Consider the following 42,533-nt stretch of genomic DNA (forward strand, 5'->3'; position numbering starts at 1 on the left):
GGGCAGGATATTGAAGGAGATGTACAGTATATGAGTGTTGATGTTTTTACGGAAGACAGGGGCATCATATTCTGAGGTATTATGGAATTACCATTATAAAGTAATCGATTTTATTTACATGCATTCTTGTCTTTATTTATTCTTTTCATTATACTAGGAAGAATTTAATTGATAATATGCAAGTTGGATGGGTAAGGAAGAAGGCTGACAAATATAGAACCATGAAGGGATCGGTATTGTGAGTAAGAAGAGTAAGGAAAAGTTTGAAGTTATCGAGGGAGAGACGATCGATGCATGTTTGGATCGAATTAAAGCGGCAGGTTACTTTCCCGTAAGGCGAACGGAAGAGCCTATCTTTGCCGAGAGAATTGAGAATGGCAAAGTCCATTATGTGCCAGTTAATCGAAAAATTGTATTCGAAGCAAAGCTAATTGAGTAAAACACGAACGATTAATTAATATCATGTAAAAATATTCGATTTTAACTTGACATTAAAATGGCCGGAAGGTAAGATGAAGTTACATTAATACATCTCATATAATCATGGGGATATGGCCCAAAAGTTTCTACCTGATGACCGTAAATCATCGGACTATGAGAAAAGCATCTGACTATTTCGGAAACTAGCCAAGTCTTTTTGTATTTCCAAAAGGGCTTTCTTTTCCGGACAGGTTGCTTTCTCTATGAGGAAGCAACCTGTCCGGTTTTTTAATTTACAATGAATTATAGATAAATGATAAGCGTCTGTCTGCATACTCGGGACGCCATAATATGAGTGTTGGAGGGAAAGATGATATGAAACCGCAAGTTGGGGTTATTATGGGTAGTGTCTCGGATTGGGAAACGATGAAGTACGCTTGTGAATCATTGGAACAGCTTGAGATCCCCTATGAAAAAAGAGTCGTTTCCGCCCATCGGACGCCGGATTTATTATTTGAATATGCAGAGAGTGCAAAAGATAGAGATATTAAAGTGATTATTGCCGGAGCAGGCGGGGCTGCACATCTACCAGGTATGACCGCCGCTAAAACGATTGTCCCTGTGATTGGCGTGCCAATACAGTCGAAGGCATTAAATGGGTTGGATTCGTTATTATCGATTGTTCAAATGCCTGGTGGCGTACCGGTTGCAACGGTTGCGATCGGAAAAGCCGGCGCAGTCAATGCCGGTTTGTTAGCGGCTCAAATGTTAGCGGCTTTTGATTCTGACATTGCTGATAGGCTAGAGGCTTTACGAGACGAAACCAGAGAAAAGGTGTTACAGAGCAGTGAACAACTTAAATAATACAATCATATTACCGGGACAGACCATTGGAATTATCGGCGGTGGGCAATTGGGCAGGATGATGGCCTTGTCAGCTAAGGCATCGGGCTTTAAGATAGCGGTCCTTGAGCCGACTGCAGAAGGCCCATGTGCTCAAGTGGCGGATATTGAAATCATTGGTGCTTATGATGATATCGAAGCATTGAAAAGGTTAGCTGACGTCAGTGATGTCATAACATACGAGTTTGAAAATATCAGTTCGGAAGCCTTGGATTGGTTAAAGCAACATGCATTTCTTCCACAGGGCTCAGAATTATTAAAGTTGACACAGGATAGATTGACAGAAAAAAAAGCCATATCCGATGCAGGAGCTTCCGTTGCTCCATATCAGGAAATACAGGATATTTCAGAAATTTACCTTCATATAGAGAAATTAGGGTACCCTAGTGTGTTAAAAACGACGCGGGGCGGTTATGATGGAAAAGGGCAGTTGGTCATTAAGGAAGAAGCCGATATCAAAAAGGCTGAATCCCTGCTCAAAACAGGTATATGTGTGCTGGAAGCCTGGATTCCTTTCGTGAAAGAAATATCCATCATCGTGACGCGTAAGGCTGATGGCGAGACAAGTCATTTTCCGATTGCGGAAAACATTCATATTGAAAACATTCTTCATAAAAGCATTGTTCCGGCCCGTATCAGTATCCAAGCTGAACGGAAAGCTATTGATGAAGCTTTGCAGCTTGCAGAGAAACTTGATTTGGTGGGGACATTGGCAGTCGAGATGTTTTTAACCGCTCAGGATGATATCATCATTAATGAATTAGCGCCAAGACCACATAACTCAGGCCATTATACAATGGAGGCATGTGAGACTTCACAGTTTGAACAGCATATAAGGGCTGTCTGCAATTGGCCTCTCGGAAATACGGCGTTATTGAAGCCTGTGGTAATGATAAACATCCTTGGTGAGCATATCGAACCCTTGTTGGATGAAATTCCGACGCTTTCAGATTGGAAGGTTCACCTTTACGGTAAGAAAGAAGCCAAGCTTAAGCGGAAAATGGGTCATGTGAATATTTTACGTCCAACGATTGAGGAAGCTCTTTTGGAAAGTGATCGAAGCAAAATATGGAATCAACAGGTTGAAACGGAGGAAGTAAAATGATTGAACGTTATACCCGCCCAGAGATGGGAAACATTTGGACAGAAAAGAACCGCTTTAATGCGTGGTTGGAAGTTGAAATCTTAGCTTGTGAAGCATGGTCAGAGCTAGGTGTCATTCCAAAAGAAGATGTGAAGCTTCTTCGCGAAAATGCTACATTCGATGTCGACCGTATCAATGAAATCGAAAAAGATACACGCCATGATGTTGTTGCTTTTACACGTGCGGTTTCCGAAACGTTGGGTGAAGAACGGAAATGGGTCCATTACGGACTGACTTCCACTGATGTGGTGGATACAGCTCTTTCATATGTGATAAAGCAGGCGAATGAGATCCTTGCCAAGGATTTAAATAACTTCGTGGAGATCCTGAAAAACAAAGCGAAAGAACATAAATACACGGTTCAAATGGGACGTACACATGGAGTTCATGCGGAACCGACCACATTTGGGTTGAAACTGGCACTTTGGTATCAAGAAATGAAACGCAATGTCGAACGTTTTGAAGAAGCAAGAAAGAACATAGAGGTTGGGAAAATCTCTGGGGCTGTCGGAACTTACGCAAACATCGACCCGTTCGTTGAAAAATTCGTTTGTGAAAAGCTTGGCCTTGAAGCAGCGCCAATCTCAACACAAACATTGCAACGCGATCGCCATGCACATTATATGAGTACATTGGCTTTAATTGCGACATCTATTGAAAAGTTTGCAGTGGAAATTCGCGGCTTGCAAAAAAGTGAAACACGCGAAGTGGAAGAATTCTTTGCAAAAGGACAAAAAGGATCTTCTGCAATGCCTCATAAACGGAATCCAATCGGTTCTGAAAATATGACGGGTATGGCTCGTGTAATCCGCGGTTACATGATGACAGCATATGAGAATGTGCCATTATGGCATGAGCGTGACATTTCGCATTCTTCTGCTGAGCGCATCATCTTGCCGGATGCAACGATCGCATTAAACTATATGCTGAACCGTTTCAGCAACATAGTGAAGAACTTGACCGTTTATCCAGAAAATATGAAACGCAATATGGACCGTACGCTGGGATTGATTTTCTCACAACGTGTGCTGCTATCCCTTATCGATAAAGGACTTGTCCGTGAAGAAGCTTATGATACGGTTCAGCCGAAAGCGATGGAAGCATGGGAGCTTCAGGTTCCATTCAGAAGCCTGATCGAAAAGGATGATAAAATCACAAGCTTGCTTACGAAAGAAGAACTTGATGATTGTTTCGATCCTACACATCACCTGAAAAATGTTGATGTAATCTTTGATCGTTTAGGTTTATAAAAGTGAAGGCGGCAAACATGGCACCTTTAATGGTGATATGTTTGCCAAGCCTGATCAATGGCAGGAAGATTCATAATATTCACAATGTGGGGGTCTGGACAGATGGAAAAACGAGAATTGTTGTATGAAGGAAAAGCGAAACAGATTTTTGCAACGGACAACAGTGAAATAGTATGGGTGGAATACAAGGATTCGGCAACGGCATTCAATGGTGAGAAGAAGTCCGAGATTGCCGGAAAAGGTAAGTTGAATAATCAAATTACTAGCTTACTATTTTCAAAGCTTGCCCAAGAGAATATCCCGTCTCATTTTATTGAAATGCTTTCCGAACGGGAGCAGCTAGTCAAAAGGGTATCCATCATTCCGCTAGAAGTCGTTGTCAGAAATACGGCTGCCGGCAGTTTTTCTAAAAGGACTGGCATTGAAGAAGGCCAGCCGCTCAAGAAAACGCTGATTGAGTTTTACTATAAAGACGACGAGCTCGGCGATCCTCTGTTAACGGAAGACCATATTGAAGAATTGGAACTTGCAAGCAAGGAAGATGTAGCGATTTTAAAAGAAAAGGCACAAGAAATCAGTATCGTCTTAACGTCTTTCTTTAAAGAGTTGGACATTAAATTGATTGATTTTAAATTAGAGTTCGGCAAAACCCCGAATGGAGACATTCTGCTGGCAGATGAAATTTCACCTGATACCTGCCGATTATGGGATATTAACACGAACGAAAAATTAGACAAAGATGTATTCCGCCGTGATTTAGGAAGTTTAACAGATGCTTACGAAAAAATACTAGCAAAGTTGGAGGGCACTCAACATGTATAAGGTTAAGGTATATATCACACTACGCGAAAGTGTATTAGATCCACAGGGAGCAGCAGTGCAACAATCACTTCATAGCTTGACATATAACGAAGTTAGTGATGTTCGAGTGGGGAAATACATTGAACTTACAATTAAGGATACGGATCGTGATTTAGATCAACTTGTGAAGGAAATGTGTGAAAAACTATTGGCCAATACGGTAATTGAAGCTTACCGTTATGATGTTGAGGAGGTTATCACCCAATGAAATTTGCTGTCATAGTTTTCCCTGGCTCCAATTGTGATGTCGATATGTACCATGCGATAAAGGATGCACTGGGGGAAGAAGTGGAGTATGTTTGGCACTCTACAGACAATCTAGATCAGTATGATGGGATTCTCCTTCCTGGAGGCTTCTCTTATGGAGACTATTTACGCTCTGGAGCAATTGCACGCTTTTCGAATGTAATGGCTGAAGTCGTAAAAGCGGCACAAGCAGGAAAGCCTGTCTTGGGTGTCTGCAATGGTTTTCAGATTTTACTTGAAGCAGGACTTTTACCTGGAGCGATGCGCCGTAATGAAGGCTTGAAATTCATTTGCCGCAATGTAGGACTGAAGGTTGAAAATAACCAATCGATGTTCACGACAGGATATGAATTAAATGAAACGATTACGATCCCTGTGGCACATGGTGAAGGGAATTACTACTGCGATGATGAAACATTGGCTGAATTAAAACAAAATAACCGCATCTTGTTCACGTATGATGGTGAAAATCCAAACGGAAGCTTGGAGCAAATAGCGGGAATTACAAATGAACAAGGAAATGTCCTCGGAATGATGCCTCATCCCGAACGTGCTGTTGATTCGCTGCTTGGCAGTAAAGACGGCTTAAAGATTTTTCAATCCATCGTAAAAAACTGGAGGGAATCACATGTTATTACAGCTTGAACCAAGTCCGGAAAAAATTAAATCGGATCGATTGTACGCAACAATGGGACTATCCGATGATGAATTTGCAATGGTGGAGAAAATCTTAGGCAGACTGCCGAATTATACGGAAACTGGTTTGTTTTCGGTTATGTGGTCAGAGCATTGTTCCTACAAAAATTCAAAACCCATCTTAAGGAAATTCCCGATTACAGGGGAGAAAGTGCTGCAAGGTCCTGGTGAAGGAGCAGGTATCGTTGATATCGGTGACGATCAGGCTGTCGTTTTTAAAATTGAAAGTCATAACCACCCTTCGGCAATAGAGCCTTATCAAGGTGCTGCTACCGGTGTCGGCGGAATTATCCGTGATGTTTTCTCCATGGGAGCCCGTCCGATCGCGATGTTGAACTCACTTCGCTTCGGTGAGCTAGACAATGATCGCGTGAAATATTTATTTAAAGAAGTGGTTGCAGGGATTGCAGGATACGGGAATTGTATCGGAATTCCAACTGTCGGCGGAGAAATTCAATTTGATCCATCGTATGAAGGAAATCCTCTTGTCAATGCAATGTGTGTCGGTTTGATCGATCATAAGGACATTAAAAAAGGCCAAGCGCATGGAGTGGGCAACACAGTGATGTATGTGGGTGCCAAAACTGGACGTGATGGCATTCATGGAGCAACATTTGCATCTGAAGAGCTATCAGAGTCTTCGGAAGAGAAACGGCCTGCCGTACAAGTAGGCGATCCATTCATGGAGAAACTGCTTTTGGAAGCATGCCTTGAATTGATTCAAAATGATGCCCTTGTTGGCATTCAGGATATGGGAGCAGCAGGTCTTACAAGCTCATCTGCCGAGATGGCGAGTAAAGCTGGCTCAGGAATAAAAATGAACCTGGATTTGGTACCGCAGCGTGAAACGGGAATGACAGCATATGAAATGATGCTTTCTGAATCACAAGAGCGGATGCTGATCGTTGTCACTAAAGGACGCGAACAGGAAATCGTCGACTTGTTTACGAAATATAACCTAGAAGCGGTTGCTGTTGGTGAAGTAACGGATGATAAAAATCTAACACTTTCCCATCAAGGTGAAATCGTTGCCGAGGTTCCGGTTGATGCATTGGCTGAAGAAGCTCCTATTTATCACAAGCCATCTGCAGAGCCGCAATATTTCCGTGACTTCCAAAGCATGACGGCAGAAGTGCCAGTCATTGAAGATTATAAAGAAACATTGGTATCCCTATTGAAGCAACCGACAATTTCGAGTAAGGAATGGGTCTACGACCAGTATGATTACATGGTCCGCACGAATACAGTCGTCTCACCTGGATCGGATGCAGCGGTAGTGCGTGTACGTGGTACGAATAAAGCCCTTGCCATGACGACGGATTGTAACTCCCGCTTTATTTATTTAGATCCTGAAACAGGCGGCAAAATCGCTGTGGCTGAAGCAGCCCGTAACATCATTTGCTCGGGTGCGGAACCTTTAGCGATTACGGATTGCTTGAATTTTGGGAATCCAGAAAAACCAGAAATATTCTGGCAACTGGAAAAAGCGGCAGACGGTATGAGTGAAGCTTGCAGAAGCTTAAGTACTCCTGTAATCGGCGGAAATGTTTCCCTTTATAATGAAACGAATGGTGAAGCGATTTATCCGACGCCTGTAGTTGGAATGGTTGGTCTAGTCAATGACCTTAAGCACATCACAACACAAACATTTAAAAATGAATCCGATTTGATTTACGTGGTTGGCGAAGCGAAAGTGGAATTCGGAGGCAGTGAATTACAGAAAATGCTCGAGGGTAGAATCTTTGGACGCGCTCCAGAACTTGATTTGGACCTTGAACAAAAACGTCAGCAGCAAATTCTGACAGCAATCCAAAAAGGACTTGTTGCATCAGCCCATGACCTTTCGGAAGGCGGTTTGGCAGTGGCTTTAGCTGAATCTTTATTCGGGGCAAGCAAACTAGGAGCAAAAGTGAATATATCCGGGGAACCTGTATCTGAATTATTCAGTGAAACGCAATCACGATTCTTACTGTCCATCAATCCTGAAAATCAAGCGTCATTTGAAGCTCTTGTTGAAGATGCGATTTGCATAGGCTCAGTAACGGCTGATAATAAATTAGTCGTGGCAACAAGTGATAGCAAAGTATTGGAAGCGGACGTTGAAGATTTACAAACAGCTTGGAAGGGAGCCATACCATGCTTGCTGAAATAAGAAGCCTAAACGAAGAGTGTGGTGTTGTTGGAGTCTGGGGACATCCCGATGCAGCGCAGCTTGCTTACTACGGTTTGCATAGCTTGCAACATCGTGGTCAAGAGGGAGCGGGCATCGTCGTGACGGATGGTGAGCAGATGTCCATCTCTAAGGGCGAAGGACTTGTCACAGAGATATTCACTGCGGAAAAAATGCAGGCACTTTCCGGTAGCGGTAAAGCGGCAATAGGCCATGTCCGTTATACAACGGCAGGCGGCGGCGGGTATCAAAATGTTCAGCCTTTCCTGTTCAATTCTCATACAGGAGGGCTGGCCCTTGCTCATAATGGGAATATAGTCAATGCCCATCAATTAAAAGCACAGCTTGAAGGACAAGGAAGCATTTTTCAAACGACCTCTGATACGGAAGTTCTGGCCCATCTGATTAAACGCTCCGGCTACTCGGATGTAAGAGATTCTGTGAAGAACAGTTTAAGTATGCTGAAGGGAGCCTATGCCTTTGTCATCATGACCGAAACCCAAATGATCATGGCAAGAGATCCGCATGGCTTCCGTCCACTTTCCTTGGGGAAAATAGGCGATGCATATTTCGCTGCATCTGAAACATGTGCACTTGATATTGTAGGCGCGGAATTCATCCGAGATATTGAGCCGGGTGAACTCGTTGTCATAAATGATGAGGGAATCACATCCGAATACTTTTCGCTTTCCAGCCAACAGGCAATGTGCACGATGGAGTACGTGTATTTTTCCCGTCCGGATAGCAACATTGATGGTATCRATGTTCATACGGCACGGAAAAACCTTGGTAAGCAAATGGCACTCGAAACCAAAATTGAAGCAGACGTAGTTACAGGTGTACCTGATTCCAGCATCTCGGCAGCGATTGGCTATGCTGAAGCTGCGGGCATTCCTTATGAAATGGGCTTAATAAAGAATCGTTATGTTGGACGGACTTTCATTCAGCCATCACAAAGTCTGCGTGAACAAGGCGTAAAGATGAAACTATCACCTGTAAGAGGGGTAGTGGAAGGCAAGCGGGTCATAATGGTTGATGATTCAATCGTCCGCGGGACAACGAGCAGAAGGATTGTCCGCATGTTAAAAGATGCCGGAGCGAAAGAAGTGCATGTAGTAATCAGCTCACCACCGATCAAGAATCCATGTTTTTATGGCATAGACACGTCTAAAAAGGAAGAACTGATTGCAAGCTCAAAATCTGTGGAGGAAATAAGGGAAATCATTGAAGCTGATTCCTTAACTTTTCTAAGTGTCGAAGGTATGGTCGAAGCAATTGGACGACCGTTTCCTGGAGAAACGCGCGGTTCATGCCTAGCTTGTTTCACCGGAAATTATCCGACTGAAATTTTTGAATACGAACGAGAAAAAACAAAATGTTAATCAAGTCGGCAATGATGATTGATTTTCGGAGGAGGATTTCAAATGGCTAATGCATATAAACAGGCTGGTGTGGATATTGAGGCTGGTTATGAAGCGGTAAATCGAATGAAAAAACATGTAAAGCGCACATTTCGTCCAGAAGTAATGAATGGTCTGGGCGGTTTCGGCGGCATGTTTGATTTATCTTCCTTGAACCTTAAAGAACCTGTGCTCATTTCTGGTACGGATGGAGTGGGAACAAAACTTTTGTTAGCGTTCATGATGGATAAACACGATACAATTGGAGTGGATTGTGTAGCTATGTGCGTCAATGATGTTGTCGTTCAAGGTGCTGCACCTTTATACTTTTTAGATTATATTGCCTGCGGTAAAGCAGATCCTGAACGAATTGAAATGATCGTCAAAGGAATTGCAGATGGCTGTGAGCAGGCGGGCTGTGCTTTAATCGGTGGAGAAACGGCTGAAATGCCGGGCATGTACGAGACGGAAGAATACGATGTGGCAGGTTTTACTGTAGGTGCCGTTGAAAAATCACGTCTGATTACTGGTGAAGCGATTTCGGCTGGTGATGTCGTTATTGGACTCGCTTCAAGCGGCATCCACAGTAATGGGTATTCACTTGTTCGTAAAATCCTTCTTGAAGACTCAGGCATGGGGCTTCATGACTTCGTACCGGAACTGGATTGCAAGTTGGGTGAGGAATTATTAAAACCGACGAAAATCTATGTGAAGTCTGTTTTATCGACGTTGGAAAAATTTGAGGTTAATGGTCTTGCCCATATCACCGGTGGAGGATTCATCGAGAATATTCCGCGTATCCTTCCTGAAGGATGCGGTGTTGAAATCGAGCTTGGAAGCTGGGAAATTCCAACTATATTTTCATTCCTTGAAGAAAAAGGGAACCTTGTAAAAGAGGAAATGTTCAATATCTTCAATATGGGTATTGGGATGACGGCTGTCGTCAAAAAAGAAGTGGCATCGGATGTGCTAGCCCACCTAAAGTCTTGCGGTGAAGAAGCCTCAATTATTGGAACGATCGTGGATGGAAATGGAGTGTCGTTTAAATAATGAGACGCCTTGCTGTCTTTGCATCAGGTAATGGTAGTAATTTTCAATCAATTGCTGAAGCAATAAAAAGTGGAAAGTTGGAGGCGGAAATCTGTCTTGTCGTATGCGATCGTGAAGACGCATATGTGCTTGAGAGAGCAAAGCTTGAGAATATTGACTCTTTCTCCTTTTCAGCAAAGAATTACTCCAACAAGACTGAATATGAATCGGAAATCCTGGAAAAACTTCGCCAGTATGAGATAGAGTTCATCATTCTTGCTGGTTATATGCGTTTGATCGGTCCGACATTATTACAAAAGTATTCACAGAGGATTGTGAACATCCACCCTTCACTTCTGCCAAGTTTTCCAGGCAAGGATGCAATTGGCCAGGCCTTTGATGCCGGAGTGAAGGAAACGGGGGTAACCGTTCATTATGTTGATGATGGAATGGACACAGGACCGGTCATTGCCCAAAAAACAGTGCCGATTCTTGAAGGGGATACGAGAGACATCCTTCAAAAAAGGATACAGGAAATGGAGCATGACCTGTATCCATCAGTTTTGCAGGAGCTATGCCACAAGAAACTTACTTAATGGAGGGACCAACATAACATGAAGAAACGCGCATTAATTAGTGTATCGGATAAAACAGGTATCGTAGAATTTGCTCAAGGTTTAATTGAAGCAGGTTTTGAAATCATTTCTACAGGCGGTACCAAAAAAACGCTTCAGGAAAATGGTATTGAGGTAATTGGAATCAGTGACGTCACCGGTTTCCCGGAAATTTTGGATGGACGTGTTAAAACGCTTCACCCGAATGTCCATGGAGCAGTGTTGGCAAAACATGATGACAAAGGTCACGCAGCACAGCTTGCTGAGCATAACATTGAACCCATTCAACTTGTCTGTGTAAACCTATATCCATTCCAAGCGACTATTTCCAAACCGGAAGTCACTGTGGAAGATGCTATTGAAAACATCGATATCGGTGGACCGACAATGCTTCGTTCTTCTGCTAAAAACCACGAATATGTGACTGTTATCGTTGATTCCAATGATTATCCTACCGTGTTGGCTGAGCTGAAACAAAACGGCGGGGTAACAAAAACCACGAATCGCCGCCTGGCTGCAAAAGTTTTCCGTCATACAGCAGCATATGATGCAGTTATTTCAGAGTATATGACAGAGCTTGCCGATGAAGAAAATCCTGAATCATTGACTGTTACCTATGAATTGAAACAGTCGCTTCGTTATGGGGAAAATCCACATCAAAAAGCCGCATTCTATAAAAAACCGCTTGGTTCCGTTTTCTCAATTGCAGAAGCGAAGCAATTACATGGAAAAGAACTATCATACAACAACATCAATGATGCTGATGCAGCACTTCAAATCGTAAAAGAATTCAATGAGCCTGCTGCAGTTGCAGTCAAACATATGAATCCTTGCGGCGTCGGCGTCGGTGCGACTATTTTGGAAGCATATGAAAAAGCTTATGAGGCAGATGCCACCTCCATTTTCGGTGGGATCATCGCTTTGAACCGTGAAGTCGATAAAGCGACTGCGGAAAAGCTTCATGAAATTTTCCTTGAAATCATCATTGCCCCTGGGTTTACACAAGAGGCAGTGGAAGTATTGACAAGCAAGAAAAACCTTCGTTTATTAACGATCGATTTTGACGCGGTTAAAAAGCCTGAACGTAAATTGACATCCATTGAAGGCGGATTGCTTATTCAAGATCGGGACGCACATAGCTTAAAGGATGCAGAGGTAAAAGTGGCAACGAAACGTGAGCCTACACCTGAAGAGTGGAAAGCCATGGAACTTGGCTGGAAAATCGTGAAACATGTCAAGTCGAATGCAATAGTGGTTTGTAACGATCAAATGACATTAGGTGTTGGCGCAGGTCAAATGAACCGTGTGGGAGCTGCAAAAATTGCTCTGGAACAAGCTGGGGAAAGAGCGACAGGAAGTGCATTGGCATCAGATGCATTCTTCCCAATGGATGATACTGTAGAAGCGGCAGCAAAAGCGGGCGTCACGGCAATCATTCAGCCTGGTGGATCTGTTAAAGATGAGGATTCGATCAAGAAAGCTGATGAATATGGGATTACAATGGTGTTTACAGGAATTCGTCACTTTAAACATTAATCAAAAACGAGGTGCGATAATGAATGTACTAGTAATTGGCCGGGGCGGCAGGGAGCATGCCATAGCCCGCAAACTATTTGAAAGTAAACGGGTTGGGACCGTTTTTGCAGCACCGGGAAATCCAGGGATGACCGATGTAGCGACTCTTGTTCCAATTGATGAAAATAATCACAGGGAATTGGTTGCCTTTGCCAAGAATAATGCAGTTGCATTAACGGTGATCGGGCCCGAAACACCATTGTTGAATGGACTTGCAGATGATTTTGCGGAGGCAGGATTACAGGTATTTGGCCCTAATGGCCGTGCTGCTGTCATCGAGGGAAGTAAATCCTTTGCTAAAGATTTAATGAAGAACTATAGCATTCCGACAGCGGAATATGAAACATTTTCTGATTATGATTCAGCAAAAGCATATATCGAAAAAATGGGTGCCCCCATTGTCATAAAAGCGGATGGTTTGGCAGCAGGAAAAGGTGTCGTAGTTGCTATGACGATGGAAGAGGCGTTAGACGCCATCCATGATATGCTAGTCGGAGCAAAGTTCGGGGAAGCATCTGCCAAAGTCGTTATTGAGGAATTCCTTGATGGCGAGGAATTTTCATTGATGGCATTCGTTAATGGGGAAAAAGTGTATCCGATGGTCATAGCTCAAGATCATAAGCGGGTTTTTGATGGAGATCAGGGTCCGAACACAGGTGGAATGGGTGCATATTCACCGGTACCGCAAATATCCGATGAAATGATCCAGACTGCAGTCGAAACGATTCTTAAACCCACGGTAAATGCGATGATTTCTGAGAATCGGAGTTTTACAGGAATATTATATGCCGGGTTGATCGCCACTGAAAAGGGCACAAAAGTCATTGAGTTCAATGCCCGTTTTGGCGATCCGGAAACGCAAGTCGTTTTACCTCGTCTAAAGACAGACTTCGTAGATACGCTTGAAGCGGTTCTTTCTGGAGAGGATTTACAACTTGAATGGCATGAAGAGGCCGTGCTCGGAGTGGTCGTCGCAGCTGATGGATATCCAGGGGAATATAAAAAGGGATCTATCATTAAAGGCTTGGAAAAGATTGATCCGAAAGCCCATGTTTATCATGCTGGAACGGCTCTCAATAATGAAGGGAACTTCATCTCGAATGGCGGACGTGTACTTCTGGTTGCTGCAAAAGGGAAAGATTTGGCCTCTGCGCAAGCTGAAGTATATAAAGAGTTAGGGCATATTGAGAAAGACGGTTTATTTTGGCGAACGGATATTGGCTACCGAGCAATAAAATACAATTTTTCATCATAATATAAAGAAGCTGACTCTAAGCGGAGTCAGCTTCTTCTATAAGACTTAATATGAATCAGATTGATTCGATTCATTTTCCTGTTTTGGTTCTTTTGTCATCAAGTTTTGTCCGTTTTCCATCGCATCGACGACAGGACAATAACGGAGGATCCCTTCACCTATTTTCATGGCGGAAAGCATGGCCACGATTATATAAGATTGGTTTTTCCATGGTTTTTTCACCATTTTAGCCGTAGCCCATGTTAGAAATGTAAAACCACAAGTAATTCGCATTAAAGCATTTATTATACTGATATTTTGTTTAAACTTCATATAAAATCCATCCCTTCACAAAAATTTAACAATAATCTGGATAACATTACTGTTCTAATGGGGCAAGTATGTTACTATGAAATAAAATTGGATTGAAAATGGTTTTTTTCATACACTGTTTCTAATAACTTATGGGGGAATGTTTATGCTTGAACAGCGCTATAGATGGAAAAATAAACATCTAAGAGAACATATAGATGTGCTGGATGGCAATAGGGCACCACACATTCTGCTAAAAAATACGACTTATTTAAATCAGGCTTTACGAAAATGGGTAAAAGCGAATATATGGATATATGAAGATCGCATCATATATGTTGGTGATAAGCTTCCTGATAATATAGACCGCTGTGAAATGGTCGACTGTACAAACCAGTACTTGGTTCCGGGTTATATTGAGCCGCATTCACACCCTTCTCAATTATATAATCCCCTTTCTTTTTCACGTTATGCATCTCATTTTGGCACAACGACATTGATTAATGATAACTTGCCGTTTCTATTGCAGTTAGATAAAAAGAAAGCGTTTTCTCTTTTGAAAGAATTACGTAACATTCCTGTAACAATGTATTGGTGGAGCCGTTTTGACGGACAAACGGAATTGATCGATGAAGATATGGTCTTTTCCCATGGAGCCGTCAAATCATGGCTGGAGCATGACGCCGTATTACAGGGCGGGGAACTAACTGGATGGCCGAAGCTTCTCGATGGGGATGACATGATGTTGCACTGGATTCAGGAAGCCAAGCGAATGAGGAAGAAAATAGAAGGACACTTTCCAGGTGCTTCAGAGAAGACTTTAGCAAAAATGACCTTGTTCGGCGCCGATTGTGATCATGAGGCAATGACAGGTGATGAAGTCATGTCACGCTTGCTGCAGGGCTATTATGTATCGTTAAGACATTCTTCGATCCGTCCGGATTTCCCAAAGCTGATACAGGAAATCCATGAACTGGGCATTGATCATTATGACAAATTCTTTTATACGACAGATGGATCACCTCCGTCCTTTTATGAAGGTGGTTTCATAGACTGCTTGATCAAAATAGCGATAGAGCATGGCGTTCCGGTCATCGATGCCTACAATATGGCGACCATCAACATCGCACGGTATTATAACATTGAATACCTTCATGGCAATATTGCCACAGGGAGGGTGGCGAACATCAACTTCCTGACCGATGTAAAGGAACCCGCACCGGTTTCGGTAATGGCGAAAGGGAAATGGGTGAAAAGGGATGGTGAGATCATTCCGGATAAACAGGAAATCGAATGGAGTGATTTCGATTTTAAACCGCTCGATCTTGATTGGGATCTCAGTTTAAAGGAAGATTTTGAATTTTCCATGCCGTTCGGGATAGAACTGGTTAATAATGTAATTACGAAACCATACTCCCTTGCCAATGATGTTGGGCATGAAGAACTGAACTTTGAGGATGATGAATGCTTTTTCATGCTAATCGACCGGGAAGGGAAATGGCGCATCAATACGATATTAAAAGGGTTTGCGGACAAATTGTGTGGCTTTGCTGGTTCTTATACAAATACAGGTGATATCATACTGATCGGTAAAAGGAAAAAGGATATGCATTTGGCATTTAACCGGCTGAAGGAAATTGGCGGTGGAATCATTTTGACGGAACAAGGCAAGGTGATTCATGAACTTCCTCTGAAATTAAAGGGAGTCATGTCGACCAAGGAGGTTCCTGAATTGATAAAAGAAGAAAATGAATTGAAACATTTGCTGCGGGAGAGAGGTTATCGCTTCGCCGATCCTGTGTATACCCTTTCATTCTTTTCGACAACCCATCTTCCATATATAAGGCTGACCCAGCGAGGAGTATATGATGTAATGAATAAAACTATACTCTTTCCCACTATAATGCGTTAAAATATAAGAGAAGAAATGGCTAATAAATCAGAGGAGTGGAAAGATGAATTTTAAGAGAGTTCTTTTCATCGTTATTGCTATTTTACTGCTGGCAGGCTGTTCCACGAAAGAGGATCCTGCATCGGATGACAGTAAGCCGAAAGACCAAGCTGTCATCAAAAATACAGATGTGAAAAATGAACCTTCCAATGAGTTTCCACTTACAGGTATGGCCACCGAAGCAGGCAGTGAGCGAAGGGCTGCAGCAGTGATGATTAATAATCATCCGGAAGCACGCCCGCAATCGGGCCTCTCAGAAGCCGATATGGTTTACGAAATGCTCGCAGAAGGTGACATAACCAGATTTTTAGCTATCTTCCAAAGTGAAATGCCTAGTCAAATCGGTCCGATTCGGAGTGCAAGGGACTATTATATCGAATTGGCTAAAGGCCTTGATTGCATCTATGTCTGTCATGGGTATAGCCCCGAGGCAAAGACCATGCTGGACAGAGGGTATATTGATAACTTGAACGGATTATATTATGATGGTACTTTGTTTCAACGTTCGGCAGATCGAAAAGCACCGCATAATTCCTACACCTCCTTTGAGGATATCGAAAAAGGTGCAAAGGAAAAGGGTTATGAGTTGAATGGTGCACCGAAGCCTTATGCTTTCCTTACAGAGGAAGAGGCAGCTGGACTTCAAGGGGAACTGGCATTGAAAACCGAGGTTTCCTACGGATCAGACGAGTATGATGTACAGTATGAATACGAAGCCACGGAAGAGAAATATAAACGTTATTCGAATGGAGAGCAAACAGTCGAGCATAAATCGAATAAACCTATTTTACTGGATAATATATTGATCATTGAGGCTGCTCATCAAGTGATCGACGACAAAGGGCGTCGAAAAATCGACTTGAAAAGTGGCGGAAATGGTTATTTACTTCAAAAAGGAAAAGCGAATGAAGTAGAATGGGTGAATAAGGATGGTCGTATTACACCAGTGAAAAACGATAAAGAGGTAGGGTTGGTTCCAGGGAAAACTTGGATCAATATTATTCCGGATGAACCTGGTTTAGTAGGAGACGTCTCATTTTGATACCCATGAAATTGAGGGGGAGTAACATGCAAATTGATAAGTTAAGAGGAAAAGAAACGGATCAGCTGTTCAAGTCGATCCTTTCCTTGCGTGATTTGGACGAATGCTATCGATTTTTTGATGATCTATGCACAGTTAATGAAATTTCATCATTGGCACAGCGTCTTGAAGTAGCCCGCATGCTTGAAGAAGGAAAAACCTATCATAAAATCGAAACGGAAACAGGTGCAAGCACGGCTACGATTTCCAGGGTCAAACGCTGTTTGAACTACGGAAATGATGCTTATTCCATGGCTCTGAACCGTATTAAGGATAACGTAGAGGAAACAACTGAATCATAATTCTTTCGATTATAATAAAAAGCTGGGGAATTCATTTCCCGGCTTTTTATTTTGTGCCCAGCACGCTCATTGCCGGCTGTCTTTCAGCCGTATCCATGTTATATTGGATTTTAGATTAAAAGGTTCCATTTGGTAATAACATTTTATCGATACTTCTCTTTTTTAATGAAAAATCTTAATGCTATAATGGTGTAATGGGAAGTGTGAATGGAGGATTATAATGTACGATTTTCGCGAGTGGAAACATGTTTTCAAACTCGATCCAAATAAAGAAATAAGTGATGAGGCCCTTGAGAAAGTCTGTGAATCCGGTACTGATGCAATCATGGTCGGGGGAACGGATGGTATCACGCTTGAGAATGTGCTTCATTTAATGGCACGTGTCAGGCGATATACGGTCCCATGTGTGATGGAAATTTCTTCAGTTGAAACGGTGACCCCGGGGTTTGATTTATATTTCATTCCGAGTGTCCTGAATAGCACCAACCCGGATTGGATGATGAAATTGCATCAGCAAGCAGTCAAGGAATACGGATACCTTTTGAATTGGGATGAAATTTTCGTTGAAGGGTACTGTATCCTGAACCCTGGGTGCAAGGCGGCCCAATTGACGAAAGCCAATACTGATTTGGATATGGATGATGTGGGTGCATACGCGATGATGGCGGAAAAGATGTTCAACCTGCCGATCTTTTATTTGGAATACAGCGGTGATTATGGCGATGTCCAGATGGTGGAAGCGGCCAAAGAGAGTTTGGAAGATACCATACTATTCTATGGCGGTGGGATAAAATCGGTTGAACAGGCCAAAGAGATGTCCAAGATTGCGGATGTCATCGTTGTCGGCAATGTGATTTATGAAGATTTGAAAGTGGCCCTTGCAACAGTTACGGCAGTTAAATGAAAACATGTAAGAAATATAGTATACTAAAACAGAAACGAATGTTCGTATAGGTGGTGTGATAATGCAATATTTAGCGGAAAAATTATTAATTGGTTTGAATGAACAGCAACAAAAAGCAGTGAAAGCAACAGATGGTCCACTTTTAATCATGGCTGGGGCAGGAAGTGGAAAGACGCGTGTGCTGACTCACCGAATAGCTTTCTTGATGGTCGAGAAGGAAATAGCGCCTTGGAACATCCTTGCAATCACGTTCACCAACAAAGCGGCACGTGAGATGAAGGAGAGGATCCGTGCCATACTTGGCGGTGCATCCGAAGATATCTGGATTTCGACTTTCCACTCGATGTGTGTCCGTATTCTACGAAGAGATATCGACCGTATCGGATTTAATAGGAACTTCTCGATATTGGATACGACGGATCAGCAATCGGTCATAAAACAAATCATGAAAGACCGTAATATGGATACAAAGAAATATGATTATCGTGCCATTTTGGGCAGCATCAGTTCAGCGAAAAATGAATTGGTCGGGCCGGAAGAGTACCTGAAGACGGCGTCTGATTACTTCACTAAAGTAACGGCCGATGTTTATACGGAATATCAAAAACGGCTGCGCAAAAATTCAGCGCTCGATTTCGATGATTTGATCATGATGACGATTCAATTGTTCCAGCTCGTACCTGAGGTGCTTGAATATTATCAGCGTAAATTTCAATACATTCATGTTGATGAGTACCAAGATACGAACAGGGCTCAATACATGCTTGTTAAATTATTGGCTTCACGCTTCCGTAATCTCTGTGTTGTCGGGGATTCCGATCAATCGATCTATCGTTGGCGCGGTGCGGATATTGCGAATATCCTTTCATTTGAAAAAGATTATCCGAATGCCAACATGATTTTCCTTGAACAGAATTACCGCTCGACGAAAAAGATCCTTGCAGCTGCGAATAAGGTCATCGATAACAATCAAAACCGTAAGCCGAAAAATCTTTGGACCGAGAATGCAGATGGCAATAAGATATTCTATTACCGTGCGGACAATGAACAAGGGGAAGCGCAATTCGTAGCCGGAAAGATAAATGAGTTAGTTCAGGACGGCAGCAGGAAGTATTCAGATATAGCAATACTTTATAGAACGAATGCACAATCACGTGTCATGGAGGAAGTTCTGCTTAAATCCAATATTAATTATGCAATAGTCGGGGGCACCAAGTTCTATGACCGTAAAGAGATTAAGGATTTACTTGCCTATCTTCGACTTATTGCGAACCCTGATGATGACATCAGCCTTCGCCGAGTAATCAATGTGCCAAAACGCGGAATTGGTGCAACTTCGATGGACAAAGTGGCAGATTATGCAGATCAATATGATGTTTCCATATATAAAGCACTGGAGTCTGTGGAAATGGCAGGGATAAGCGGGAAGGCCACCAAAGCGGCAAGGGAATTCCATACGCTGATCACTAATTATACAAATCAGCAGGAGTACTTATCCGTGACGGAACTTGTGGAGGAAGTCATCGAGAAAACCGGTTACCGTGAGATGCTGCAGGCAGAAAAAACGATTGAATCACAAAGCCGGCTTGAAAATATAGATGAGTTTTTATCTGTTACGAAAGCATTCGAAGATAACAGCGAGGACAAATCATTGGTGGGCTTTTTGACTGACCTGGCGTTGGTTGCCGATATAGACCAACTTGACGAGAATACCGAAGAAGCTACAAATACGGTAACGTTGATGACATTGCATTCAGCGAAGGGACTTGAATATCCGGTAGTCTTTCTATTGGGCCTTGAAGAAGGGGTTTTCCCTCACAGCCGCTCTCTCATGGATGAAGAGGAGATGGAAGAAGAACGCCGCCTGGCTTATGTGGGAATTACAAGGGCCGAAAATGAACTATTCATAAGCAATGCCCAAATGCGGACATTGTATGGACGGACGAGCATGAATCCCGTTTCACGTTTCATCGGTGAAATACCAGAGGAACTTCTAGAAGACCTAAAACCGAAACCTGCTCCTAGGGCTAGGCAAACGCCTTTCAGCTCTTCGAGAACCGGGTCTCCTTCAACGGCTTCAACAAGAAAAGTGCCTGCCTTTGGAAAAGCTGTTTCTGCACCATCCGCAACGGGCGGTGAAGAAATTGGCTGGGCTGTCGGTGACCGTGCCTCCCATAAAAAATGGGGTATAGGAACCGTGGTGAGCGTAAAAGGGGAAGGCGAAGGAAAGGAATTGGATATTGCCTTTCCAAGTCCAATCGGCATCAAACGCCTATTGGCGAAATTTGCACCAGTTGAAAAAGCATAAGCTATTAATATGCTCCTGCTGGTAAAGAATAGGGATATCTGACTTTAGACACCGCTCTTCTATCAGAAGTGCGGTGGAGTCATCTTTAGAAAGGATTGAACGTATGGACATACAAGCTGCAGAGAAGAAAGTTCTGGAACTGCAAACGTTATTGAACCAATACAGCTATGAATATTATGTGATGGACCAGCCATCAGTACCTGATGCTGAATATGATCGGCTGCTACGTGAACTTATTGGGTATGAGGAGAAATTTCCGGAACTGCAAACGGCGGACTCGCCGACACAACGGGTCGGTGGCGCCATTTTGGATATGTTTGAAAAGGTGGAGCATACCACACCGATGCTTAGTTTAGGCAATGCCTTCAACGAAAGTGACTTGCGGGATTTCGACAGAAAGGTCAGACAATCTGTAGGTGACGATTTTTCCTATGTATGTGAATTGAAAATTGACGGACTTGCCGTCACACTTCAATATGAGAATGGATATTTCGTAAGAGGGGCAACCCGTGGAGACGGAACGATCGGTGAAGATATTACCGCCAATTTGAAAACGATCAAGTCGATCCCATTGAAGTTACGGGAGCCGGTCGCCATTGAAGTGCGCGGTGAGGCCTTCATGCCAAAAAAATCATTCGAATCATTAAACAAGGCTAAGGAAGAACGCGGTGAGGAACCATTTGCAAACCCAAGAAATGCAGCTGCGGGCTCGTTAAGGCAGCTTGACCCAAAACTTGCTGCGAAACGTAACTTGGATATTTTCCTTTATGCGATTGCCGATTTGGGGGAAACGGGGGTCCGTTCCCATAGCGAGGGTCTGGATTTATTGGATAGACTCGGGTTTAAGACGAACCGGGAAAGAAAAACATGCTCGAATATAGAGGAAGTACTGGCCTATATAGTAGAATGGACGGAACAACGTCCAAACTTAGCCTATGATATTGATGGAATTGTCGTAAAGGTGGATTCCCTTGAACAGCAGGATGAATTAGGTTTTACTGCAAAAAGTCCGCGATGGGCCATTGCTTATAAATTCCCAGCTGAAGAAGTCATTACAACCCTAAGGGATATCGAGCTGAATGTGGGCCGTACGGGTGTATTGACCCCGACTGCCGTTTTGGATCCCGTCCGGGTAGCAGGTACGACTGTGCAGCGAGCTTCACTTCACAATGAAGACTTAATCCGTGAAAAGGACATCAGAATCGGAGATCAAGTGGTTGTGAAAAAAGCGGGTGATATCATTCCAGAGGTAGTCAATGTACTGGCAGAGCGCCGTACAGGGGAAGAAGTCGAGTTTCAGATGCCGACTGAGTGCCCTGAGTGCAGCAGTGAACTTGTCCGGCTGGACGGGGAGGTTGCTTTACGCTGCATCAACCCGAAGTGTCCTGCACAAATACGGGAAGGTTTGATTCACTTCGTTTCCCGTACAGCAATGAATATAGACAGTCTTGGTGAAAAAGTGATTAGCTTGTTATTTAAAGAAGAACTCATACAAGATGTGGCTGATATTTATAAGCTTACATACGATCAACTGGTTGCTTTGGAAAGGATGGGGGATAAATCCGTCACTAAACTTCTCCAAGCAATCGAAGCTTCGAAGACCAACTCGTTGGAAAAATTACTATTCGGGCTGGGCATTCGCCATGTTGGTTCCAAAGCTGCCAAGACGCTTGCGAGGGAATTCGGGACGATGGAAGCCTTAAGCAAGGCGAGCCGTGAAGAACTAACGGCCATTAATGAAATAGGCGATAAGATGGCTGATTCCATCGTAGCTTATTTTGAATTGGAAGAAGTCCATGCATTATTGAATGAGCTGGATGCAGCCGGTGTGAATCTTTCTTTCAAAGGGCAAAGAGCTGTTGCTTTAGAAGATATCGACTCTTTTTTTGCCGGTAAAACAGTCGTTTTAACGGGAAAACTGCATCAGTTAACACGTAACGAAGCTAAAGAGAAATTAGAGGCGCTAGGAGCTAACGTTGCTGGAAGTGTCAGCAAGAAAACCGATTTGGTAGTAGCTGGTGAAGATGCCGGTTCCAAACTGGAAAAAGCTGAAAGCTTAGGCGTCATGGTATGGGATGAAGAGAGACTGATTGAGGAACTAAATAAATAAGAGGTGTAGCTATGAGGAAACACTCCATTTTGGGGATGATTCTTATACTGCTTCTTGCTGGATGTGCGCCTAGTTTCGAGGATAAGCAAGAGGTAGTTCAAGACTCCAAAGACAAAAAAGAAACGGCAATTATTCCGAAGTATAAAATTTCGGAAGAATATTATCAAACAATCCTACCGTTTGAACCATCAAAAGCACGCGGTTTGGTCGTATCCAATCTAAATACCAGATACGACATTGAAGAATTCGAAAATGGATTGATGCGGTTGGCCCAAACCCAATTCGACCCGGAAGATTACCTGTTTCAAGAGGGGCAAATGCTAGATAGTTCCAAGATATCTTCCTGGCTGAACAGAAAATATACCGATAGTCAGTTGAAAGAAAAGAAGATGAAGGCCTCAGAGAACCTTGGCTTGAATCCGGTTGATCCGGGCAAAGGTGACATTGATAAGCGGAATGAAGAAAATCCGATCTATCTCGCCCATATTTTAGAACATAATTACTTGGTCAAAACAAAAGATAATTCAGTAAGCCTTGGCGGAGTTGTAATCGGTCTAGCGTTGAATTCAGTGCATTACTATCAAAAAGAGGCATTCGGTGCCACCTATGAAAATAAAATCGATAGTAAAAAGCTAAAGCAAGAAGGGGAAAAAATTGCTGCAGAAGTTTTAAAAAGGCTGCGTAAAATGGACAAGCTGAAAAATGTTCCGATTACGATTGCCTTATTCGAGCAAAATGAAAAATCTTCAGTAGTCCCTGGGAATTTCATTTCCTATACAAATATCGATAAAAACTCGAACAATATTGGGAAATGGACGAACTTGGACGAAGAGTATTTCCTATTTCCTTCTGCTGCTGCTGAAAAGAAATACCGTGATGACGTCAATACTTTCACGAACTTTAAAGAAGATGTCGAAGAATACTTCCCTAACTTTAACGGAGTCATCGGCAGGGCGTTCTATATGGATGATCAATTGCAAAGCCTGAACATCGATATCCCCATTCAATTTTATGGGAACTCGGAAGCGATAGGCTTTACCCAATATGTTGCTGGGCTCATAATGGAACGTTTCCCGAACTATATTGCCGTACAGGTATCCATTACGTCTGTAAATGGACCTGAAGCGCTCATAGTCCGTGAAGCGAATCAGGACGAACCAACCGTTCATATATACGAATGAAAAAAGGATGAAGCTTAGCGGCTTCATCCTTTTTTTCGACTGGAATCTATTTCTTGTGAATGTCAAAAAAATCTTTAACAATGAACAAAGATATATAATGGAAAGTAAACCCTTCCATCTTAGGGAACAAGTGCTTTAAAAAGGCAACATTTGTCGAATTTTAAAAGCCTTATTGTCATTTCCCCGGAAATTCCGGCAACTTTCCCATATTTCCCGGAAAATATCTCTTTTTCCTTATGAAATAATTGAATTTCGACATTGTATCTCTTGTTGCTTTACTGTGCAATAGTTTGATATGATTTAAACGATGATTATATGGAGAAAAGCGACGAAATTCAGTCGATTTGGATATTTTTTCGGAGGTGAAGAGAATGTCACGTATTTCTATGGAACAAGTTAAACACGTTGCCCATTTGGCCCGATTGGCCATTACGGAAGAAGAAGCAAAACAGTTTCAGCATCAGCTTGACCAAATGATTTCATTCGCGGAGCAGTTGAATGAGCTTGATACGGATCAAGTAAACCCGACTTCTCACGTTTTGGATATGAAGAATGTTATGCGCGAAGATGTCGCAAAACCAGGATTGCCAGTGGAAGAAGTAGTTAAAAATGCACCGGATAGCAAAGAAGGATATATCCGTGTACCATCAATAATTGAATAAGGAGGGACAATGATGTCGTTGTTCGAACAAAAGGTTTCTGAGCTTCATGAACGATTACATAAGAAAGAGATAAGTGTCACTGATCTTGTTGACGAATCGTATAAGCGAATCGGACAGGTAGAGGACAAGGTGAAGGCATTTTTGACACTTGATGAAGAAAACGCCCGCAATCAAGCAAAACGTTTGGATGATCAATTGGTAAAAGGCGAGAACGAAGGCGCTTTATTTGGTATGCCAATCGGAGTGAAGGATAATATTGTCACTAAAAATTTGCGTACGACTTGCGCGAGCAAAATTTTGGAGAACTTTGATCCAATCTATGATGCAACCGTTGTTCAAAAGCTACAGAAGGCAGAAACGGTTACGATCGGTAAATTGAATATGGATGAGTTTGCGATGGGTTCTTCCAATGAGAACTCCGCATTTCAAGCAACACGCAACCCTTGGAACACGGAATATGTGCCAGGCGGTTCTTCGGGTGGTTCAGCTGCATCTGTCGCTTCCGGGGAAGTCCTATTCTCTTTAGGTTCCGATACGGGTGGATCGATCCGCCAACCAGCGGCATATTGCGGTGTCGTCGGCTTAAAACCTACATATGGCAGGGTTTCCCGATTCGGACTTGTAGCATTTGCGTCTTCATTGGACCAAATCGGACCTGTTACAAGAACTGTTGAAGATAACGCTTATTTGCTTGAAGCAATCTCAGGAGTAGACCCAATGGATTCGACCTCTGCTAATGTTGACGTGCCGAATTTTGTGAATTCATTAACAGGCGATGTTAGAGGATTGAAAATAGCTGTGCCTAAAGAATACCTTGGTGAAGGCGTTGGTGAAGAAGCGCGTAATTCCGTACTTGAAGCGTTAAAAGTATTAGAGGGTCTTGGAGCTCAATGGGAAGAGGTTTCCTTGCCGCATTCCAAATATGCTTTAGCTGCCTATTATCTGCTATCTTCATCGGAAGCCTCGGCTAACCTTTCACGTTTTGACGGTGTACGTTACGGACATCGGACAGATAATGCAGAAACTCTTATAGAAATGTATAAGCAAACCCGTGCAGAAGGATTCGGTGACGAAGTGAAACGCCGTATCATGCTTGGAACGTTCTCCTTAAGTTCCGGTTATTATGATGCTTATTATAAAAAGGCTCAAAAAGTACGTACATTAATCAAAAAAGACTTTGAAGATGTCTTTGAAAAATACGATGTCATAATTGGGCCGACTACACCTACGCCTGCATTTAAAATTGGTGAAAAAGTCGACGATCCATTAACGATGTATGCGAATGATATCCTGACAATTCCAGTCAATCTTGCTGGCGTACCGGGTATATCCGTGCCATGTGGATTCGCAGCGAATGGTCTTCCGCTTGGACTGCAAATGATTGGGAAGCATTTTGATGAAAGCACGATTTACCGCGCGGCTCACGCATTTGAGCAAGCAACAGATTTTCATAAACAATTTCCTAAGCTGTAAGGGGTGAAAATAATGGACTTTGAAACGGTGATTGGTCTAGAAGTACACGTAGAATTAAAAACGGATTCTAAAATTTTCTCAGCGAGCCCAAATCATTTTGGTGCCGCTCCAAATAGTAACACGACTGTAATTGACCTAGGCTACCCAGGTGTATTGCCTGTCGTCAATAAAAAGGCTGTTGATTTTGCAATGAAGGCTGCAATTGCCCTGAATTGCGAAGTGGCGGAAGTTACGAAATTCGACCGGAAAAACTATTTTTACCCGGACAATCCTAAAGCATACCAAATTTCACAGTTCGATCAACCGATCGGTGAACATGGTTGGATTGAAATCGAAGTGGGCGGCAAGAAAAAGAAAATTGGCATTACCCGCATTCATATGGAAGAGGATGCTGGAAAGCTGACACATAAAGGGAACTATTCGCTTTGCGATTATAACCGCCAAGGTACGCCTCTTGTTGAAATCGTATCCGAACCGGATATCACTTCCCCGGAAGAAGCGTATGCTTATTTGGAAAAGCTGAAATCCATCATTCAATACACGGGCGTTTCCGATTGTAAAATGGAAGAAGGCTCACTTCGTTGTGATGCTAATATTTCCTTGAAACCTGTTGGCCAAAAGGAATTCGGTACGAAAACCGAATTGAAAAACTTGAATTCATTCAACTTCGTTCGCAAAGGGTTGGAGCATGAAGAAATACGACAAGCGGAAATCTTGAATGAAGGCGGCATAATCGAACAGGAAACTCGCCGGTTCGATGAAGCTACAGGCAGAACCGTACTAATGCGAATTAAGGAAGGCTCCGATGATTACCGTTATTTCCCGGAACCGGACTTATTGACGATCCATATTGATGAAGAATGGAAAGCTCGTATCGCTGCCGAAATTCCGGAACTTCCGGATGCTCGGAAAAAACGCTATGTCGAAGAATTTGGCTTACCTGAATATGATGCAGCCGTTTTAACGGTAACGAAAGAAAGTGCGGATTTCTTTGAAGCGACAGTTGCTTCAGGTGCCGATGCAAAACTAGCATCTAACTGGATCATGGGTGAGGTTTCCGCTTTCTTGAATGCAGAAGGCAAAGAGCTGCATGATGTCAAATTGACTGCTGAATCATTGGCTGGAATGATCAAGCTGATTGAAGATGGCACGATTTCGTCTAAAATCGCTAAAAAGGTTTTCAAAGAATTGATTGAAAACGGCGGGGATGCTGAAACGATCGTCAAGGAGAAGGGACTAGTCCAAATTTCCGACGAAGGCGCATTGCGTACAGCCGTTGAAGAAGCATTGAATAATAACCCGCAATCCATTGAAGATTTTAAAGCCGGTAAACAAAAGGCAATCGGCTTCCTTGTCGGGCAGATTATGAAAGCGACAAAAGGACAAGCCAATCCACAACTTGTTAATAAAATTTTGGTGGAAGAAATCAATAAACGTTAATGTTGACCGTATCACTTTTAAAGTGGTACGGTTTTCTCTTGATTAAGGCTGAGAAAAATAATAAGCGGAAAAATAATTTTGAGTTATCTGTAGGGGTAACTCCTTTTTGTGTCGTCTATTACATGAATGTTTATCAGGAAAGGGGGAAGAGAAGTGTCCGATGAGTTAGTTGAGAAGGTAAGAGCTGGGAATGATCATGCATTCCGAATGTTGATTGAAAATTATAAACAGACGATTTATAGAACCGTCTATTCCGTCTTGCGGAATCAAAAGGATGCAGAAGATGTTACCCAGGAAGTCTTTATCAAAATCTACACTTCTCTTCCTCAATATAAGAACCAAGGCTTCAAAACTTGGATTACCCGAATTGCCGTCAATCATGCAATCGATCTAAAGAGAAAGAGGGAACGCCAAAAGGAAGAATTACAGGACGAACATTCATCGGAAGTTAATTTGGGCTTAACGGATGATGTCGAGGCAGTATTTTTTCGGAATGAAAGGCGAAAGCAAGTATTACGGAAGCTGAATGACCTTCCAGAGGGATATCGAGACGTTGTATATGGCTATTACATAAAGGAAAAGACATTCAAGCAAATTGCAGAGGAACAGCAGATTCAAGTGAAATCTGTGGAAGTAAAGCTATACCGGGCAAGAAATTGGATGAGAAAACATTGGAAAGAGGAGGATTTTTCATGAATCATGTTTCAGAGGCACAATGGGTTGCATATTTGGCAGATGAAATACCAGAGGCTTTAAAAATTGAATATGAAAATCATCTATACTCCTGTGACAAGTGTTTGTCCGTCTATATGGAAGCGATGGAAAAAGAAGAAACAAGTCTGGACCTTGAAGGATTTGATATTGCAGGTCCAGTCATGGACTCGATTAGCCGATTGAAAGGCGGCTCTGTTGAAGAGCCTTGGCCACATCGAAAAGAGAAGTCACTTCGGACAATCACAAGACATTACCTGATTGCGGCCGGATTTACGATTTTATTAATGGCAGGCGGGGTATTTCAATCATTGACAGAATACGTGGATTCTGTGGAATCAAGCAGTGATAAGAAAACGCAGTCCTTGACCGAGGACCTTATTGATAAAACATTTACTTGGATGGATACAATCGAAAAGAAAAATAAGGAGGGGTTTAGAAATGAATAAAAGTCCGGTATTAGCTTTTTTATTATCCTTTCTGCCAGGTTTCGGACATTTTTACCTAGGAAGGCAATATAAAGGGCTATTTTATTTTCTTGCCACAGCTGGATTGGGGCTTGGAGGTCTTTTTCTTTCGTTAATCAGTCAATCGGATGCGTTTCTGGCATTTTCCGTTATTGGAATGGTGTTTTATTTCATCAGTATATTTGATTTGGTGGTCACCTCACTGAGGAATCCTAAAAGTGAAGAGGATATGGAGGGAATGGCAAATCCGCCGGAAGCGGAAAGGTTTTATGTAATCATCCTTTCATTCGTTCCTGGGTTAGGGCATTTTCAGCTAGGCCTCATGAACCGTGGGCTCATTTTTCTCATCAGCTTTTTAGGCTTTGGCATCATGGTGATATTCATCAGTGTGATGACACAAATGGAAGGCCTGTTAATATTCATGGCACTATTGCCTGTTATCTGGATTTACAGCTTTTTTGATTCTGTTCAACAGCTGAATAAAAAGCAAAGAGGTGAGGAGCTTATCGATCGGACCGTTTTGGAAGATTTCGAGGAGAGACGGGAATCCGGGAAGAAGAGTAAAGCGGTCGCGACTTTATTCGCTATTTTCCCTGGTGCAGGTCACTTATATTTGGGGCTGCAAAAACGTGGGATACAATTGATGGCCGGCTTTTTATTCGCCATTTACATACTGGATTTACTCCGGTTGGGTTTCTTCTTCTTCCTTATTCCGATTATCTGGTTTTATAGTTTTTTTGATGGATTGCAAAAAGCTTCGAAAATGGAAGAGGGTCCAGTAGAAGATACGCCCATCATTTCGGGAATGGTCAATCATCAAAAATGGTTAGGATTGGGTTTGGTAGGAATTGGAATCTATTTCTTGGCCAGTAAGATGATCGTCCCGGCCATCGCTCCCCATTTAGATGAATGGATTGGAAGCAACTTGGAATATTGGTTTAGGGATTATTTTCAAAAAGGCCTTGTATGCATCCTTCTAATAGGCGGAGGAATCAAATTGCTGTCGGGAAGTAAAAAAGGGAGCGTCAAGGAGGAGACAAAATGAGAACATGGAGAGTCGGAACGATTTCAATGGGGATCTCCCTGGTTGGTTTGGGTTTTGTTTTACTCGTTTCTCAAATTTCGGATATGAATTTGACGACGATTCTGCTATCATGGTGGCCGTTGCTGTTCATGATCTTGGGTACAGAAATTCTCTTCTATATTTATTTTTCCAGAAAAGAAAGTTCTTTTGTAAAGTATGATATTCTTAGCATTCTTTTCGTTGGATTGCTTGGAACGACGGGAATAGTTTTAATTCTGCTTACATCCAGCGGATTGTTGGATCAAGTTAGGGCTGCCGTTAATAGTGAAGAGAAAACGGTCAATTTGCCTGGTTTCAATCAAAAGGCAGGAAAGGGCATACAGAGAGTTGTCCTGGACACTGGTTCATACCCATTGACCATTGAAAGTGGTAAGGACGAAGAAGTTTCCGTTTTTGGAACATATGGTGAGCGGGTAATGGAAGATGATGATTCATTGTTGAACAATGCGGAAGATTATTTACTTGTTGAAAGAAATGGTGATACTCTTTATATTAGCTTCAAGGATTTACCGAGTCAAAATGGACTTTTGGACAGTGGTACAAGGAATCTTAAGGCAACCCTTATAATCCCTGCTGAGTTGGCAGTGGAGATAGACGGTCAAAGTACCGATCTTGTCTTGAAGCCTAGAAAGCTCTTGAATGACTGGAGTGTGAAGGACAGCGGAAATCTAAGTGTAGTCCTTCAGGATAATAGTGATATCAAGATAGATGCTAGAGGGGTCGAGGAACTTGAAGGCCCCGAGAGTGGCTGGAAGATGACTGAAGTGAAAAAAGGAACAAGTGATGAAGGCATTGTAAAAAAGAATGGGATATTCAATAATGGTGATGGGAAACATACTTTAACGGTTACCGATACATTTAACGTGAACGTTCAATATCCATGATTGAAATCATTTACTAGAATAAAATTGTAAAAAGCATTATAATTTTCCCTGATAAGATTTCTAGTAAAATGTAAAAGATATGGACCGAAATACGGTCCTCTTTTTTTCGAATATTGCTTTTCATGTAACGAAGGATTAAGATGTAAATTATGGAATCAATATGTATAAGGATGATGGGAAATGAAAAGAGCAAGGTTGATTTACAACCCGACTTCGGGCCGGGAAGCCATTAAGAAGAGCCTGCCAGGTGTGCTAGCGAAACTTGAAGAAGCTGGTTATGAAGCTTCTGCACATGCGACGACCGGTGCTGGGGATGCGACGAAAGCGGCAAAGATAGCGATTGAACGCGGCTATGAGGTAGTTATTGCAGCAGGGGGCGACGGTACGATTTATGAGGTTGTTAATGGACTGGCCACTGCAGAGAAACGTCCGAAACTAGGAATCATCCCGACGGGAACGACCAATGATTTCGCCCGGGCGCTGCATTTACCGAAGTCGATCGAAGGGGCAGCCGAAATTATTGCCGGCGGGCATACGATGCCGATCGATATCGGGAAAATGAACGATAAGTATTTTATCAATATTGCTGGCGGGGGCAGATTGACCGAATTGACCTACGACGTGCCGATCAAGCTGAAAACGATGCTCGGTCAGCTAGCGTACTATATTAAAGGAATTGAAATGCTTCCTTCAATTAAGCCGACGGAAGTTTCTATTGAATATGATGGAAAGCTTTTTGAAGGGGAGATCATGCTTTTCTTGGTGGCTAACACGAATTCGGTTGGGGGCTTCGAGAAACTGGCCCCTGACGCCTCTTTGAATGATGGTATGTTCACGTTGCTTATTTTAAAAAAGGCAAACCTGGCTGATATTGTCCGTGTCGCAACATTGGCAATGCGCGGTGAGCATATCCATGATAAAAATGTCATTTATGAAAAAGCCAATCGAATTAAAGTACAGGCCAAAAAGGATATGATGCTTAATTTGGATGGGGAATTTGGCGGGATGGCCCCAGCTGAATTCGTCAATCAGTACCGCCATTTTGATGTATTCATCCCGCAAGGACTACTGCCGGATGATCCGGCAAATAAATAAGGTGAAAAGGCCACTGAATCTGGTGGCCTTTTCAGTTTAATGAAGCAAGGAGAATTGCAACATGTATATCAGGAAAGCGACACCGGAGGATGCGGACAAGGCAGCCATATTGACCCGGTTAGCGATTAAGGAAATTGCAGAGGTTTTGACAGGTGAAACGGAAGAAGAAAGAATACTTTCCGTTCTTGCCGACTTGTTCAGGAAAAGTGGGAATCGGGTCAGCTATGAAAATACGCTTGTCAGTGAACATGATGGACAAGTATCTGGATTGATCATTGCTTACCATGGCAAGGATGCCGAAAGCTTGGATGAACCGATAGTGAAACAATTAAGGATGAAAATGAAAGACCCAAGCGTTACGCTCGATAAGGAAGCGGAAATGAGAGACTTTTATTTGGATACCGTGTCCGTCGACCCGAATTTTCAAGGAAGAGGAATTGGCAGTGCACTGATTCAATATGTGGAGGAATACGCTAAAAATAAGGGGTATCCAAGAATTTCCTTAGTCGTTGAAAATGAAAATGTAGCGGCGAATCGTCTCTATGGCAGATTAGGATATATAGAAATGAAAACCATTTCGATTAGCGGCCATGAATTTCGCTATATGGTAAAGGAAATAGAAGAACCTCCTGTTTAACAGGGGGTCCTTTTTAGTTCTTTGAAGTTTGGCATTGTATGCGATTACATTTGCTGCCCATTCATGGCGGCCCAATCAGCGTAAGCTCCGGTGCCATTACAGCCGGGACAGTCGTGTATATCGGAAAAATGATATTCCGTAGGTACGAAGGAGCTGTATCCACGTCCGTAACAATCCGGACAGAGGCCTTTTTCCTCCATACTCGCTCGATGTTTTTCTATCCTTGTAGCATTCCAGGCCGATATAGAGTTAAATAAACCCATTTCCTCACCTCTTTTGTTTTTCCTTATTTTTCTTTTTTTATTGAACTTTTATTCATGGAACTATGAAAAATCCGTAATTCCTTCCACTATATTTTTATGAAAACCAGGGTAAATTGGTGAGTGGTTTTGTGGCAAGGCCCCTATTGTGGTAAAATACAGGCTAGCATAAAAAAGAAAAGAGAAGATGATATGAAAAAAACAGCACCAGTTGCTAAAAATGATATAGTAGAGGTTTTATTTGAAGATTTAACACATGAAGGAGCTGGCGTCGCTAAAGTCGATGGCTACCCGATCTTTGTTCAGGGCGCCCTTCCAGGTGAAAAAGCAAAAATCAAAGTGATGAAGGCTAATAAGGGTTATGGCTTCGGACGCTTGATGGAGATTACCGAAAACAGTCCATACCGGGTTGAGGTCACGACTGAAGACTACCATAAGTACGGTGGTTGTCAGCTGCAGCATATGAGCTATGAAGGACAGTTGGAATTCAAGGAAAAGCAAGTACGTGAAGTGATGACACGCATTGGGAAACTTGAGGATGTGAAGGTTCATCCGATCATAGGGATGGAGAATCCAACCCATTATCGCAATAAAGCGCAAGTGCCTGTCGGTGAAAAGGATGGCAAGCTAATAGCAGGGTTCTTCAAACCGCGGACACATGAAATCGTTGAAACGAAAGAAAGCATTATCCAAAATGAAGTGATTAATGAAGCCGTTCAAGTCGTTAAAGAGATTTTCAGTAAACTTGGTATCCCCGCTTACAATGAAGAGGCACATAAAGGTGTATTGCGGCACATCATGGCCCGTTATGGCAAGCAAACAGGGGAATTAATGATTGTTCTTGTTACTAGAACGAAAAGTATCCCTTTCATCGAAACTATCGTTAAGGAAATCGTTGAACGTCTTCCACAAGTTAAATCCATCGTTCAAAACGTGAATTCCAAGAAAACGAATGTTATCTTAGGCGATAAAATGACTGTGCTATGGGGCGACGAAGTGATCCATGATATGATCGGTGATGTGAAATTTGCGATATCTGCAAAATCCTTCTACCAAATCAATCCAGATCAAACGAAAGTCCTTTATGATAAAGCTCTTGACTATGCAGGGCTGACTGGTGAAGAAACGGTGATAGATGCCTATTGCGGCATTGGGACCATCTCTTTATTTTTATCTAAAAAAGCGAAAAAAGTAATCGGTGTGGAAGTGGTCGAAGAAGCGATCGAAGACGCACGGCGCAACGCTGAATTGAATGAAATCTCAAATGCAGAATTCATGGTCGGCGATGCAGGTAACGTTATTGCTGAATGGTATCAAAAGGGCAATACTGCTGATGTCATCGTGGTGGATCCGCCACGCAAAGGTTGTGAAGAATCCCTTCTGAATACGATCATCGAGATGAAGCCTAATAAAGTCGTATACGTATCATGCAACCCAGGCACTCTAGCGCGTGATCTTCATATCTTGGAAGAAGGCGGATATAAAGCAGTTGATATCCAGCCTGTCGATATGTTCCCGATGACGACACATGTTGAAAATGTAGTGTTATTAGAGTTGAAATGATTGAATGCGGGCCCGGTCTAATTGACTGGGCCCGCATTTTTTATGTTTGTACAATATTGACTTCCGATCCACACACTCGCTCTCTGCGGGCGGTCGTCCCTCGGCATGCGCCTGAGGGAGGGGTTTCACTAGGCGCGCTTTTCCCGCAGGAGTCTCTCCAAATAACTTAGTTACAACAGTTAGAAAGGAGACCATGCCTAAAGGAGTTGCAGGGCTGCTTTGGGTCAGGTTGTTTCGGGAGAATATTTGAAGAAAGATAGGTTTACGAACCCCTTTGTCAACAAACTGTTGGTCCCGGTCTAAATGACCGGGACCTTTTTCACGTAGTTAAATTGAAGAAAAGGGAGGGGGATTTTTTTTTGAATGATTATTCTTGACGCTCTGACTTGGACATATATTAAGAAATATATGGATTGGGAGGCAAGGTGATTTTATTAATTTTCAAAAAGCGGTGGCTGTCATTGTTGGTAGCTTTTTGGTGGGCATTGGAATAAATGGATTTTTGGTTCCTCATCATTTAATAGATGGCGGCGTAATTGGGATTGCACTCATCCTTCATTATTTCTTTAGTTTTCAAACGGGACTATCCATGTTGGTCCTTAGCATTCCTATATTTTTATATGCCTGGTATTATGAACGCCCTTTTTTCTATAGCAGCGTTCACGGATTGCTTTTGACATCCCTTTTTATGGATTGGCTTAATCCATTGAAAAAGTTTTTTTCCATTTCAATACTGGCAAGCTCCTTGATTGGCGGTGTCATCATAGGGATGGGCATAGGACTCATGCTTCGATATGAGACAAGCAGCGGGGGGACGGATATGCTAGCCAAAATCATCTCAAAATCCACTTCCATGGATATTGCTTTGGCGATTATCGTCATAGATACATTAATCATTTCAGCTGCAGCATTCACCTTAGGTATCGAAATTTTTCTTTTTTCATGTGTGACGATCGTGATCATTGGACTGGTCACATCGCTTATGAAAGTGAGGGAATGAATATATAATCAGTTCCTTAAGATATGGATTACGTTATCTATCGCCTTTTGCAGCTTCTCGCTATCTTTGCTAAACATCTCTTTAGCTTCTTTTGATTCAGTTCCAAGTGCAAATAACTCCAAGTCAGCTTGGCATTTCTTCAAGGTCGCGAGCAAAAGAGGTTTTTCTTGAGGAGAAGGAACTTTAAGTTTATCATCAAAAAGGTCCACAGTTAATTCTCCATTAGAATTGGCCTGACCAAGAAATACATTATCGAGGATTACCCCCACCTTTTCCAGTTCAGTAAGAAGCCAATTTCGGTTCAGACCAATCGTGGAAAGTGGTTCATCAAGTATACGGCCATCCATGATGATGGTTTGCGGCTCCTTTACTGCAGCCACTGGCATGTTAAGGTCCTTAGGTGTTACAGGTTGATTTTGCTTCTTTAACATTACGGAAAAATCCCCATTGGCTTCCAATAAGGCAAACTCAACTTCAGAAATATCAAAGACATCCTTTTTTCGGAGCAATCCCAGCAATTCATCGATGGTATATTTCTCTTTTTTTAAATTATCTTCCATGACTTTCCCATCTTTGATGAAAACCGATGCTTTTCCTTCCACAAGATCACGGAATGTTTTACTTTTTAAGGATATTAATCCTGCAATGAAAGGTGCTATGGCAAAAACAAGAATGGACAGGACGCCATGTATAATATTGCCCTCCACTTTTGTAGCTAATTCTGCCCCAACATTACCGATGGTTATGCCCGTTACATATTCAAAAAAGGAGAGCTGGGACAATTGTTTTTTTCCTAACACTTTAGTGATTAAAAAAAGAACAATTAAAAAGAAAAATGAACGCAAAACAATTTCTAACCAACCCGGCATTACCAAACACCTCCTGCTTGATCATTAAAAACCTTTATATTGTGGTTCTTCCCGTTCTAACTCGCCCACGCGCTTCTGTACATCCTTCCTAACTTCATTAACCACCAGCATCGTTTCATGCAAAATCCGTTTAGATTCATCATCTTGAGTCCTGAGTGCTAAGCTGGATAAGCCTGCTTCAATTCCTTTTAGGCTGGAGACACATTGTTTGACATTGGAAGCTATCGTCATGCAGCAACCTCCTTATCTTTTTAGGTCTATAATAATGACTCGGAACCATGAGCAGCTGTTATCCAGGCACTGGTTGCTTCCAGCATGCCAGCGGCAACAACCGATCAATCGATTCTTTTTCACATCCGCTAACGCTACAGGTGTCTGTTCAAACATCAACCCTTAGTTTTGTGCTTCTCCGTCATATTCAATCGATACGGCATGGGCGATGCATGGAATCGTCTCACTTTGTTGAAAGGATAGGGGAGATAGCAAGGCACCGGTAGCCACGACGAGCAATCGTTTAATTTCCCCTTTTTTCATGCGATTTAATAAATGACCATAAACGACGGTTGCGGAACATCCAGGGCCACTTGCCCCGGCCAGGACCGGTTGACCATCCCTGTATATCATTAAACCGCAATCTTTATATTGCTCTTCTTTAATCGGCGTGCCATGTTTTTTAAATATTGCCAAAGAAACTTCATGTCCAATCTTTCCTAAATCCCCAGTCACTATCAAATCATAATAGGATGGGTCGAGGTTTCTTTCTCTGAGATGTGCTTCAATCGTATCTACAGCGGCTGGAGCCATGGCACCTCCCATATTGAAAGGATCGGTCAATCCCATGTCGATGACACGGCCTATCGTAGCTGAAGTGACCCTTGGGCCTTCCCCGGCACTGCTTAATAAAGCCACTCCTGCCCCCGTAACGGTCCATTGGGCTGTCGGAGGTTTTTGCCCTCCGTATTCAGTTGGATAGCGAAATTGCTTTTCCACTGCAGCGTTATGGCTTGATGCCCCTGTCAATAAGTACTCTGCCCCTTTGGTGTTGACAAGGTATGCCCCAAGAGCCAGTCCCTCCATGGAGGTGGAGCAGGCGCCAAATAAGCCGAGATAAGGTGTTCCTAGTGTTCGACAGGCAAAACTGGTAGGGGTTATTTGATTGATTAGGTCGCCTCCTAGGAAAAATTGTATCTGTTCCTTTTGAAGACCCGCCTTCTCGATTGCTTTTGTACTCGCTTCCTCCAATAAGACTTTATGTGCTTTTTCATAGGTATCTTGATTGATCCATAAATCGGAATGGAGAAGATCGAAATCATCCGCAAGCAAACCGTCTGCTTCAAATGGACCGCCAACGGTTCCAGTGGAGACGATGACAGGCTTTTGATCAAACACCCATGTGCGATGCCCCTTAAGCATTATTAAACCACCCCATTGTATGAGTATTGTAAGTAAGATTAAACAAAGGAATAACATAAAAATCCTTCAGCCAATTTGAATATAGTACAGCCATGAAACCTTTGGCCCGGAGTTCAATGGCTGCAGTATCACCGCAGCCTGAAAGTAACAAAGCGGCCAATTCGGTCAAACAAAATCCGGATAAAGCAGTCAGCTTTTACTTTTTATCATTTAACATCCTTGTATCACATCATTCGGCGTTAAAAGTCTTTCTGAAGTCCAGGACAATCGTAATTCTCAAAACGATCTTCTACGATGATTTTTAAGTGGCAGTCGATCATAAATACAGCTTTTTCATCCGCGACCCGTACTGATTCATTAGCATGATTGTCCGCAGTTCAAGTCAAGTATGTAACCCTTTGGTAGTTTGTGATTGGCTTAAAGATTTTGTTCTACATTATTTTTTGATATAGAAAAAGGATGAAAATTTTATTCTTGGTTATGGAAAGATATAAAAAAGGCTGGTTGCTTTAACCAACCTTTTTTATATGGATGATCATTGTTTATATTGAGGTTCCTCGTTTTGAATCTCTTCTATGCGAGGAGTGATGCTGTCGACAATCGTTTGTGTTTGTTGGGCAGCTTGTTGGTACAATTGTTTGGCTTGCTCATTATCTGTTGAAAGGGCGAAAGTTTCAAAGCTCGCTTGAGCGCTTTTTAACCCTGCTATAGTTGTTTTGACATCGTTTATAACTGTCATATATGAACCCCCCTAGTTTTTAACTGCCTTATTAGAGTGAGGAAAAAATGATTATCCATACCTTCTAAATATATCCATGATTGAAATCACTTAGCTTCTTCCATTAATCAAACGTTTGATTAATGGAATGGAAACAGGCAGAATTCATTGTTTTAATCCTCCTTTTTCGTTGTGCGACTCGTTTTTATTGTTTAATCATTGACCGAATTCAGAATTTTAAATATAATTGTAGAAAACATAACGTTGTTACGTGAGGTGATATGACATTTATATTATGGACGATTTATATAGTAGGGTTGTTATTGAAATTTCATCTGAAGAAGTGATAAAAGGACTGCTATTCCACAAAAGCAAACAGGAGTCGGAAATTGAATCGATCAAAGGTAAAATTCATAGATATGAGCAAAAACGACGAGCTGAGGAAGCTTGGTATCAATCCCTGTCACCATTTAAACGTTTTTTTACAGGGCGTGCCCCAAGTCATCACCAGGCGGTTGAACATTTGGTTAATGTGAAAGATAGATATAAACAAATCGAGAAAATAAAACAGCGGGTCGCTTTATTAAATGAGGTGATCGGTTTACTTGAGGCTGAACCGGAAAAAAGGGAAATGAATTTACCATCAGACATCATTAAAGAAATAATGGCCTGGCAGAAAGCGGAGGGAACGCCGAGATGACTCTAGAAACGTTAAACGCTGGCTTGGATACGATTTGGGTGGTTCTTACAGCAGCCATGATATTATTGATGGAGGGCGGGTTTGCCTTATTGGAGGCAGGGTTCGTCCGTACGAAAAATAATGTGAACATCATCATGAAGGTTTTTGCCGATATTACGATCGGAACGCTTTGCTATTTCGTCGTTGGTTTTGGCTTAATGTATGGAAAGGATGTATTTGGAATCATCGGGGCAAGTGGCTTTCTGCTGAAAGGTGATTTGTCTCACATCGACCTTACGATTTCCATGGATGCCTATTGGTTATTTCAAGGGGCATTCGTCATCGCCGTCATTTCCATCGTTTCGGGTGCAGTTGCGGAAAGGATCAATTTTCGGGCGTATCTTATTTTTGTCGTAATGATGACAGCATTCATTTATCCGATTGCCGGTCACTGGGTATGGGGTGGCGGATGGTTAAGTAGGATGGGCATGCAGGACTTCGCAGGGTCTGCTGTCATTCATGCACTAGGCGGTTTTTCAGCACTTGCGGCTGCCATTGTTATCGGGCCGAGAGCAGGTAAATTCACTTCAAGGAGGACCAGCTCCATTTCGCTGCCGAGTAATCTCCCCTTGGCATCTGTCGGGGCATTCCTTTTATGGTTTGGCTGGTTTGGATTTAATGCAGGAAGCACCTTGCAAGCTACAGATGTCCGCATTGGACATATTGCCATTGTCACGATGCTCTCAGCTGCATCAGGGGGAGCGGTTACCCTGCTTTATACACTGTTTAGATATGGACGCTCGGATGCACCTTCCGTCATCAATGGCTCACTTGCTGGTCTTGTCGGGATTACAGCTGGATGTGCATTCGTTAGTGATCTGGCGGCGTTGCTGATTGGTGCAGTTTCTGGAATGTTGATGTTAGCTGCGACAAATTGGTTGGAAGCCCGGAAAATCGATGATCCGGTCGGTGCCTTTCCTGTTCATGCGGCATCAGGAATGTGGGGGACGCTAGCGGTAGGGCTTTTCTCCACTGAAAACGGATTGTTTGCCGGCGGGGGATGGCATTTGCTCGGAGTTCAAATATTAGGATTAGTGGTGTTATGCATCTGGGGCTTTTCAGTGACTTGGCTTGTTTTTAAAGTTATAAATGTTTGGCTGCCGATAAGATCGAATGAAGAAGAAGAAGAACTTGGGTTGGATATCAGTTATCATGGCATCATGGCCACACATACCTCGCCGGAATTCATCAAGGTGGAGGATTACTATAAGCAGGATGAAGAATTGACAAGGTAATATCTATAATACAATGGTAAAATCAAGTAAGAGGTGAATTTTTAAATGGGTGTATGCAATCTTAATCATTCGCAGCAAGATGTCAGGCTAAAATTTGAGAGCCAAAAGGCATTTTTACCAACACAATTGAGTCAAACATTAGATCGATATCTTGAAAAAGGGAATTCGCAGGAAACATTGAATGAACTTTTTCATCTATTGAAGAAGTATGACTTGTCTACCCAGGAGGAACAGGAATCTAGAAACGACAAGTTGAAACGGATCATGTTGTAAATTAGAAAGAGCAGGAGTGTAAATATGACTCCCGCTCTTTTATTTTCTTGGCTCTTTTCGTAAAGATTGTTGTTTTTAAAACGAAACGATTTAAGGTTGATTGGAGCGGAAGTGCGAGACTCCTGCGGGAGCAGCGGGACAGGTGAGACCCCACAGGCGTTTACGCCGAGGAGGCTCACCGCCCGCCCCGCGGAAAGCGAGCATCTGGAGGGGAAATCAACCACACCKCACTACTTGGTAAATAGCAACAAAGTATGTGAAAACAGCCATTTTCTTATAAATAACTTGATGAATTCCGCGGGAATATGGCAGATTCCTATTTTTTATTCTGCAGATCAGTATTGTGTAACTACTTTTTTAAAGCAAGTAGCAGGATTCATATTTAAGGCGGCGAAAACAATTGTGTATATGACAAATAGTGAAAATCGTAAAGCTTTGTAACCCTGGACAAGGGTTTGGTGAACCTTTAAAGATTAATCAATCGTTTGATTAAATCTCAAAGCAAAAAGCGGGAGCTCACAATGAGCTCCTGCTATTTCCTTCATTAAAAACCATCATCTGTTGCGGTGAAGGGGATGTTAAGGTTTCTTTCCACGGCCCGAAGTCTTTGATTCAGTCTGTTTAACCTATTCGTATGTCGCTGGTCCGCTTGACTTAGCCTGGTGATTTCCTGGTTAATGCGGTTCACTTCACGATTTATCCGCGTGATTTCTTGGTTCTGCCGATTGAGTTCCCTCGTTTGACGCTCGTTTTGACGCTCAAGTTCCCGGATTCTTCTTTCAAGTTGTTGAGGCTGCCTTTCAATATCGAATTGGTCTGGCACCTGGCTATATGGATTTTCTTGTACCTGCTGAAAGTTCCAATCTTGCTGTGGCATATAATCAAATCGTTCAGGCTGTTGGAAGTATGGGTTAAAATTTGATTCAAAGTACTGATGATTTCCGTTTTGTTGTGGATAAGGATAAAATCCGTATGAATTCATGGTCAACTCTCCTTTTTAAAATCAGGATGGATACCCTATAACTTATGTCAGTTCCGGTGAAGTGACTAGGCGTTAGCCCATATGAATGGGAAGAAGAGGGAATTCACAGAAAAAATTTCAATAAATTTGCAGAAACGATCCGGTTCCTATATCGTTTAGGGTAGGAGAAATTCTTTTTTTCATCTTGAAACCAATTCCTAGGATAATCCGTATATAAAGAAAAGAGTGTAAGTCAGGAGTGTAATGATAATGAATCGATTTGTTGCTGATTTTGTTCCAATATTGATTGCATTTCCAATGGTTTTGCCGGTTTGGATGATTAGCTATTTCGTATTGAATCAACCGTTTGCCCTGTCCGTTGTCATATCTTTAGCAGGAGGGGTACTTGCATACTGGCTGAGTTCCGTATATTTTTCATCAAGATACCTCAAAAAACATGAATTGACGAGAAAAGAATATCAATATATAAAGAAAAATTTAATTGAAGCAAAACCGAAGATATGGAGGGTGCAAAAAGCACTAATCTCGGTCAGGCATATCTCTTCTTTTAAACAGAGGAAAGAGATGATTAAAATGATCAGGAAAATATACAGTCTGACAAAAAAAAAACCGAAGCGGTTTTATCAAGCGGAAAAGTTTTATTACTCGCATCTGGATTCTGCCATGGAGCTTGCGGAGAAATATGTTTTTCTAGCACAGCAGCCAAAAAAGAATAGGGAACTTGAACTTTCCTTAACGGAGACTCGTAAAACTTTAAAGGAACTTACTAATACGATAGAAAAGGATTTATATAAAGTGATTGCCGATGATATCGATGACCTTAACTTCGAATTGGATGTTGCTAAGCAATCCATTAAAACTAGAAAAGAGTCACAAGTAATTGATGAAAGCAGGAGGTTAAAATGAATAACAATGATCCAAACCTGTTGAATAAAACGAATAACGCCAGTTTGATCGATGACCTTTTAGCCAATCCATTTGATGGGGTGCAGGAGCTTGAGAAAGTATCTTCCCAGGAAGCGAAACCGGTTAAACTGATTGATGTCATTCCTGAAGAGAACAGGGCCAAAGCTTATCAGCTTGCCGAACAAATCGACCCAACGAATCATCAGGCAATGATATCCTATGGTACACCCGCCCAATCAAAGCTCCTGACCTTTTCTAATTCCATGCTTGAGCATGTCCAGAAAAAAGATGTGGGTGAAGTGGGGAGCATTATCAATGATTTAATGAAAAAGTTAAACGAACTTAGCCCGGATGAGTTAAAACCGGATAAGCCCTCATTTTTTGCGCGTATGTTCGGGAAGCTCTCGGGATCTGTACAGGAGGTGCTATCC

General features: G+C 42.4%; 44 protein-coding genes and 1 riboswitch. Of the genes, 37 read left to right on the plus strand and 7 right to left on the minus strand.

Features of this window, described 5'->3' with window-relative positions; genetic code table 11:
• Positions 1-238 precede the first annotated feature (238 nt).
• From AC1DVB_RS12500 to purD, 13 genes are all read left to right on the plus strand, one after another.
• A complete protein-coding gene (locus tag AC1DVB_RS12500) occupies positions 239-439 on the plus strand; it encodes an NETI motif-containing protein (RefSeq protein WP_034306130.1) in 201 nt (66 codons plus the stop codon).
• Between the two features lie 74 nt (positions 440-513).
• Positions 514-615, plus strand: a riboswitch (purine riboswitch).
• A 180-nt stretch (positions 616-795) separates the two neighbouring features.
• Positions 796-1,284 (plus strand): 5-(carboxyamino)imidazole ribonucleotide mutase, encoded by a 489-nt coding sequence (gene purE, locus AC1DVB_RS12505; RefSeq protein WP_477589489.1) that lies wholly within the window; start codon positions 796-798, stop codon positions 1,282-1,284.
• On the plus strand, positions 1,268-2,428 hold the full coding sequence (gene purK / locus AC1DVB_RS12510) for a 5-(carboxyamino)imidazole ribonucleotide synthase (protein ID WP_057278486.1): 1,161 nt from the start codon (positions 1,268-1,270) through the stop codon (positions 2,426-2,428). The genes purE and purK overlap by 17 nt, the downstream gene beginning before the upstream one ends.
• Positions 2,425-3,717: an adenylosuccinate lyase gene (gene purB / locus AC1DVB_RS12515; protein WP_034306123.1), complete on the plus strand. Its 1,293-nt coding sequence runs from the start codon at positions 2,425-2,427 to the stop codon at positions 3,715-3,717. Before purK ends, purB begins: the two co-directional genes overlap by 4 nt.
• Before the next feature lie 102 nt (positions 3,718-3,819).
• Positions 3,820-4,539, plus strand: coding sequence for a phosphoribosylaminoimidazolesuccinocarboxamide synthase (gene purC, locus AC1DVB_RS12520; protein WP_048680630.1), 720 nt, complete (start codon positions 3,820-3,822; stop codon positions 4,537-4,539).
• Entirely contained in the window at positions 4,532-4,786 is a 255-nt protein-coding gene (gene purS / locus AC1DVB_RS12525; protein WP_034306118.1) for a phosphoribosylformylglycinamidine synthase subunit PurS, read from the plus strand. The genes purC and purS overlap by 8 nt, the downstream gene beginning before the upstream one ends.
• On the plus strand, positions 4,783-5,469 hold the full coding sequence (gene purQ / locus AC1DVB_RS12530) for a phosphoribosylformylglycinamidine synthase subunit PurQ (RefSeq protein ID WP_048680628.1): 687 nt from the start codon (positions 4,783-4,785) through the stop codon (positions 5,467-5,469). The genes purS and purQ overlap by 4 nt, the downstream gene beginning before the upstream one ends.
• Positions 5,453-7,672 (plus strand): phosphoribosylformylglycinamidine synthase subunit PurL, encoded by a 2,220-nt coding sequence (purL, locus tag AC1DVB_RS12535; RefSeq protein ID WP_477589461.1) that lies wholly within the window; start codon positions 5,453-5,455, stop codon positions 7,670-7,672. The genes purQ and purL overlap by 17 nt, the downstream gene beginning before the upstream one ends.
• On the plus strand, positions 7,657-9,072 hold the full coding sequence (gene purF, locus AC1DVB_RS12540) for an amidophosphoribosyltransferase (protein WP_477589463.1): 1,416 nt from the start codon (positions 7,657-7,659) through the stop codon (positions 9,070-9,072). Before purL ends, purF begins: the two co-directional genes overlap by 16 nt.
• Positions 9,073-9,114: 42 nt before the next feature.
• Entirely contained in the window at positions 9,115-10,140 is a 1,026-nt protein-coding gene (gene purM / locus AC1DVB_RS12545) for a phosphoribosylformylglycinamidine cyclo-ligase (RefSeq protein WP_034306111.1), read from the plus strand.
• Positions 10,140-10,715, plus strand: coding sequence for a phosphoribosylglycinamide formyltransferase (gene purN / locus AC1DVB_RS12550; protein WP_034306109.1), 576 nt, complete (start codon positions 10,140-10,142; stop codon positions 10,713-10,715). The genes purM and purN overlap by 1 nt, the downstream gene beginning before the upstream one ends.
• An 18-nt stretch (positions 10,716-10,733) precedes the next feature.
• Positions 10,734-12,269, plus strand: coding sequence for a bifunctional phosphoribosylaminoimidazolecarboxamide formyltransferase/IMP cyclohydrolase (gene purH, locus AC1DVB_RS12555; protein ID WP_057278488.1), 1,536 nt, complete (start codon positions 10,734-10,736; stop codon positions 12,267-12,269).
• 19 nt (positions 12,270-12,288) lie between these two features.
• On the plus strand, positions 12,289-13,563 hold the full coding sequence (gene purD / locus AC1DVB_RS12560; RefSeq protein WP_057278489.1) for a phosphoribosylamine--glycine ligase: 1,275 nt from the start codon (positions 12,289-12,291) through the stop codon (positions 13,561-13,563).
• 45 nt (positions 13,564-13,608) lie between these two features.
• Here purD and AC1DVB_RS12565 read toward each other — a convergent pair whose 3' ends face one another.
• Positions 13,609-13,875: a YgaP-like transmembrane domain gene (locus tag AC1DVB_RS12565; RefSeq protein ID WP_034306101.1), complete on the minus strand. Its 267-nt coding sequence runs from the start codon at positions 13,873-13,875 to the stop codon at positions 13,609-13,611.
• A 145-nt stretch (positions 13,876-14,020) separates the two neighbouring features.
• Between AC1DVB_RS12565 and AC1DVB_RS12570 the strand changes: the two genes are divergently transcribed.
• The 16 genes from AC1DVB_RS12570 to AC1DVB_RS12645 all read left to right on the plus strand — a co-directional run bounded on the left by AC1DVB_RS12570 (position 14,021) and on the right by AC1DVB_RS12645 (position 32,144).
• Positions 14,021-15,766: an adenine deaminase C-terminal domain-containing protein gene (locus tag AC1DVB_RS12570; protein ID WP_063577527.1), complete on the plus strand. Its 1,746-nt coding sequence runs from the start codon at positions 14,021-14,023 to the stop codon at positions 15,764-15,766.
• Between the two features lie 43 nt (positions 15,767-15,809).
• Entirely contained in the window at positions 15,810-16,847 is a 1,038-nt protein-coding gene (locus AC1DVB_RS12575; protein WP_477589467.1) for a DUF3048 domain-containing protein, read from the plus strand.
• Between the two features lie 26 nt (positions 16,848-16,873).
• Complete coding sequence (locus AC1DVB_RS12580; RefSeq protein ID WP_034306094.1) at positions 16,874-17,188, plus strand: YerC/YecD family TrpR-related protein; 315 nt, start codon at positions 16,874-16,876, stop codon at positions 17,186-17,188.
• 220 nt (positions 17,189-17,408) lie between these two features.
• Positions 17,409-18,092: a heptaprenylglyceryl phosphate synthase gene (gene pcrB / locus AC1DVB_RS12585; protein WP_057278492.1), complete on the plus strand. Its 684-nt coding sequence runs from the start codon at positions 17,409-17,411 to the stop codon at positions 18,090-18,092.
• A 61-nt stretch (positions 18,093-18,153) separates the two neighbouring features.
• Positions 18,154-20,400 carry a DNA helicase PcrA gene (pcrA, locus tag AC1DVB_RS12590; RefSeq protein ID WP_477589469.1) on the plus strand — a complete coding sequence of 749 codons (2,247 nt, stop codon included), beginning with the start codon at positions 18,154-18,156 and terminating at the stop codon, positions 20,398-20,400.
• 103 nt (positions 20,401-20,503) lie between these two features.
• Positions 20,504-22,510 (plus strand): NAD-dependent DNA ligase LigA, encoded by a 2,007-nt coding sequence (gene ligA / locus AC1DVB_RS12595; protein ID WP_477589471.1) that lies wholly within the window; start codon positions 20,504-20,506, stop codon positions 22,508-22,510.
• 11 nt (positions 22,511-22,521) lie between these two features.
• Complete coding sequence (locus AC1DVB_RS12600) at positions 22,522-23,691, plus strand: CamS family sex pheromone protein (protein WP_057278495.1); 1,170 nt, start codon at positions 22,522-22,524, stop codon at positions 23,689-23,691.
• Between the two features lie 371 nt (positions 23,692-24,062).
• Positions 24,063-24,353 (plus strand): Asp-tRNA(Asn)/Glu-tRNA(Gln) amidotransferase subunit GatC, encoded by a 291-nt coding sequence (gene gatC / locus AC1DVB_RS12605; RefSeq protein WP_034306082.1) that lies wholly within the window; start codon positions 24,063-24,065, stop codon positions 24,351-24,353.
• Positions 24,354-24,365: 12 nt separating this feature from the next.
• Positions 24,366-25,826, plus strand: a complete 1,461-nt coding sequence (gene gatA, locus AC1DVB_RS12610) for an Asp-tRNA(Asn)/Glu-tRNA(Gln) amidotransferase subunit GatA (protein ID WP_477589473.1) — start codon at positions 24,366-24,368, stop codon at positions 25,824-25,826.
• 12 nt (positions 25,827-25,838) lie between these two features.
• Positions 25,839-27,266, plus strand: a complete 1,428-nt coding sequence (gene gatB / locus AC1DVB_RS12615; protein WP_034306078.1) for an Asp-tRNA(Asn)/Glu-tRNA(Gln) amidotransferase subunit GatB — start codon at positions 25,839-25,841, stop codon at positions 27,264-27,266.
• A 153-nt stretch (positions 27,267-27,419) separates the two neighbouring features.
• Positions 27,420-27,962 (plus strand): RNA polymerase sigma factor, encoded by a 543-nt coding sequence (locus AC1DVB_RS12620; protein ID WP_235568396.1) that lies wholly within the window; start codon positions 27,420-27,422, stop codon positions 27,960-27,962.
• Positions 27,959-28,426: a hypothetical protein gene (locus AC1DVB_RS12625; protein WP_057278497.1), complete on the plus strand. Its 468-nt coding sequence runs from the start codon at positions 27,959-27,961 to the stop codon at positions 28,424-28,426. Before AC1DVB_RS12620 ends, AC1DVB_RS12625 begins: the two co-directional genes overlap by 4 nt.
• Positions 28,419-29,489 (plus strand): hypothetical protein, encoded by a 1,071-nt coding sequence (locus tag AC1DVB_RS12630; protein ID WP_477589476.1) that lies wholly within the window; start codon positions 28,419-28,421, stop codon positions 29,487-29,489. Before AC1DVB_RS12625 ends, AC1DVB_RS12630 begins: the two co-directional genes overlap by 8 nt.
• Positions 29,486-30,412 carry a hypothetical protein gene (locus AC1DVB_RS12635; RefSeq protein ID WP_098865641.1) on the plus strand — a complete coding sequence of 309 codons (927 nt, stop codon included), beginning with the start codon at positions 29,486-29,488 and terminating at the stop codon, positions 30,410-30,412. The genes AC1DVB_RS12630 and AC1DVB_RS12635 overlap by 4 nt, the downstream gene beginning before the upstream one ends.
• Positions 30,413-30,592: 180 nt before the next feature.
• Positions 30,593-31,507 (plus strand): diacylglycerol kinase, encoded by a 915-nt coding sequence (locus AC1DVB_RS12640; RefSeq protein ID WP_034306067.1) that lies wholly within the window; start codon positions 30,593-30,595, stop codon positions 31,505-31,507.
• A 61-nt stretch (positions 31,508-31,568) separates the two neighbouring features.
• Positions 31,569-32,144 (plus strand): GNAT family N-acetyltransferase, encoded by a 576-nt coding sequence (locus tag AC1DVB_RS12645; protein WP_063577517.1) that lies wholly within the window; start codon positions 31,569-31,571, stop codon positions 32,142-32,144.
• A gap of 44 nt (positions 32,145-32,188) precedes the next feature.
• On the opposite strand, the gene AC1DVB_RS12650 is transcribed toward AC1DVB_RS12645, so the two are convergent.
• A complete protein-coding gene (locus tag AC1DVB_RS12650; protein WP_034306063.1) occupies positions 32,189-32,407 on the minus strand; it encodes a hypothetical protein in 219 nt (72 codons plus the stop codon).
• A gap of 189 nt (positions 32,408-32,596) precedes the next feature.
• Here AC1DVB_RS12650 and rlmD point away from each other — a divergent pair, with 189 nt between their 5' ends.
• Positions 32,597-33,967, plus strand: a complete 1,371-nt coding sequence (gene rlmD, locus AC1DVB_RS12655) for a 23S rRNA (uracil(1939)-C(5))-methyltransferase RlmD (protein WP_057278501.1) — start codon at positions 32,597-32,599, stop codon at positions 33,965-33,967.
• Between the two features lie 451 nt (positions 33,968-34,418).
• A complete protein-coding gene (locus AC1DVB_RS12660) occupies positions 34,419-34,967 on the plus strand; it encodes a YitT family protein (RefSeq protein ID WP_347881707.1) in 549 nt (182 codons plus the stop codon).
• 8 nt (positions 34,968-34,975) lie between these two features.
• Here the strand turns inward: AC1DVB_RS12660 and AC1DVB_RS12665 are convergent, their stop codons facing one another.
• The 3 genes from AC1DVB_RS12665 to spoVAD form a co-directional block, all read right to left on the minus strand.
• Positions 34,976-35,836 (minus strand): DUF421 domain-containing protein, encoded by an 861-nt coding sequence (locus AC1DVB_RS12665; protein ID WP_477589479.1) that lies wholly within the window; start codon positions 35,834-35,836, stop codon positions 34,976-34,978.
• Positions 35,837-35,860: 24 nt separating this feature from the next.
• A complete protein-coding gene (locus AC1DVB_RS12670; RefSeq protein ID WP_057278504.1) occupies positions 35,861-36,067 on the minus strand; it encodes a DUF1657 domain-containing protein in 207 nt (68 codons plus the stop codon).
• 162 nt (positions 36,068-36,229) lie between these two features.
• Positions 36,230-37,249, minus strand: a complete 1,020-nt coding sequence (spoVAD, locus tag AC1DVB_RS12675) for a stage V sporulation protein AD (RefSeq protein ID WP_057278505.1) — start codon at positions 37,247-37,249, stop codon at positions 36,230-36,232.
• Between the two features lie 116 nt (positions 37,250-37,365).
• Between spoVAD and AC1DVB_RS12680 the strand changes: the two genes are divergently transcribed.
• Positions 37,366-37,554, plus strand: coding sequence for a hypothetical protein (locus AC1DVB_RS12680; protein ID WP_057278506.1), 189 nt, complete (start codon positions 37,366-37,368; stop codon positions 37,552-37,554).
• Positions 37,555-37,784: 230 nt separating this feature from the next.
• Here the strand turns inward: AC1DVB_RS12680 and AC1DVB_RS12685 are convergent, their stop codons facing one another.
• Positions 37,785-37,988, minus strand: coding sequence for a DUF1657 domain-containing protein (locus AC1DVB_RS12685; RefSeq protein ID WP_057278507.1), 204 nt, complete (start codon positions 37,986-37,988; stop codon positions 37,785-37,787).
• A gap of 274 nt (positions 37,989-38,262) precedes the next feature.
• On the opposite strand from AC1DVB_RS12685, the gene AC1DVB_RS12690 reads away from it, so the two are divergent.
• Genes AC1DVB_RS12690 through AC1DVB_RS12700 form a run of 3 tightly spaced genes read left to right on the plus strand, consistent with a single transcriptional unit; the run spans position 38,263 to position 40,214 of the window.
• Positions 38,263-38,667: a hypothetical protein gene (locus tag AC1DVB_RS12690; RefSeq protein WP_230134468.1), complete on the plus strand. Its 405-nt coding sequence runs from the start codon at positions 38,263-38,265 to the stop codon at positions 38,665-38,667.
• Complete coding sequence (locus AC1DVB_RS12695; protein ID WP_477589483.1) at positions 38,664-39,941, plus strand: ammonium transporter; 1,278 nt, start codon at positions 38,664-38,666, stop codon at positions 39,939-39,941. The genes AC1DVB_RS12690 and AC1DVB_RS12695 overlap by 4 nt, the downstream gene beginning before the upstream one ends.
• 45 nt (positions 39,942-39,986) lie before the next feature.
• Positions 39,987-40,214 carry a hypothetical protein gene (locus tag AC1DVB_RS12700; protein ID WP_053533599.1) on the plus strand — a complete coding sequence of 76 codons (228 nt, stop codon included), beginning with the start codon at positions 39,987-39,989 and terminating at the stop codon, positions 40,212-40,214.
• A 544-nt stretch (positions 40,215-40,758) separates the two neighbouring features.
• On the opposite strand, the gene AC1DVB_RS12705 is transcribed toward AC1DVB_RS12700, so the two are convergent.
• A complete protein-coding gene (locus tag AC1DVB_RS12705) occupies positions 40,759-41,091 on the minus strand; it encodes a coiled-coil domain-containing protein (RefSeq protein ID WP_034306570.1) in 333 nt (110 codons plus the stop codon).
• Between the two features lie 354 nt (positions 41,092-41,445).
• On the opposite strand from AC1DVB_RS12705, the gene AC1DVB_RS12710 reads away from it, so the two are divergent.
• Complete coding sequence (locus AC1DVB_RS12710; RefSeq protein ID WP_477589485.1) at positions 41,446-42,102, plus strand: 5-bromo-4-chloroindolyl phosphate hydrolysis family protein; 657 nt, start codon at positions 41,446-41,448, stop codon at positions 42,100-42,102.
• A partial coding sequence (locus tag AC1DVB_RS12715; protein WP_477589487.1) for a toxic anion resistance protein occupies positions 42,099-42,533 on the plus strand: 435 nt, incomplete at its 3' end. The genes AC1DVB_RS12710 and AC1DVB_RS12715, both read left to right, overlap by 4 nt.

The organism is Peribacillus sp. P4_D6, from assembly GCF_056401795.1.

Coding starts and splice junctions, on each gene's coding strand:
- purE (WP_477589489.1), top strand. CDS start 796: ATGAAACCGCAAGTTGGGGTTATTATGGGTAGTGTCTCGGATTGGGAA.
- purB (WP_034306123.1), top strand. CDS start 2,425: ATGATTGAACGTTATACCCGCCCAGAGATGGGAAACATTTGGACAGAA.
- purC (WP_048680630.1), top strand. CDS start 3,820: ATGGAAAAACGAGAATTGTTGTATGAAGGAAAAGCGAAACAGATTTTT.
- purS (WP_034306118.1), top strand. CDS start 4,532: ATGTATAAGGTTAAGGTATATATCACACTACGCGAAAGTGTATTAGAT.
- purQ (WP_048680628.1), top strand. CDS start 4,783: ATGAAATTTGCTGTCATAGTTTTCCCTGGCTCCAATTGTGATGTCGAT.
- purL (WP_477589461.1), top strand. CDS start 5,453: ATGTTATTACAGCTTGAACCAAGTCCGGAAAAAATTAAATCGGATCGA.
- purM (WP_034306111.1), top strand. CDS start 9,115: ATGGCTAATGCATATAAACAGGCTGGTGTGGATATTGAGGCTGGTTAT.
- purN (WP_034306109.1), top strand. CDS start 10,140: ATGAGACGCCTTGCTGTCTTTGCATCAGGTAATGGTAGTAATTTTCAA.
- purH (WP_057278488.1), top strand. CDS start 10,734: ATGAAGAAACGCGCATTAATTAGTGTATCGGATAAAACAGGTATCGTA.
- purD (WP_057278489.1), top strand. CDS start 12,289: ATGAATGTACTAGTAATTGGCCGGGGCGGCAGGGAGCATGCCATAGCC.
- AC1DVB_RS12565 (WP_034306101.1), bottom strand. CDS start 13,875: ATGAAGTTTAAACAAAATATCAGTATAATAAATGCTTTAATGCGAATT.
- AC1DVB_RS12570 (WP_063577527.1), top strand. CDS start 14,021: ATGCTTGAACAGCGCTATAGATGGAAAAATAAACATCTAAGAGAACAT.
- AC1DVB_RS12575 (WP_477589467.1), top strand. CDS start 15,810: ATGAATTTTAAGAGAGTTCTTTTCATCGTTATTGCTATTTTACTGCTG.
- AC1DVB_RS12580 (WP_034306094.1), top strand. CDS start 16,874: ATGCAAATTGATAAGTTAAGAGGAAAAGAAACGGATCAGCTGTTCAAG.
- pcrB (WP_057278492.1), top strand. CDS start 17,409: ATGTACGATTTTCGCGAGTGGAAACATGTTTTCAAACTCGATCCAAAT.
- pcrA (WP_477589469.1), top strand. CDS start 18,154: ATGCAATATTTAGCGGAAAAATTATTAATTGGTTTGAATGAACAGCAA.
- ligA (WP_477589471.1), top strand. CDS start 20,504: ATGGACATACAAGCTGCAGAGAAGAAAGTTCTGGAACTGCAAACGTTA.
- AC1DVB_RS12600 (WP_057278495.1), top strand. CDS start 22,522: ATGAGGAAACACTCCATTTTGGGGATGATTCTTATACTGCTTCTTGCT.
- gatC (WP_034306082.1), top strand. CDS start 24,063: ATGTCACGTATTTCTATGGAACAAGTTAAACACGTTGCCCATTTGGCC.
- gatA (WP_477589473.1), top strand. CDS start 24,366: ATGTCGTTGTTCGAACAAAAGGTTTCTGAGCTTCATGAACGATTACAT.
- gatB (WP_034306078.1), top strand. CDS start 25,839: ATGGACTTTGAAACGGTGATTGGTCTAGAAGTACACGTAGAATTAAAA.
- AC1DVB_RS12625 (WP_057278497.1), top strand. CDS start 27,959: ATGAATCATGTTTCAGAGGCACAATGGGTTGCATATTTGGCAGATGAA.
- AC1DVB_RS12630 (WP_477589476.1), top strand. CDS start 28,419: ATGAATAAAAGTCCGGTATTAGCTTTTTTATTATCCTTTCTGCCAGGT.
- AC1DVB_RS12635 (WP_098865641.1), top strand. CDS start 29,486: ATGAGAACATGGAGAGTCGGAACGATTTCAATGGGGATCTCCCTGGTT.
- AC1DVB_RS12640 (WP_034306067.1), top strand. CDS start 30,593: ATGAAAAGAGCAAGGTTGATTTACAACCCGACTTCGGGCCGGGAAGCC.
- AC1DVB_RS12645 (WP_063577517.1), top strand. CDS start 31,569: ATGTATATCAGGAAAGCGACACCGGAGGATGCGGACAAGGCAGCCATA.
- AC1DVB_RS12650 (WP_034306063.1), bottom strand. CDS start 32,407: ATGGGTTTATTTAACTCTATATCGGCCTGGAATGCTACAAGGATAGAA.
- rlmD (WP_057278501.1), top strand. CDS start 32,597: ATGAAAAAAACAGCACCAGTTGCTAAAAATGATATAGTAGAGGTTTTA.
- AC1DVB_RS12665 (WP_477589479.1), bottom strand. CDS start 35,836: ATGCCGGGTTGGTTAGAAATTGTTTTGCGTTCATTTTTCTTTTTAATT.
- AC1DVB_RS12670 (WP_057278504.1), bottom strand. CDS start 36,067: ATGACGATAGCTTCCAATGTCAAACAATGTGTCTCCAGCCTAAAAGGA.
- spoVAD (WP_057278505.1), bottom strand. CDS start 37,249: ATGCTTAAGGGGCATCGCACATGGGTGTTTGATCAAAAGCCTGTCATC.
- AC1DVB_RS12680 (WP_057278506.1), top strand. CDS start 37,366: ATGGCTGCAGTATCACCGCAGCCTGAAAGTAACAAAGCGGCCAATTCG.
- AC1DVB_RS12685 (WP_057278507.1), bottom strand. CDS start 37,988: ATGACAGTTATAAACGATGTCAAAACAACTATAGCAGGGTTAAAAAGC.
- AC1DVB_RS12690 (WP_230134468.1), top strand. CDS start 38,263: ATGGACGATTTATATAGTAGGGTTGTTATTGAAATTTCATCTGAAGAA.
- AC1DVB_RS12695 (WP_477589483.1), top strand. CDS start 38,664: ATGACTCTAGAAACGTTAAACGCTGGCTTGGATACGATTTGGGTGGTT.
- AC1DVB_RS12700 (WP_053533599.1), top strand. CDS start 39,987: ATGGGTGTATGCAATCTTAATCATTCGCAGCAAGATGTCAGGCTAAAA.
- AC1DVB_RS12705 (WP_034306570.1), bottom strand. CDS start 41,091: ATGCCACAGCAAGATTGGAACTTTCAGCAGGTACAAGAAAATCCATAT.
- AC1DVB_RS12710 (WP_477589485.1), top strand. CDS start 41,446: ATGAATCGATTTGTTGCTGATTTTGTTCCAATATTGATTGCATTTCCA.